This is a genomic window from Kitasatospora sp. NBC_00070 (genome assembly GCF_045041205.1).
GTDB lineage: Bacteria > Actinomycetota > Actinomycetes > Streptomycetales > Streptomycetaceae > Kitasatospora.
Window position 1 is genome coordinate 1,081,151 of the sequence record NZ_CP108247.1, and the last position, 57,037, is coordinate 1,138,187.

The 57,037-nt window shown below is 72.4% G+C and carries 51 protein-coding genes and 1 riboswitch (2 of these 52 cut by a window edge); of the genes, 20 read left to right on the forward strand and 31 right to left on the reverse strand.

The features are described from left to right. Window positions 1-1,695: the 5' portion of a hypothetical protein gene (locus OHV05_RS05065; protein WP_405016543.1), read on the reverse strand. The gene continues 381 nt to the left of window position 1, outside the view; only the first 1,695 of its 2,076 coding nucleotides appear in the window; the start codon lies at window positions 1,693-1,695; its stop codon lies off the left edge, out of view. A gap of 233 nt (window positions 1,696-1,928) precedes the next feature. Then, window positions 1,929-2,131, forward strand: a riboswitch (cyclic di-AMP (ydaO/yuaA leader). On the opposite strand from OHV05_RS05065, the gene OHV05_RS05070 reads away from it, so the two are divergent. Both OHV05_RS05070 and OHV05_RS05075 read left to right on the forward strand, forming a co-directional pair. Further along, window positions 2,118-3,293, forward strand: coding sequence for a transglycosylase family protein (locus tag OHV05_RS05070; RefSeq protein WP_405016544.1), 1,176 nt, complete (start codon window positions 2,118-2,120; stop codon window positions 3,291-3,293). Its footprint overlaps the riboswitch before it by 14 nt. 147 nt (window positions 3,294-3,440) lie before the next feature. Next, the gene (locus OHV05_RS05075) at window positions 3,441-3,788 is read left to right on the forward strand and encodes a hypothetical protein (RefSeq protein WP_405016545.1); all 348 of its coding nucleotides are present in this window, start codon (window positions 3,441-3,443) and stop codon (window positions 3,786-3,788) included. A gap of 89 nt (window positions 3,789-3,877) precedes the next feature. On the opposite strand, the gene OHV05_RS05080 is transcribed toward OHV05_RS05075, so the two are convergent. The 5 genes from OHV05_RS05080 to OHV05_RS05100 form a co-directional block, all read right to left on the reverse strand. Further along, window positions 3,878-4,900, reverse strand: coding sequence for a LacI family DNA-binding transcriptional regulator (locus tag OHV05_RS05080; RefSeq protein WP_403042162.1), 1,023 nt, complete (start codon window positions 4,898-4,900; stop codon window positions 3,878-3,880). Window positions 4,901-4,925: 25 nt separating this feature from the next. Beyond that, window positions 4,926-6,620 (reverse strand): glycoside hydrolase family 13 protein, encoded by a 1,695-nt coding sequence (locus OHV05_RS05085; RefSeq protein WP_405016546.1) that lies wholly within the window; start codon window positions 6,618-6,620, stop codon window positions 4,926-4,928. 109 nt (window positions 6,621-6,729) lie between these two features. Next, complete coding sequence (locus tag OHV05_RS05090) at window positions 6,730-7,629, reverse strand: sugar ABC transporter permease (protein WP_405016547.1); 900 nt, start codon at window positions 7,627-7,629, stop codon at window positions 6,730-6,732. Further along, entirely contained in the window at window positions 7,626-8,621 is a 996-nt protein-coding gene (locus tag OHV05_RS05095) for a carbohydrate ABC transporter permease (protein WP_405016548.1), read from the reverse strand. The genes OHV05_RS05090 and OHV05_RS05095 overlap by 4 nt, the downstream gene beginning before the upstream one ends. A 114-nt stretch (window positions 8,622-8,735) precedes the next feature. After that, window positions 8,736-10,019: an extracellular solute-binding protein gene (locus OHV05_RS05100; protein ID WP_405016549.1), complete on the reverse strand. Its 1,284-nt coding sequence runs from the start codon at window positions 10,017-10,019 to the stop codon at window positions 8,736-8,738. A 314-nt stretch (window positions 10,020-10,333) separates the two neighbouring features. Here OHV05_RS05100 and OHV05_RS05105 point away from each other — a divergent pair, with 314 nt between their 5' ends. Next, window positions 10,334-11,485, forward strand: a complete 1,152-nt coding sequence (locus tag OHV05_RS05105) for a globin domain-containing protein (protein WP_405016550.1) — start codon at window positions 10,334-10,336, stop codon at window positions 11,483-11,485. Here OHV05_RS05105 and OHV05_RS05110 read toward each other — a convergent pair. The 3 genes from OHV05_RS05110 to OHV05_RS05120 all read right to left on the reverse strand — a co-directional run bounded on the left by OHV05_RS05110 (window position 11,475) and on the right by OHV05_RS05120 (window position 16,208). Next, on the reverse strand, window positions 11,475-12,101 hold the full coding sequence (locus tag OHV05_RS05110) for a helix-turn-helix transcriptional regulator (protein ID WP_405016551.1): 627 nt from the start codon (window positions 12,099-12,101) through the stop codon (window positions 11,475-11,477). The genes OHV05_RS05105 and OHV05_RS05110 overlap by 11 nt on opposite strands. A gap of 5 nt (window positions 12,102-12,106) precedes the next feature. Continuing rightward, complete coding sequence (locus OHV05_RS05115) at window positions 12,107-13,168, reverse strand: aldose epimerase family protein (RefSeq protein WP_405016552.1); 1,062 nt, start codon at window positions 13,166-13,168, stop codon at window positions 12,107-12,109. Window positions 13,169-13,280: 112 nt separating this feature from the next. Continuing rightward, window positions 13,281-16,208, reverse strand: a complete 2,928-nt coding sequence (locus OHV05_RS05120) for an ATP-binding protein (protein ID WP_405016553.1) — start codon at window positions 16,206-16,208, stop codon at window positions 13,281-13,283. 408 nt (window positions 16,209-16,616) lie between these two features. Between OHV05_RS05120 and OHV05_RS05125 the strand changes: the two genes are divergently transcribed. Both OHV05_RS05125 and OHV05_RS05130 read left to right on the forward strand, forming a co-directional pair. After that, a complete protein-coding gene (locus tag OHV05_RS05125) occupies window positions 16,617-17,441 on the forward strand; it encodes a terpene cyclase (protein ID WP_405016554.1) in 825 nt (274 codons plus the stop codon). A gap of 168 nt (window positions 17,442-17,609) precedes the next feature. Further along, window positions 17,610-19,133: an aldehyde dehydrogenase family protein gene (locus OHV05_RS05130; RefSeq protein ID WP_405016555.1), complete on the forward strand. Its 1,524-nt coding sequence runs from the start codon at window positions 17,610-17,612 to the stop codon at window positions 19,131-19,133. Window positions 19,134-19,242: 109 nt separating this feature from the next. On the opposite strand, the gene OHV05_RS05135 is transcribed toward OHV05_RS05130, so the two are convergent. After that, window positions 19,243-19,584: an SHOCT domain-containing protein gene (locus tag OHV05_RS05135; RefSeq protein WP_405016556.1), complete on the reverse strand. Its 342-nt coding sequence runs from the start codon at window positions 19,582-19,584 to the stop codon at window positions 19,243-19,245. Window positions 19,585-19,595: 11 nt separating this feature from the next. Then, complete coding sequence (locus OHV05_RS05140; RefSeq protein WP_405016557.1) at window positions 19,596-20,024, reverse strand: DUF6325 family protein; 429 nt, start codon at window positions 20,022-20,024, stop codon at window positions 19,596-19,598. Window positions 20,025-20,192: 168 nt separating this feature from the next. On the opposite strand from OHV05_RS05140, the gene OHV05_RS05145 reads away from it, so the two are divergent. Then, window positions 20,193-20,516 carry a nuclear transport factor 2 family protein gene (locus OHV05_RS05145; protein ID WP_405016558.1) on the forward strand — a complete coding sequence of 108 codons (324 nt, stop codon included), beginning with the start codon at window positions 20,193-20,195 and terminating at the stop codon, window positions 20,514-20,516. A 285-nt stretch (window positions 20,517-20,801) separates the two neighbouring features. Here the strand turns inward: OHV05_RS05145 and OHV05_RS05150 are convergent, their stop codons facing one another. Beyond that, entirely contained in the window at window positions 20,802-22,019 is a 1,218-nt protein-coding gene (locus tag OHV05_RS05150; protein WP_405016559.1) for a serine hydrolase domain-containing protein, read from the reverse strand. Between the two features lie 86 nt (window positions 22,020-22,105). Here OHV05_RS05150 and OHV05_RS05155 point away from each other — a divergent pair, with 86 nt between their 5' ends. The 4 genes from OHV05_RS05155 (at window position 22,106) to OHV05_RS05170 (ending at window position 27,930) form a co-directional block, all read left to right on the forward strand. Next, window positions 22,106-22,627: an NUDIX domain-containing protein gene (locus OHV05_RS05155; RefSeq protein ID WP_405016560.1), complete on the forward strand. Its 522-nt coding sequence runs from the start codon at window positions 22,106-22,108 to the stop codon at window positions 22,625-22,627. Window positions 22,628-22,677: 50 nt separating this feature from the next. Continuing rightward, window positions 22,678-23,442 carry a TetR/AcrR family transcriptional regulator gene (locus tag OHV05_RS05160; RefSeq protein WP_403042200.1) on the forward strand — a complete coding sequence of 255 codons (765 nt, stop codon included), beginning with the start codon at window positions 22,678-22,680 and terminating at the stop codon, window positions 23,440-23,442. A 91-nt stretch (window positions 23,443-23,533) separates the two neighbouring features. After that, complete coding sequence (locus OHV05_RS05165) at window positions 23,534-25,390, forward strand: hypothetical protein (protein ID WP_405016561.1); 1,857 nt, start codon at window positions 23,534-23,536, stop codon at window positions 25,388-25,390. Between the two features lie 293 nt (window positions 25,391-25,683). Next, on the forward strand, window positions 25,684-27,930 hold the full coding sequence (locus OHV05_RS05170) for a glycosyl hydrolase family 18 protein (RefSeq protein WP_405016562.1): 2,247 nt from the start codon (window positions 25,684-25,686) through the stop codon (window positions 27,928-27,930). A gap of 2 nt (window positions 27,931-27,932) precedes the next feature. On the opposite strand, the gene OHV05_RS05175 is transcribed toward OHV05_RS05170, so the two are convergent. From OHV05_RS05175 to OHV05_RS05235, 13 genes are all read right to left on the reverse strand, one after another. Continuing rightward, window positions 27,933-28,619, reverse strand: coding sequence for a spermidine synthase (locus OHV05_RS05175; RefSeq protein WP_405016563.1), 687 nt, complete (start codon window positions 28,617-28,619; stop codon window positions 27,933-27,935). A 241-nt stretch (window positions 28,620-28,860) separates the two neighbouring features. Beyond that, complete coding sequence (locus OHV05_RS05180) at window positions 28,861-29,880, reverse strand: YeiH family protein (protein ID WP_405021390.1); 1,020 nt, start codon at window positions 29,878-29,880, stop codon at window positions 28,861-28,863. Between the two features lie 15 nt (window positions 29,881-29,895). Beyond that, complete coding sequence (locus tag OHV05_RS05185; protein ID WP_405016564.1) at window positions 29,896-30,456, reverse strand: cysteine dioxygenase; 561 nt, start codon at window positions 30,454-30,456, stop codon at window positions 29,896-29,898. Between the two features lie 90 nt (window positions 30,457-30,546). Beyond that, the gene (locus tag OHV05_RS05190) at window positions 30,547-31,452 is read right to left on the reverse strand and encodes a LysR family transcriptional regulator (RefSeq protein WP_405016565.1); all 906 of its coding nucleotides are present in this window, start codon (window positions 31,450-31,452) and stop codon (window positions 30,547-30,549) included. A 58-nt stretch (window positions 31,453-31,510) separates the two neighbouring features. Continuing rightward, window positions 31,511-32,371, reverse strand: a complete 861-nt coding sequence (locus OHV05_RS05195) for an amino acid ABC transporter permease (protein ID WP_405016566.1) — start codon at window positions 32,369-32,371, stop codon at window positions 31,511-31,513. After that, window positions 32,368-33,012, reverse strand: a complete 645-nt coding sequence (locus OHV05_RS05200; RefSeq protein ID WP_403042217.1) for an amino acid ABC transporter permease — start codon at window positions 33,010-33,012, stop codon at window positions 32,368-32,370. The genes OHV05_RS05195 and OHV05_RS05200 overlap by 4 nt, the downstream gene beginning before the upstream one ends. A gap of 13 nt (window positions 33,013-33,025) precedes the next feature. Next, window positions 33,026-33,928, reverse strand: a complete 903-nt coding sequence (locus tag OHV05_RS05205) for a glutamate ABC transporter substrate-binding protein (protein ID WP_405016567.1) — start codon at window positions 33,926-33,928, stop codon at window positions 33,026-33,028. A gap of 9 nt (window positions 33,929-33,937) precedes the next feature. After that, window positions 33,938-34,666, reverse strand: coding sequence for an amino acid ABC transporter ATP-binding protein (locus tag OHV05_RS05210; RefSeq protein ID WP_405021391.1), 729 nt, complete (start codon window positions 34,664-34,666; stop codon window positions 33,938-33,940). Window positions 34,667-34,689: 23 nt separating this feature from the next. Further along, on the reverse strand, window positions 34,690-34,947 hold the full coding sequence (locus OHV05_RS05215) for a lipopolysaccharide assembly protein LapA domain-containing protein (RefSeq protein ID WP_403042221.1): 258 nt from the start codon (window positions 34,945-34,947) through the stop codon (window positions 34,690-34,692). Window positions 34,948-35,033: 86 nt separating this feature from the next. After that, window positions 35,034-36,287, reverse strand: coding sequence for an MFS transporter (locus tag OHV05_RS05220; protein ID WP_405016568.1), 1,254 nt, complete (start codon window positions 36,285-36,287; stop codon window positions 35,034-35,036). Window position 36,288: 1 nt separating this feature from the next. After that, on the reverse strand, window positions 36,289-38,001 hold the full coding sequence (locus OHV05_RS05225; protein WP_405016569.1) for a condensation domain-containing protein: 1,713 nt from the start codon (window positions 37,999-38,001) through the stop codon (window positions 36,289-36,291). Window positions 38,002-38,060: 59 nt separating this feature from the next. After that, window positions 38,061-39,371 (reverse strand): DUF6271 family protein, encoded by a 1,311-nt coding sequence (locus tag OHV05_RS05230; RefSeq protein WP_405016570.1) that lies wholly within the window; start codon window positions 39,369-39,371, stop codon window positions 38,061-38,063. Next, window positions 39,353-40,444 (reverse strand): phytanoyl-CoA dioxygenase family protein, encoded by a 1,092-nt coding sequence (locus tag OHV05_RS05235; protein ID WP_405021392.1) that lies wholly within the window; start codon window positions 40,442-40,444, stop codon window positions 39,353-39,355. Before OHV05_RS05235 ends, OHV05_RS05230 begins: the two co-directional genes overlap by 19 nt. A gap of 429 nt (window positions 40,445-40,873) precedes the next feature. On the opposite strand from OHV05_RS05235, the gene OHV05_RS05240 reads away from it, so the two are divergent. Genes OHV05_RS05240 through OHV05_RS05250 form a run of 3 tightly spaced genes read left to right on the forward strand, consistent with a single transcriptional unit; the run spans window position 40,874 to window position 42,645 of the window. After that, entirely contained in the window at window positions 40,874-41,731 is an 858-nt protein-coding gene (locus tag OHV05_RS05240) for an aminoacyl--tRNA ligase-related protein (RefSeq protein ID WP_405016571.1), read from the forward strand. 37 nt (window positions 41,732-41,768) lie between these two features. Beyond that, window positions 41,769-42,029 carry an acyl carrier protein gene (locus tag OHV05_RS05245; RefSeq protein ID WP_405016572.1) on the forward strand — a complete coding sequence of 87 codons (261 nt, stop codon included), beginning with the start codon at window positions 41,769-41,771 and terminating at the stop codon, window positions 42,027-42,029. Next, window positions 42,022-42,645, forward strand: a complete 624-nt coding sequence (locus OHV05_RS05250; RefSeq protein WP_405016573.1) for a 4'-phosphopantetheinyl transferase family protein — start codon at window positions 42,022-42,024, stop codon at window positions 42,643-42,645. Before OHV05_RS05245 ends, OHV05_RS05250 begins: the two co-directional genes overlap by 8 nt. Window positions 42,646-42,652: 7 nt before the next feature. Here OHV05_RS05250 and OHV05_RS05255 read toward each other — a convergent pair whose 3' ends face one another. Beyond that, window positions 42,653-44,425, reverse strand: a complete 1,773-nt coding sequence (locus OHV05_RS05255; protein ID WP_405016574.1) for an ABC transporter ATP-binding protein — start codon at window positions 44,423-44,425, stop codon at window positions 42,653-42,655. Further along, on the reverse strand, window positions 44,422-46,206 hold the full coding sequence (locus tag OHV05_RS05260) for an ABC transporter transmembrane domain-containing protein (protein ID WP_405016575.1): 1,785 nt from the start codon (window positions 46,204-46,206) through the stop codon (window positions 44,422-44,424). Before OHV05_RS05260 ends, OHV05_RS05255 begins: the two co-directional genes overlap by 4 nt. A gap of 322 nt (window positions 46,207-46,528) precedes the next feature. Here OHV05_RS05260 and OHV05_RS05265 point away from each other — a divergent pair, with 322 nt between their 5' ends. Further along, window positions 46,529-47,383, forward strand: coding sequence for an aldo/keto reductase (locus OHV05_RS05265; protein WP_405016576.1), 855 nt, complete (start codon window positions 46,529-46,531; stop codon window positions 47,381-47,383). A gap of 125 nt (window positions 47,384-47,508) precedes the next feature. On the opposite strand, the gene OHV05_RS05270 is transcribed toward OHV05_RS05265, so the two are convergent. Further along, the gene (locus tag OHV05_RS05270; RefSeq protein ID WP_350674895.1) at window positions 47,509-48,333 is read right to left on the reverse strand and encodes a MarR family winged helix-turn-helix transcriptional regulator; all 825 of its coding nucleotides are present in this window, start codon (window positions 48,331-48,333) and stop codon (window positions 47,509-47,511) included. 467 nt (window positions 48,334-48,800) lie between these two features. Between OHV05_RS05270 and fabG the strand changes: the two genes are divergently transcribed. The 4 genes from fabG to OHV05_RS05290 all read left to right on the forward strand — a co-directional run bounded on the left by fabG (window position 48,801) and on the right by OHV05_RS05290 (window position 53,613). Further along, the gene (gene fabG, locus OHV05_RS05275; protein WP_403042246.1) at window positions 48,801-49,568 is read left to right on the forward strand and encodes a 3-oxoacyl-ACP reductase FabG; all 768 of its coding nucleotides are present in this window, start codon (window positions 48,801-48,803) and stop codon (window positions 49,566-49,568) included. Between the two features lie 92 nt (window positions 49,569-49,660). Next, entirely contained in the window at window positions 49,661-49,852 is a 192-nt protein-coding gene (locus tag OHV05_RS05280; protein WP_403042249.1) for a hypothetical protein, read from the forward strand. A 148-nt stretch (window positions 49,853-50,000) separates the two neighbouring features. Continuing rightward, window positions 50,001-52,727, forward strand: coding sequence for an NPCBM/NEW2 domain-containing protein (locus OHV05_RS05285; RefSeq protein WP_405016577.1), 2,727 nt, complete (start codon window positions 50,001-50,003; stop codon window positions 52,725-52,727). A gap of 136 nt (window positions 52,728-52,863) precedes the next feature. Beyond that, a complete protein-coding gene (locus OHV05_RS05290; protein WP_405016578.1) occupies window positions 52,864-53,613 on the forward strand; it encodes a phosphatase PAP2 family protein in 750 nt (249 codons plus the stop codon). Here the strand turns inward: OHV05_RS05290 and OHV05_RS05295 are convergent. Next, window positions 53,537-53,716 (reverse strand): I78 family peptidase inhibitor, encoded by a 180-nt coding sequence (locus OHV05_RS05295; RefSeq protein ID WP_403042256.1) that lies wholly within the window; start codon window positions 53,714-53,716, stop codon window positions 53,537-53,539. The genes OHV05_RS05290 and OHV05_RS05295 overlap by 77 nt on opposite strands. Before the next feature lie 63 nt (window positions 53,717-53,779). Between OHV05_RS05295 and OHV05_RS05300 the strand changes: the two genes are divergently transcribed. Next, window positions 53,780-54,055 carry a DUF6343 family protein gene (locus OHV05_RS05300; RefSeq protein WP_405016579.1) on the forward strand — a complete coding sequence of 92 codons (276 nt, stop codon included), beginning with the start codon at window positions 53,780-53,782 and terminating at the stop codon, window positions 54,053-54,055. Between the two features lies 1 nt (window position 54,056). On the opposite strand, the gene OHV05_RS05305 is transcribed toward OHV05_RS05300, so the two are convergent. Beyond that, window positions 54,057-55,553, reverse strand: a complete 1,497-nt coding sequence (locus tag OHV05_RS05305) for an aldehyde dehydrogenase (NADP(+)) (RefSeq protein WP_405021393.1) — start codon at window positions 55,551-55,553, stop codon at window positions 54,057-54,059. A gap of 162 nt (window positions 55,554-55,715) precedes the next feature. Between OHV05_RS05305 and OHV05_RS05310 the strand changes: the two genes are divergently transcribed. After that, window positions 55,716-56,498 (forward strand): IclR family transcriptional regulator, encoded by a 783-nt coding sequence (locus OHV05_RS05310; RefSeq protein ID WP_405016580.1) that lies wholly within the window; start codon window positions 55,716-55,718, stop codon window positions 56,496-56,498. Between the two features lie 46 nt (window positions 56,499-56,544). On the opposite strand, the gene OHV05_RS05315 is transcribed toward OHV05_RS05310, so the two are convergent. Then, window positions 56,545-57,037, reverse strand: partial view of an aspartate aminotransferase family protein gene (locus OHV05_RS05315; RefSeq protein WP_405016581.1) — the final stretch only. It continues 896 nt past the right edge of the window; the window shows 493 of its 1,389 coding nt (coding positions 897-1,389); the start codon falls outside the window, past its right edge; the stop codon is at window positions 56,545-56,547.

Below are 57,037 nucleotides of genomic sequence, written 5' to 3' on the forward strand. Positions count from 1 at the left end.
GCCGTCCAGGATCGTCCCCTTGTCCCGGCCGAGCGCGTGCAGCGCCACTCCCCCGGCGGCGTTGCCGTACAGGACGCTGCCGGTGTAGTCGAAGTCGTTCAGGTAGGCGCCGTGCTCGATGCCCCAGCCACCGTTGTGGTATGCCACGAACTGGCCGACCACGTGGTGGTGTTGGGCGTTCAGCCAGACGAAGATGCCGTTCTCGAGGTTGTTGTGGGCCAGGCAGCGTTCGAAGGTCCAGACGCCCTCGCTGGTCTCCGGCCAGTGGTAGCCGGAGGCGCCGGTCGCCCCCTGGACGCCGACCGCCACGCAGTCCCTGGCCACGCCGCCGGTGCCCGCGCCGAGACTGAAACCGGTCAGCCGGTAGCCGCGCGGGTTGGGGTCGAAGAGGGTCCGGGAGGCGACGCAGGAGTCGTAGGTGATGTCGTCCGACGGGCCCTGCGGGGTGCGGGTGTCCAGCGGCCCGTCCCACCAGTAGGCGTCCTCCCAGGTCTGGTGGCTGATGCAGCTGCGGAAGGTGATGCCGTGGCTGGCGTGTGGGACGAAGGCGTGGCTGCCGGTGTCGCGGACCACCACCCCCTCGACCACGGTGCCCCGGCTGGTGTCGCCGAGCATGTGGAAGTGCAGCCCGTACCGGCCGAGGACCGGCTCGGTGACCGCCTTGCCGTTCCACTGGTCCTTGCCGGGGCCGCGCGGTCCGAGCCAGCGCAGCGCGGCGTGCCGGACGTCGGACTTCCGGGAGCTGGTCAGGTGGACGTGGGCGCGGCCCTTCTCGGTGCCCTCGATTCGGACATTACGGGTTAAATTCAGCACTTCCGCCCCGACGGTGACGCCCCCTCCGGTCGCCACCCGGGGATGCGGGTACTTCAGCGGGCCGTCCAGGGTGACCGTACCGCCGCTGATCGAGGCGATGGTCCGCAGGTCGTACCGCTCCGAGAAACCGTCGCCGGCGGGCGCCCCGGTCGGGGTGACGGCGAGCTCGTCACCGGGGCGCCAGCCGGTCGGCTCGGTGGCCAGGGTGATCCGGGTGTCGCCGGCCTTCAGCGCGCCGGTGGCGCGCACCCAGGCCGTCCTGGCGGCGCCGTCCAGTCGGAGGTAGCCGGCCCCGGTGACCCAGAGACCGGTGTCGTCCGGCATCAGCGTCATACCACCGCCCTGGAAGCGCCGTTCGTCCACGTCGGGGAACCGCAGGGTGTGCAGGGCGGCGTCGGCCGGGGCCAGCGTCAGACTGCCCTTGACCTCGACGTTGCCCGCCGAGCTGAGCACCACCGAGCGGTCGGCCGCGAAGGTCAGCGAACCGGATGCTTCGACCACCAACGAGCCGACCGCCGCATCGCCGTCCAGCACCACGTGGTCGGCGATCCGGACGGCGGCGGCCGGGCCGGGCAGCTTGCCGCCCCAGCCGGCCGGGTCCGACCACGGACGAGCCGGCCGGCTCGGTTCCGGGGAGGGCGAAGGCGACGGCTCCGGGGAGGCGGACGGCAGCGGGTCACCGTGCGAGTGGGCGGCCCCGGGCGTGGGCGGCGGCGGAGCCGAGGCGACGTCAGGGGCGTCACCGGTGTGCCGGACCAGCTCCTCCACCCCGATCGCGGCGGCCGCCGTGCCGGCCGCGATCCAGCCGAGTAGCTTTCTGCGCCCGGTCTTTGCCGAGTCGTTATCTTCCGGTCCCGCTCCGGGCCTCTTCGCGTGCCGCATGGTGCCGCGCACCCCTCCCCCGGGCCGCGCCTGCGGCCGCCTCGCCTGAAGCATAGGCAAGTCCCTTGAACGGGAAGGGATTTGATCAGATTCGATCGAAACCCATCACCGGAACGGACACTTCAGCATCATGAAGGTTCCATAAAGAAAGCATGATCCACATCACAGAGGTTTGCGGTTTGAACTTAAGTCTGTCTAACGTGCTCCCCTGTTCGTGGCCACACGGACCCAGTTCATCCGGAACGCCGAGTCCTGCCATCGGATGAACAGGCAGCAGAGCAAAACACCATGGCAGGGGCGGGGGAACCACAGGTAAGTCGCCTGCAATTGGTCCGATTTGACCGATTTCAGGCTTGGGGTGAAGCCGTGCTCACGCACGGCCGGGCAACTCCAGCCCGAATCCGACAGCTCACCTCGCAGGCGTGGGAGAGGAACGCATCTTCATGCTGTCCAGCAGCGCGTCCAAGCGCACCCGCCGTCTGATCGCCGCGACCGGTGTGGTCGGCATCGGCCTCTCGGTCCCGTGCCTCACCGCCGGTTCCGCGTCCGCCGCCACCGTCTCCACCTGGGACAAGGTCGCCCAGTGCGAGTCCACCGGCGACTGGAGCATCAACACCGGCAACGGCTTCTACGGCGGCCTCCAGTTCACCTCCAGCACCTGGGCCGAGTTCGGTGGCAAGCAGTACGCCGCCCAGGCCAACCAGGCCAGCAAGGGCCAGCAGATCGCGATCGCCGAGAAGGTGCTCGCCTCCCAGGGCCCCGGCGCCTGGCCGGTCTGCTCCGTGCAGGCCGGACTGACCAAGGGCGGCGGCGCCGCCCAGGTCGACACCTCCTCGACCGGCACCACCGCCAAGACCACCACGCCGAAGGCCACCACCCCCAAGGCGGCCACCCCGGCGCCGAAGGCGGCCGAGCAGCAGACCACCACCACGACCACCGCGGCCAAGAGCTACACCGTGGTCGCCGGTGACTGGCTCTCCACCATCGCGCAGAGCCAGAACGTCGAGGGCGGCTGGGAGAAGCTCTACGAGCTGAACAAGGCGATCCTGTCCGAGGGTCCGGACATGATCTACCCGGGCCAGCAGCTGGCCCTCGGCGGCACCACCACCGTGGTGACCAGCGCGCCGAAGTCGACCGCCCCGGCGCCGAGTTCGTCGTCGGCCGGTACCGGCGCCAAGACCACCAAGAGCACCAAGGCCGCGTCCGGCTCCACCGCCACCACCGCGGTGGCGGCGACCGGCAGCAAGGCCGCCGCGATCAACTTCGCGATGTCCAAGCTCGGCCAGGCGTACGTCTACGGCGGCAGCAGCAACGGCGGCTGGGACTGCTCGGGTCTGACCCAGGCGGCCTTCCGCCAGGCCGGCATCTCGCTGCCCCGGGTCGCCAACGACCAGGCGGACGCCAGCACCCGGGTCTCGCTGGACAACCTCCAGGCCGGCGACCTGCTGTTCTGGTCGAACAACGGCAGCAACTCCGGCGTCTACCACGTCGCCCTCTACATCGGCGACGGCAAGTACGTCGAGGCCGCCAACCCGCGGGCGGGCGTGAAGACCGAGTCCATCGCCAACTGGGCGCCGGACTTCGCCGGTCGCGTCTGACGCACCCCAGGCCGCTGCCCCGGAGACCCTGGTCGGCTCCGGGGCAGCGGCCTGCCCGCAGCGATTATCCTGGCGGTGATGTGCGCCTTCGCTTCGTCGGTCATGTCGCGGAGTTGCCAGCCCACAGTTCGACCGCGAGGACCAGCCATGACCGTGCCGCCCACCGCGACCCAGCGGATCGCCGAGACCATCCGGCCCGCGATGCTCCAGGGTCTGCAGAACGCCGACCTCGGCGGCGCCGCCGGCACCCAGCACATCAACGCCTGGGCGGACTGGATCGCCGAGGCGGTCTTCCACACCGCCGTCCAGCCGCTGGCCGTCGAGCGCGACGCGTTCGCCGACCGGGTCGACACCCTCAGCGAGGTCGCGAAGCGGCACAAGGCGAACTACCTGGACGCGGTCCAGGACGTCCAGCGCCTGAACAGCCGGGTCGCCGAGCTGGAGGCCGAGCTGGCCGAGCTGCGCGCGGCCCCCGACGAGCCGCCGACCGACTGACCGGGTCGGCCCGCCCGTCCAGGAGGGCTGACCGGACGCACCGAGGCGGGGCACGAGAGAGTTCTCGTGCCCCGCCTCGGTGCGTCCGGTCAGCCCTTGGCGTGGGCGCCCGTCGAGCCGCGCATCACCAGCTCGGGCTGGAACATGAACTCGGCGCGCTGCCCGGGGCTCCCGCCGACCTCCTCCAGCAGGGCGTCGACGGCGGCGGTGGCCATCGCCTCGACCGGCTGACGGATGGTGGTGAGCGGCGGCTCGGTGAAGGCGATCAGCGGCGAGTCGTCGAAGCCGACCACCGAGACGTCCTGCGGCACCGCGAGCCCACGCTGCCGGACCGCCCGGATCGCGCCGAGCGCCATCATGTCGCTGCCGCAGACGATCGCGGTGCAACCCTTGTCGAGCAGCGCGTTGGCCGCGGCGTGGCCGCCCTCGACGCTGAACAGGGTGTGGTGGACCAGCCCTTCGGCCTCCGCCTCGGTCAGGCCGAGCAGCTCGCGCACCGCCGCCGTGAAGCCCTCGATCTTGCGCAGCACCGGGACGTACCGGCGCTGGCCGACCGCGAGGCCGATCCGCTCGTGGCCGAGCTCGACCAGGTGCTGGACCGCCATCCACATCGCGGCCCGGTCGTCCGGCGAGATGAACGGGGCGGCGATCTTCTCGCTGTACCCGTTGATCAGCACGAACGGCACCTGACGGCCGGTCAGCTTGGCGTACCGGTCGTGGTCGGCGGTCGAGTCGGCGTGCAGACCGGAGACGAAGACGATGCCGGCCACCCCTCGCTCGACCAGCATCTCCACCAGTTCGTCCTCGGTGGAACCGCCCGGGGTCTGGGTGCAGAGCACGGGGGTGTACCCGTGCCGACTCAGCACCTGTTCGATCACCTGGGCCAGCGCCGGGAAGATCGGGTTGCTGAGCTCGGGGGTGATCAGGCCGATCAGGCCGGCGCTGCGCTGCCGCAGGCGGGTCGGGCGCTCGTAGCCGAGCACGTCCAGGGCGGCCAGCACCGTCTGCCTGGTCGTGGCCGAAACCCCTGCTTTGCCGTTGAGGACGCGGCTGACGGTCGCTTCACTGACCCCCGCCTGCGCCGCGATGTCCGAAAGTCGCGCCGTAGTCACGATCCCAGAGCCTATTGCAACCACGTCAGACCGCCCACCAGATGGTGCTGTCCGCCGGCAGCAGGGTGGCACCGTCCACCGCGACGGCTTCGGTGGAGGAGAGCAGGATACGGCCGGGGGCCTCGATCCGGACCGGCTCGGCGCCGACGTTCACGGTGCAGACGAAGGAGCCGCGACGGAAGGCCAGCACCCCGGCCGGGGTGTCCAGCCACTCCACCGAGGCACCGGCCCCGAGGTCCGGGTGCTCCCGCCGGACGGTCAGCGCGCTGCGGTAGAGCTCCAGGGTCGAGGTCGGGTCCCCGGCCTGCGCCTCCACGCTCAGCCCGGCCCAGTCGGCGGGCTGCGGCAGCCAGCTGGGGCCGCCGACGGTGGGGCCGAAGCCGTACGGCGCCTCGGTGCCCGACCACGGGATCGGCACCCGGCAGCCGTCCCGGAAGCCGTCCTGACCGGCCTGCCGGAAGAACGACGGGTCCTGCCGGACCTCGTCCGGGAGGTCGGTGACGTCCGGCAGACCGAGCTCCTCGCCCTGGTAGACGTAGGCGGAACCGGGCAGCGCGAACATCAGCAGGGTGGCGGCCCGGGCCCGGCGCAGGCCGAGTTCGCGGTCGCCGGGGGTACGGATCTGGGTGCCGAGACCGGGCGGGTTGGCGAACCGGGTCGCGTGCCGGGTGACGTCGTGGTTGGACAGCACCCAGGTCGCCGGGGCGTCCACCGGACGCATCGCGTCCAGCGAGGTGTCGATCACCTCGCGCAGCTCGGCGGCGTCCCAGGAGGTGCCCAGGTACTGGAAGTTGAACGCCTGGTGCAGCTCGTCCGGGCGGACGTAGTTGGCGGTCCGCTGGACGGTCGGGGTCCACGCCTCCGCGACGCCGATCCGGTCGCCGGGGTACTCGTCCAGGATCCGGCGCCAGGCGCGGTAGATGGCGTGCACGCCGTCCTGGTCGAAGAACGGCATCACGTCGTTGCCGAGCAGCTTGAGCTGGTCGGCGCCGCCCAGGTCGGGCAGGCCCGGGGCCTTCACCAGGCCGTGCGCGACGTCGATCCGGAAGCCGTCCACGCCCATGTCGAGCCAGAACCGCAGGATCGAGCGGAACTCGTCGGCGACCGCCGGGTTCTCCCAGTTGAAGTCGGGCTGCTCGGGGGCGAACAGGTGCAGGTACCAGTCGCCGTCGGTGCCGTCCGGGTTCACGGTGCGGGTCCAGGCCGGGCCGCCGAAGATGGACTCCCAGTCGTTGGGCGGCAGTTCACCACTGACGCCCTTGCCGGGACGGAAGTGGTAGCGCTCGCGCAGCGGCGAGGCCGGTCCCTCGCGCAGCGCACGCTGGAACCACTCGTGCTGGTCGGAGGAGTGGTTCGGCACCAGGTCCACGATGATCCGCAGGCCCAGCTCGTGCGCGTCCCGGATCAACCCGTCCGCGTCCAGCAGGGTGCCGAACATCGGGTCCACCGCGCGGTAGTCCGCCACGTCGTACCCCGCGTCCGCCTGCGGCGAGGCGTAGAACGGCGACAGCCACACCGCGTCCACGCCCAGCGCCTTCAGGTACGGCAGCCGGCTGCGGACACCTGGCAGGTCACCCATGCCGTCCCCGTTCGAGTCGGCGAAACTGCGCGGGTACACCTGGTAGATGACCGCATCCCGCCACCAGCCTCTGGAGGCAGCACCGTTCGCAGCGATGGACTCGGCGGCGGGCCGGGAGGTGTCGGCCAGGTTCTGGGTCATGGACAGTCATCCCTTGGGGACTAGGTGTCGTCCCGCCGGTCCGGGGTACGGACCGGCGGCACGCGGCAACAGACGGAGGCGGGTGCTGAGTTGACGGTACGTCGAAGCGTCAGGACTTGGCCGCGCCGGCGGTCAGTCCGGCCACGAGGTGACGCTGTACCAGGTAGAAGACCAGGGCTGCGGGAAGTGCGATCAGCACCGAGGTGGCGGCCATCAGGTTCCACTGGCTCTCGTACTGGCTGACGAAGGTCTGCAGACCGACCGCCAGGGTGTACTTGCCGGAGCTCAGCAGGAAGGTGGAGGCGAAGGCCACCTCGGCCCAGGCGGTGAGGAAGGAGTAGAAGGCCGCCACCGCCAGGCCCGGGCGGGCCAGCGGGATGATCAGGCGCCAGAAGGTGCCGAACGGGCTGAGCCCGTCCACCCGGCCGGCCTCGTCGATCTCCACCGGGATGGTGTCGAAGTAGCCCTTCAGCAGCCAGGCGCAGTACGGCACGGTGGTGGCCGAGTAGACCATGATCAGGCCGGTGTAGCCGTCCAGCAGCTTGAGCGCCGAGAGGATCGTGTACATCGGCACGATCAGCACCGCGATCGGGAACATCTGGGTGACCAGCAGGATCCACATCAGCTGGCGGTGCCCGGCGAAGCGCATCCGGGAGACCGCGTAGCCGGTGGTGGCGGCGACCAGCACGCCGAACACGGTGGTGCCGCCGGCCACGATCACCGAGTTGAGGAACCAGGTGGCGAAGTCGGTCTCGAACAGCACTTTGGAGTAGTTCGAGAAGGTGATCTTGTCGAAGATCTGCCCGGGGTGCAGGTAGTCCATCTTGTCCGGACCGAGCGAGATGAAGCCGATGTACACCACCGGGAAGAGGGCGACCAGGCTGGCGACCACCAGGGCGCCGTGCGAGAGGGCGCGGACCAGCGGGGTGCTCTCGCCGCGTCGGCGGACCTTGGCCGGACGGGACGCCGGGGCGGGGGTCTTGACGGTCTCTTCGATGGTGGCGGTCATCGGGAAGCCTCTTCGTTCCGGGCCAGCCAGCGACGGTAGAAGCTGGTGAAGACGATCAGGATGGAGAGCAGCAGCACGCCGTAGGTGGCCGACTGGGCGTAGTCGCGCGGCTGTTGGCCGAAGCCCAGGCGGTAGGCCCAGGTGACCAGGATCTGCGCGTCCGGGGCGCCGTTGCCGAACAGCAGGAAGATGACGGCGAACTGGTTGAAGGTCCAGATCACGCCGAGCAGCACCACCGTGGAGGAGACCGTGCGCAGGCCGGGCAGGGTGATGTGGCGGAACCGCTGCCAGGCGGTGGCGCCGTCCATCTCGGCGGCCTCGTACAGCTCGTCGGGGATCGACTGCAGACCGCCGAGCAGGGAGACCATCATGAACGGCACCCCGACCCAGGTGTTCACCAGGATGGCCGCCGCCTTCTGCGCGAACGGGTCGGAGAGCCAGGCGGGTTCGGGCAGGCCGAGCGAGCCGAGCAGTCCGTTGACCACACCGCCGTCGGCCAGCATCAGCCGCCAGGAGAAGATCGTGACGAAGGTCGGCACCGCCCACGGCAGGATCAGCATCAGCCGGTAGAGGCTGCGGCCGCGCAGCCGCTGGTTCATCAGCAGGGCGAGCGCCAGACCGGTCGAGTAGGTGAGGGTCACACAGATGACCGTCCAGGCGATGGTCCAGACGAAGTGCGACCAGAAGCGGTCGTAGGAGCCGGGACCCCAGAGAATGTCGGCGTAGTTGTGCAGGCCGATGAACTCGTAGGTGGCCGGGATCTCCTTGACCCCGATGGTGCGGGCCGAGTTGAGGCTGTTGGCGTCCGTCAGGGTCAGGTAGAAACCGTTGATCAGCGGGTAGCCGACCAGCACGCCGAGCACGATGACGACCGGCGCGACCATCGCGTAGGCGTACCAGTGCTTGCTGTACGAGAGCTTGACACGTGCCACCAGGCCGGGGCGCGGGTCTTGGCTGCCCTTGCTGGGCGCGCCTTGCACGGCGACTGCCATGAGTTGACACCTTTTCGGGAGGTCCGCCGCGGCTCGGGGCGGTGACTGCTGTCGGTACGGGAACGGCCGCCCGGGCCACCTCGGTCAGGTGGGCGGCCCGGACGGCTGGCTGGGTTACTTCGAGAAGCCGGGGAGCAGCTTCAGGTAGTCGACGGCGGTGGCGTCCAGGCCGGCCTGGGTGCTGCTCTGGCCCTGCACGATCTTGCCGAGGTTGGTCCCGATCGAGCCGAACAGCGAGCTGTACTCGGGCAGTTCGGGGCGCGGCTGGGCGGCGGTCAGGATCGTCTGGAAGCCGGCGATGCCCGGGTTGGCCTTGACCTCGGCGGTGTACGCGTCGGTGCGGGTCGGCAGGGTGGAGTTCTTCAGCGCCAGGAAGGTCTGGCTCTCGGCGGAGGTGAGGAACCCGGCCAGCTTCTCGGCGGCGGCCTTGTGGGCCTTGTCCGCACCGGCGTAGACCGAGACGTTGTGGCCGCCGGTGGGGGCACCGGCCTTGCCGGCCGAGCCGGCCGGGACGGCCGCGATGCCGAGGTTGTTCTTGTCGGCGAAGGCGGCGCCCTTGTAGATGTTGGTGATCTCCCACGGGCCCTGGATGATCGCCGCGACCTTGCCGGTGTTGAAGGCGTCCATCATGTGCGCGTAGCTGTCGGTGGTCACGTCGGCCTTGGCGGTGCCGGGCGCGGTGAACATCGACTTGTAGGTCTCGACGGCCTTGACGGCCTCGGGCGAGCCGATGGTGATCTTCTTGCCCTTGGCGTCCACCATGTTGGTGCCCTCGCCGTACAGGAACGGCATGGCGTAGTAGCCGTCACCGGCGCGCAGGAAGAAGCCGTCCACCCCGGCCTTCTCCTTGACCTGGGCGGCGACGGTCTTCAGCTCGTCCCAGGTCGCGGGGGCCTTGGTGACGCCCGCCTTGGTGAACAGCTCCTTGTTGTAGAGCAGGCCCAGGGTGTCGGTGACGATCGGGGCGCCGTAGACCTTGCCCTCGTACGTCGCCTGCTCGATCAGGCTGGTCTGGAAGGCGGCCTTGTCGGTCATCCCCGGGGTGCCGTCCAGCGGCTCCAGGAAGCCGGCCTTGGCGAACGCGGAGGTCCACCCCACCTCGGAGCGGAAGGCGTCCGGAGCGCCGGTGGCACCCATCGCGGTCTGCAGCTTGTTCTGCGCCTGGTCGAACGGCACGTTCTCGAACTTGACCTTGATGTTCGGGTTGGCGGCCTCGAACTTCTTGACCAGGGCCTCGTAGTTCGGCGCCTCGTTGGTGGCGTTGGAGGTGTCCCAGTAGGTGATGGTGACCGGGCCGTCAGCAGCCTTGTCATCGGATCCGGAGCCGCTGCTGCCACAGGCTGCCATGGTGACCGCGAGGGCCGCAACGAGGGCAGAGGCCGCGATGCCACGCCGCATGAGAACTCCTAGGGAAAAGGTGGGGGTGCCCGGGATGGAGGTGGACGGCGCATAATGGCTGTCCCACGCCGACTGCGCCGTTGCAGGCCGTCGGGCTTGGGGAGGAACGTAACAGCGATGCAACCGCCGTCGAAAGGTCTTGCAGCAAGTTTCTGCAAGAACCGAGGATCGTTACGTCCACGTGTCCTGGACGTTGCCGCAAGGTAGTCGGCCGACGGAGTTCCGAGGGCGGGACCTTCGGCCTCCTTTTTAAATGATGTATGTCATTTATATTGAGAGCGCAGCCGTCCGCGTCAGCGTTTCTGGAGGAACCTGTGCTCTCCCCGCAGTCGACCGAGACCGTCCGCGCCACCCTGCCCGCCGTCGGCGGGGCCATCGGGGAGATCACCCCGCTGTTCTACGCCAGGCTGTTCGCCGCCCACCCCGAGCTGGAGCGCGACCTGTTCAACCGGGGCAACCAGGCGGTCGGCGACCAGCCCCGCGCCCTGGCCGGCTCGATCGCCGCCTACGCCACCATGCTGGTCGAGCACCCGGAGGTCCGTCCCGGCGCGATGCTGGCCCGGATCGCCCACAAGCACGCCTCGCTCGGCGTCACCGCGGCCCAGTACGAGGTGGTGCACACCCATCTGTTCGCCGCGATCGTGGAGGTGCTCGGCGCCGCCGTCACCCCCGAGGTGGCCGCCGCCTGGGACGAGGTCTACTGGCTGATGGCCAATGAACTCATGGCCCTGGAAGCCAAGTTGTACCTGGAGGCCGGTCTGGAGCCGGGCGACGTCCGGCAGTCGATGACGGTCACCGGCCGCACCCGGGAGACCGCCGACGCGGTCTCCTTCACCCTGCGCCGCACCGACGGCGAACCGGTCGCCGCGTTCCGCCCCGGCCAGTACGTCAGCGTCGCCGTCCAGCTCCCCGACGGGGCCCGGCAGATCCGCCAGTACAGCCTCTCCGCCGCCCCCGGCCGGGACGAGTGGCGGATCACCGTGAAGCGCGACGGTGAGGTCTCCGGCCACCTGCACACCACGGTCCGCGAGGGCGACCCGATCGAGGTCTCGCACCCCTTCGGCGACCTGGTCCTGGACGAGGGCGACGCCCCGCTGCTGCTCGCCTCCGCCGGGATCGGCTGCACCCCGATGATCGGCATCCTGGACCACCTGGTACGCACCGGCTCCGACCGCCGGGTGGTCGCGGTGCACGGCGACCGCTCAGCGGCCGACCACGCCCACGCCGCCGAACTCACCACCCTGACCGCCGAGTTGCCCGGCTCCACCCTGCACCGCTGGTACCAGGACCAGGACGGCCTGGTCGACCTCGGCACCGTCGACCTCCCCCACGACGTCCGCGCCTACCTCTGCGGCCCGCTCCCCTTCATGCGCACCGCCCGGGCCCAACTCCTCGACCGGGGCATCCCCGCCGAGGCGATCCACTACGAGGTCTTCGGCCCGGACCTCTGGCTCGCTAGCCGCTGACCGGACCGATCGTGACGGTGCAGACCCCCGGCGCGCTGAACGGGTGCAGCCGGACGATGTCCCGACCGTCCGCCAGGGCGTCCAACAGGCCCTGGTGGACGGCGCAGATCACCTCCGGGTGCCGCTCCGCGGTCCGGAGGAACGGGCAGTCGCGGAGCAGCAGTTCGCCGTCCGGGCCCGGCTCGGGGCGGAAGCCCCAGCGTTCCGCGGCGGCTCGGATCCGATCGGCGAGCGGGGCGTCGTCCGGCGGCTGCCCGGCGCCCCAGTCGCGGCCGGCCTGGGTGGCGCCGAGCCGGCCGTAGCCGTGCGCCAGGATCTCGACCAACTCCCGGTAGGCGTCCAGCTGTTGGCGGGCGGGGGCGGCCGTGTAGCGCAGCTTGGGGCGGCCCCGGCCGGTGCCGGGCTGCCGGGACACGGTGACCAGGCCGGCCTGGACCAGGGCGGTCAGGTGGTGCCGGATGGTGGTCGGGTGCAGGCCCAGCGTCTCGGCCAGCTGCTGGGCCTCCAGTGGCCCGGTGGCCGAGGTCAGCTCGGCCAGCAGCGCCCGGCGGGCCGGGACGGCCAGCGCGCGGTGCACACCGGCGTCCCCCGCTGCTGCTGCCCCGACACCGTCCATCCGGATCAGCCGACGCCGAGCCGCAGCACGGTGGTGGACCGGAACTCCTCGCCCGGCCGCAGCACGGTGCTCGGGTACTCGGGGTGGTGCGGCGAGTCCGGGTGGTGCTGGGTCTCCAGCGCGATCCCGGCGTACTTCCCGTACGGGACCCCGCTCGGGCCGTGCACCGCGCCGTGGAAACCGTTGGCCGTGTAGACCTGCAGCCCCGGCTCGGTGGTCAGCAGCTCCAGGGTGCGGCCGCTGTCCGGGTCCTCCAGGAAGGCGGCCCGGGTCGGCGTGCCGTCCGCGCTGCGCTCCCGGAGCACCCAGTTGTGGTCGTAGCCGCCGGCCGCCGTCAGCTGCGGGTGGTCGTCGTCGATCGCCTTGCCGACCGGGCGGGCGGTGCAGAAGTCGAACGGGGTGCCGGCCACCGGCTCGTACGGGCCGAGCGGGATCTGCCGGGCGTCCACCGGGGTGTACGTGTCGGCGTCCAGCGTGAGCAGGTGGCCGAGCACGTCTCCACTGCCTTCACCCGCGAGGTTGAAGTAGGCGTGGTTGGTCAGGTTGACCACGGTGGGGTGGCTGGTGACGGCCCGGTAGGCGATGGTCAGGGTGGCGCCGTCCAGGGTGTACTCGACCGTGACGTCGAGCGCGCCGGGGAAGCCCTGGTCGCCGTGCGGGCTGTGCAGCTGGAGCCGGACGCCGCCCGGGATCTCGGTGGCGCTCCAGATCCGGTGCGCGAAGCCGTCCGGACCGCCGTGCAGGGTGACGCCGTTCCCGGTCGGGGCGAGTGGGAACTCCTCGCCGTCGATGGTGATCCGGCTGTCGGCGATCCGGTTGGCGTACCGGCCGACGGTGGCGCCGTAGTGCCGGGCCGGGCCCAGGATGCCGGTCAACTCCTCAGTGCCGAGCAGGATCTGTGCCGGGCGGCCGGCCCGGTCCGGCGCGGTCAGGCCGTGCAGCGTGGCGCCCAGGGTCAGCACGGTGGCCTCGACCCGGTCGCTGCGCAGCGTCCAGCGTTCGATCGCCGCACCCGCGCCGGACGCGTCGAAGGGCTCCCGCCGTACCTCGGTCTGCTGGGCCACCATGAACCGTTCCTCCTGGTGCGAGCTCTGTCCGACCCGGTGCGATCCGGTCGTCTGCCCACAGCCTAGGGGTTGTCCGACCCATCGCGCCGGATCGGACCGGGCACCTGGCCGGTCAGTCGGTGTCCTCCGGCTCCGGGCGGGGCAGGCCGAGGGCCTCGGCCAGGCCCTCGGGGCCGGTGCCGATCTTGCGGTGGACGGCGGCCAGCCGCCGGTGCACCAGGCTCAGCTGGACGTTGAGCTGATCGGCGATCCGCTGCGGCGGGACGCCTTTGGCGGCCAACTCGGCCACCTTGCGCTCGTGCTGACTGAGCGACTCCTTGCTCAGGGTGCGCAGCCGGTTCGGCCGCAGCCCCGTCCTGGCCAGCTCCCGCCTGGCCTGGGCGACCAGGACGTCGGCGCCGCAGTTCTGGGCCAGTTCGATGCCCTGGTAGAAGTACTCGGCCGCGTCGGTCAGCCGACCGGTACGGGCCAGCGCGGTGCCCAGATCGACCAGCGAACAGGCGAGTTCGTAGCTGACCGGGGACTGGGTGAGCAGGTTGACCGACTCCTCCAGCAGCGGCACCGCGAGCTGGCCGTCCGACACCGCCGCCTGGATCCGGAACGCGGTACCGCGGGCCGAGGCGGTGCCGAACTTGTCCGCCCACTCCATCGCCTGGGCCGCCATCGCGCGGGCCTCCTCCGGCCGGTCGTGCGCCAGGGCGAGGGCCAACTGACCGGCCCACGGCGCCCAGACCGGGTTGAACCAGCCGCGCTTGGTCAGCTGGGCGCCGACCGAGCGGAACACCTCGATCGCGCCGGACCGGTCGCCCTTGGCCAGCAGCAGCTTGCCGTACAGCGTGGGAGCGTCCGGCAGCACCATCGCGGTCGGGTGGTACGGCGGCTCGAAGTGGTACTTCTGCGCCAGGTCCCACGCCTCGGTGACCCGGCCCCGGGCCAGCAGGGTGTCGCACAGCACGCCGACCACGTCCCACTGCAGCGGCAGGTCGGGCGCGATCCGCTCGGACAGCCGCAGGCCCCGGCGGAGGAAGTCCTCGGCCTCGGCGAGCAGCCCGCGCCGGAACCGGACCAGGCCCATCAGGAAGTACGAGAAGCCCCGGTGCGCACCGCTCCAGCCGGCCACCTCGAACTCGGTGATCGCCTCGGCGAACAGCTTCTCCGCGCTGTTCAGCTGGTCGGTGTAGGTGTACGTCAGGCCGATGATGGCGGGCAGTTCGAAACCCCAGGTGGTGTTCCGCCAGCCCAGGCCCTCCGGCAGCCGGCCCGCGTCGGTGGCCTGCTCGACGAAGCCGAGCGCCCGGCCCGCGGGCTCGCCGCGGAGCGTCAAGTCCCAGGCCCGCAGGGTGTAGACGGCCCGCTCGGGGCTCCGCTGGCCGCTGATCCGGCCGTCCAGCGCGGCCAGCCGACGGGACCGCTCCGGGCCGTCCGCCTCGTCGCGCTGCCAGGCGATCCACATGAAGTGCAGCGCCTCCAGCCGCAGCCGGTCGGGGCCCGCCGCCGTCCGCTCGGCCTCGATCCGGCAGACCTCGGCCGCCTCGATCAGCTCGCCGGAGTGCGCCAGCACCTCGGACAGCCGGAAGGTGGCGTCCACCCGCTTGTCCGGGCTGAGGCCCGGCTCCAGCGCGAGCGCCTGCTTGAGCTGGTGCACGGTGGCCAGCGGGTCGGTGAGCAGCGCGGCGCTGCCCGCCTCGAACAGCACCTCGGCCCGGACGTCCTCGTCCGGCGGCTCGTACAGGGCGCGCTGCAGACAGCGCAGCGCCGCCTCCGGGGCGCCGATCGCCAGGTGCTCGGTGGCGGCCTGCCGGAGCTTGGCCACCATCAGGTCGTCGCCCTCGGGGTGGGTCTCCAGCAGGTGCCGGGAGGCGTCCAGCAGCGAGCCGCCGGAGTTCTCGATCGCGGTGGCCGCGATGCCGTGCATGCCCGTCCGGGTGCTGGGCGGCATGGTCTGGTAGATCGAGGTGCCGATCACCGGGTGGACGAAGTCGAGCCGCCCGTTCGGCCCGGTGGTGAGCACGTGGTGGCGGCGCAGCTGACGGACCGACTCCTCCGCCTCGGCCGGGCTCTGCGCGCAGATCGCGGCGGCCAGGTTCTGCTTGATGTCGGTACCGAGCAGGGCGCAGGCCCAGGCGAACCGGATCACCCGGGCGCCGAGCTTCTCCAGCCAGTAGTCCATCGTCATGCCCTTGGCGGCGGCCGCCAGGTCGTGCAGCTGCTGGACGTTCTCCTCGAACGGCTCCAGCTGCTGCTCCTTGACCTCGCGCAGCAGCACCGCCACGTCGTACGGGTTGCCCCGGGTGACCGCCCAGACCTGACGGCAGAACAGGTCCTCCGCCTCCACGCCCAGCTCGTCCCGGACCAGCTCGCTGACCGAGGCCGGGTTCAGCGGCCGGAGCACGTGCCGGCGGGTGGCCTGGCTCTCGATCTGCTGCTGGAGGCTGCGGCCCTCCTCCTCGAACTCGTTGCGGTGCGCGAAGACCAGCAGCACCGGCAGGTGCCTGGCCCGGACCGCGAACGAGGCCAGCCAGGTCAGCGACTCCTGGTCGGCCCAGTGCAGGTCGTCCACCATCATCACCAACGGGGCACGGCGCGGCGCCAGTTGGGTGAGCACGTAGTCCAGGCCGTCCCGAACGCCCTGCGGGTCGAGCTGCTCCACCTCGCCCGACGGCGGGACCAGGCCGATCGCCGGGCCGACGATGCCGTACCAGCCGCCGAAGACCTCGCTGCGCTCCGCCTCGGTGAGACCGCCGAGCACCGGCAGCAACAGCTGCTTGAGGACGTGGAACGGCTCCTTGATCTGCCGCTCGCCACCACGGCCGGAGAGCACCGTGCAGGTCTTCCGGAGTTTGGCCAGGCGCCGGACGTGGTCCATCACCGCCGTCTTGCCCAGACCGGCCGGCGACGCGTACACGAGGAGCTCGCCGATCTCGGTGCCACCGGCCTCGAAGTCCTGGCAGAGCCGGTCCAGCGCCTGCTCCGCGGTCCGCAACTCCTCGTCCCGCTCGCGCAGGCGACCGCTCCTGGCCCCGCCCTGATGATCGACCACTGCCCCAGCCTCCGCTTCGCACCCGTCCCATGGACCTGTTGCGAGACTAGTACCGTGGCCGCCCCCGTGGCGCGCGTTCGCGCAGGCTGGAGTGCCCGTTCAGGGTTCGGTGCCGACGCCGGGGGCAAATCCCTTGGTACCCCTGACGTCTGATGATCAGATCAGATACTCTTCGCCCCGAACGGGGCGCCGCTGATCTTCAGCACGTATACGGCGCAAAGGCTTCCTACAGAGCCGTGGAGAGCGCCAAGAGCACGCACAGAACCGAGCGCCGGGAGTCCCATGTCCGACGAATGCTCACTCGAGCTTCCGTTCCCCCACCGTCGAAACCCCCATCAGTCCCACGCGACCCAGCACCACCAGGAATGGCTGCACCGCCACCGCGAACTCGCTGCCTCCACCGGTGAGTTGGCATATGCCCGCTGGGAAGTCCCGGAACTCGCCGCGCTCACCTACCCGGAGAGCAGCCCCGAGGACCTCGACCTGGCGGCCGACCTGATGGGCTTCTACTTCCTCTTCGACGACCAGTTCGACGAGGCCCTCGGCCGGGAACCGGAACGCGTGGCGGTGATCTGCGAACGCCTCACCGCCATCATCCACAGTACCCGCCCACTCGGCAGCACCCCCACCGAACGCGCCTTCGCCGACCTCTGGCGGCGCAGCCTGCAGGGCATGTCCGCCCGCTGGCGGGCCAGAGCGGCGTACAACTGGGAATGGTACTTCGCCTGCCATCCCGCCGAGGCGGCCGGCCGGATATCCAGCCGTCTCCCGGACCGTGAGGGCTATCTGATGCTCCGTCGGGGGACGGCGGCCATGGAGACCATCTTCGACATGGTCGAACGCCTCGGTCGATTCGAGGTGCCGCAGGCGGTGCTGCACCACCCCGTACTGCGTCAACTGCGGCAGCTGGCCGCCGACATACCTTCGCTCTCCAACGATGTCCGCTCCTACGCCCAGGAACTGGCCCGGGGCGACGTCGCCAACCTGGTGATGATCGTCCAGCGGGAACGCGGCTGCCCGGCCGACGAAGCCGCCTCGGTGGTGATGGCCGAAGCCCAGCTCATGGTGCACCGGTTCGCCGAGCTGATGGGCCAACTCCCCGAGATCTACAGTCTACTGGGTCTCACGACCACAGAGCGCCACTCCGCGCACCGGTACGCCGACGGCTTGGCCGCCTGGACCGCCGGCTACCTCCGCTGGGAGGCCAGGACCGGTCGCTACCTGGCCGGTTGAGACCGACCGGAAGGCACCGTGGCGGCCGGGCCGTCACGGGGTTAGGGTTCCGCACGGGTCGCTACTCCGAGTGTTCGAGTCGTGACCCTCGCACGTGTCGGTTCCCGCCCAGGGCCGCCACCCGCCGGCCCCGGGTACGCCTTCCAACAGCGAGGAGTACCACCGTTCATGACGGTCTACCAGCCTCCCGGTCAACCCGGCAGCATCGTCGACCTGCACTCCCGCTACCAGCACTGGATCGGCGGGCAGTGGACGCCCCCGGTCCGGGGCGAGTACTTCGACAACCCCACCCCCGTGACCGGCCGGACCTTCTGCGAGGTCGCCCGGGGCACCGCCGAGGACGTCGAGGCGGCCCTGGACGCCGCCCACGCCGCCGCCCCCGCCTGGGGCCGCACCTCGCCCGCCGACCGGGCCCTGATCCTGCTCCGGGTCGCCGACCGGATCGAGGCCAACCTCGAATCCCTCGCGGTGGCCGAGAGTTGGGACAACGGCAAGCCGGTGCGGGAGACGCTGGCCGCCGACCTGCCGCTCGCCGTCGACCACCTCCGCTACTTCGCCGGGGCGCTGCGCGCCCAGGAGGGCGGACTCTCCCAGCTCGACGAGGACACCGTCGCCTACCACTTCCACGAGCCGCTCGGCGTGGTCGGGCAGATCATCCCGTGGAACTTCCCCCTGCTGATGGCGGTCTGGAAGCTGGCACCCGCGCTGGCCGCCGGCAACGCCGTGGTGCTCAAGCCCGCCGAGCAGACCCCCGTCTCGGTGCTGCAGCTGATGGAGCTGACCGCCGACCTGCTGCCCCCGGGGGTGGTCAACGTGGTCACCGGCTTCGGCGAGGAGGCCGGCAAGCCGCTGGCCTCCTCCTCCCGGGTCCGCAAGATCGCCTTCACCGGCGAGACCTCGACCGGGCGCCTGATCATGCAGTACGCCTCCGCCAACCTGATCCCGGTCTCGCTGGAGCTCGGCGGCAAGAGCCCGAACCTGTTCTTCGCCGATGTGGCGGCCGATCAGGACGCCTTCTACGACAAGGCGTTGGAGGGCTTCGCGCTGTTCGCGCTGAACCAGGGCGAGGTCTGCACCTGTCCGAGCCGGGCGCTGATCCAGTCCGGCATCTACGACCGCTTCCTCGGCGACGGCCTGGCCCGGGTGGCCGCCATGCGGCAGGGCAACCCGCTGGACACCGAGACCCAGATCGGCGCCCAGGCCAGCGCCGACCAGCTCGCCAAGATCCTCTCCTACCTCGACATCGGCCAGGCCGAGGGCGCCAAGCTGCTCACCGGCGGCGAACGGGCCGACCTGGGCGGCGACCTGACGGACGGGTACTACGTGACGCCGACCGTCTTCGAGGGCGACAACCGGATGCGGATCTTCCAGGAGGAGATCTTCGGCCCGGTCCTCTCGGTCACCCGCTTCGACGACTTCGCGGACGGGGTCGCGATCGCCAACGACACCCCCTACGGGCTCGGCGCGGGCGTCTGGACCCGGGACGGCTCCACCGCCTACCGGGCCGGCCGGGAGATCCAGGCCGGGCGGGTCTGGACCAACTGCTTCCACCTCTACCCGGCCCACGCCGCCTTCGGCGGCTACAAGAACTCCGGCATCGGGCGGGAGACCCACAAATCCCTGCTGGAGCACTACCAGCAGACCAAGAACCTGTTGGTCAGCTACTCCCCGCAGGCACTCGGCTTCTTCTAGCCCGCCGGCCCGGTGGGGGCGCTCGGCCACTGGTCGAGCGCCCCCACCGCGCTTCACACCGCCCTGCCACCTCCTGGAGCACTCCCCCGGCGCGCGCTCCGGTCCTCGATCAACCCGAGGCCAGCAGCCGGGCCTTGGCGGTGGCGAACTCCTCCGGGGTCAGCAGGCCCTGCTGCACCATCTGCCCCAACTCGGTGAGCTTGGACGCCAGGTCGGGCTGCGCGGCCGCCGGCGGCGGCTGGTAGGCCGGGGCCTGGTAGGCGGGCGGCGGGGCCTGCTGGGCCTGGAGGTCGGCGATGGCGGCGTTCTGGTCCTGCTCGTTGCGGGACGAGCGGGCGGCGCTCCTGCCCGCCGCGTACGCGGCACCGCCGACCACCAGACCCCGCACCAGCGGGGCTCCCACCGGGCGGACGGCACGGATCGGGCGGATCGGGCGCATGGGTCGGAACACGACGTCCTCCTCTACTGTCCGGCCGCGACGCGGGCCTCGGCGGCCCGCACGGCCTCTTCGATGTGCTCCGGCGGGATCCGCACGCCGGTGGCGATCCGGCCGCCGACCGCACGCAGCGCCTCGGCGGCGGCCTGCGCCCACAGGTGCTCGATCAGCACCAGCAGCGCGACGTTGCCCGGCTCCAGCAGTTCGGCGGCCTCCTGGGCGTCCTCCGGGCCGATCAGCGCCAGCTCGTCGAGGTCCGCCGGCACCACGCCCTGGAGGTGCTCGAAGTCGGCGAGCTCACCGTAGGTGGCCTCGCCGTCGGCGTGCCGGGTGACGACCAGTGAGTCGATCACCCGGATGTTGCCCGTGGTACGCAGCTGTCCCAGCGCCTTCACCGCCTCGACGGTGATGGTCTCCTGCGGGAACGTCAGGACGAGCAGTTCGGCCGGCCCCATCCAGGGCTCCCTTCGGTGAGCGAATCCCCCATATCGGGATCAAAGCACATCAAACGATGAAAATGCCGCAGGTCGCGGCACGCCACGGACGGCCCAAGGTCACCGGGACCGCCCGGGGCGGAGTGTTTCGCTGGGTCCGACAGCCATCCCTCCCCTGGAGAAGGACCCATGACCATCCAGATCGACAAGCTCTCCGACCCGGCCGTACGGACCTTCCTGTCCGCCCTCAACGCCAACGACCGGGCCGCCTTCCAGGCCGCCCTCACCCCGGACGCCACCATGGCCGACGACGGCACGGACCGCGACCTCGCCGACTGGACCGAGCGGGAGATCTTCTCCTCGCGCGGGCACATCGAGGTGCAGTCCGAGAAGGACGACGGCCGCACGGTGGTCGCCAACTACCGCAACGACACCTGGGGCGAGATGCGCACCGCCTGGCGCTTCGCCGTCCGGGACGGCCTGATCAGCCGCTTCGAAACGGGCCAGGCCTGACGCTCCCGGCTGCGCCGTGGGCTGGGCGTTCAGTTGCACTGCCTGGGGCTTGGGGAACTGCATTTGGCAGGCGCTCGGGCATCTACGGTCAGGGGCTCGGGGCTGCGCTGTTGGCAGGCGCCCGAGCATCTACGGTCAGGGGCTCGGGGAACTGCGAGGAGATCTGGCGTTCGGGTCACTGCGAAAGTGCCTGACCACCCCTGAACGGATCACCTTGCAAGGGCCGGCGTCGCAGTTCCCCGAGCCCCTGGACCGTAGAGCTGAAGCACCTGCCAAAAGGTTGGGTCAGGTGAGGCAGGTGCGGACGGCTGCGATGAGGGTGCGGGAGCGGATGTCGCCGGTGACGCCGGGCTGCATGCCGTTGGTGACGTAGCCGAAGCCGATGCCCAGGTCGGGGTCGGCGAAGCCGAGGGAGCCGCCTCGGCCCGGGTGGCCGAAGGAGGCCGGGGAGGCCATCGGGGAGCTCGGGCCGTGGCGGAAGAAGCCGAGGCCGAAGGCGGTGTTGATGATGAGCACCCGGTCCGGGCCGCTGACCGCAGGGCCCATCGCCTCGGCCAGCAGACCCGGGCCGAACACCGCCGGGAGCCGTTCGCCGGGGGCCCCGCCGTGCCGGTCGGCGGCACCGATCAGCGCCGCGTAGAACCGGGCCACCGAACGGGCGGTGCCGATCCCGCCCGCGCCGGGGATCTCGGCGGCCTGCGCCGCCGGATCGTTCAGGTCGACCTTGGGCCGGACCGCGCCGAACGAACGGGCCGTCAGCGAGGAGGGGTCCTGGTAGGCGTCCACCACCGACCTGCGGGGGCGCAGCCGGAGGCCGTTCGGACCGTTCAGGGCCGCCTCGGGGGCGGGCAGGTCGACCAGCCGGCCGACCCTGGGGGCGGCGCCGGCGGGCAGGCCGATCCACAGGTCGAGCCCGAGCGGCTGGGCGATCTCCTCGGCGAAGTACTGCCCGACGCTGCGCCCGGCGGCCCGCCGGACCACCTCGCCGACCAGCCAGCCGAAGGTGTACGGGTGGTAGCCGTGCGCCCGGCCCGGCTCCCAGAACGGGGCCTGGGCGGCGACCGCCGCGACGGCGGGCTCCCAGGCGATCACGTCCTCGACCCGCAGCGGCACGTCCAGCGCGGGCAGCCCGGCCTGGTGCGAGAGCAGCCAGCGGACCGGGATCCGCTCCTTGCCCGCGGCCTTGAACTCGGGCCAGTACGAGGCCACCGGGGCGTCCAGGTCGAGCTGTCCCCGCCCGGCCAGGTGCAGCGCGGTGGCGGCGGTCAGGCCCTTGGTGACCGAGCGGAGCACCTGCGCCGTGTCGGCCGTCCAGAGGACCGCCGGGTCGGGGCGGCCGCCCACCTCGGGACGGGCGTCGCCGCCCCAGAGGTCGACCACCTTGCGGCCGTCCAGGTAGAGCGTGAACGCCGCGCCGAGCTCGCCGTGGTCGCGGAAGTTGCGCGCGAAGGCCTCCCGTACGGGCTCGAAACCGTCCGCCGCCTCGCCCCAGATCTCCACCACCGCGTGCCGCCCTCTGCTCGTCCGCTCCCCTACTTCCGAAAGATAGTCCGATCATCGGGCGCCTGCCGAATCGGTAGCGTGGGTCCATGACGAACCCTGCTGACGAAGTGTTGGACGTGGTGGACGGGCAGGACCGGGTGATCGGCACCGCCCCGCGCGGCGAGGTCTACCGGCTGGGGCTGACCCACCGGTGCGTCTTCATCCTGGTCAGGGACACCGAGGGGCGGATCTTCACGCACCGCCGGGCGACCGGGAAGCTCTACGCACCCGGCACCTACGACTGCTTCGTCGGCGGCGTGGTCGGCGCCGGGGAGGGCTACGCCGAGGCGGCGGTCCGGGAGGCCGAGGAGGAGATGGGGGTCAGCGGGATCGTGCCGGTCCGGCTGTTCAAGTTCCTCTTCGAGGAGAACGGCATGTCCTGGTGGTGCGACACCTACGAGGCCCGCTGGGACGGACCGGTCAGCCCCCAGGTCGAGGAGGTCGACTGGCACGGCTGGCTGACCGAGGACGAGCTGACCCGGCGGCTGACGGAGTGGCCGTTCGTCCCGGACGGCCTCCAGGCGTACCGCCACTACCTGGTGCACCGGGCGGGCGGTACGGTCGGCTGACCACCGGCCCGGACCCCCACGGGCCCGCTCGAACAATTAGGGTGGCGCCCATGGTTTCCCGTACGCCGCCGGTGGCGGACCGGCCCGAGCGAGCGCCCCGGCGCAGGCTGAGCGTGGACGAGCGCCGGGAGCAGCTGATCGCGGTGGCCCTCGACCTGTTCAGCCGGGCCGCGCCGGAGGACGTGTCGATCGACGACATCGCGGCGGCCGCCGGTGCCTCCCGGCCGCTGGTCTACCACTACTTCCCGGGCAAGCAGGCGATCTACGAAGAGGCGCTGCGGCGGGCCGGCCAGGAGTTGGCCGGGCGGTTCGAGGAGCCGCACGAGGGGCCGCTCTCGGCGCGGCTGCTGCGGGTGATGGGGCGTTACCTGGACTTCGTCCGCAGCCACGGTCCCGGCTTCGCGGCGCTGCTGCGGGGCGGTTCGGTGACGGCCGGACCGGCCGGCAACGCGGTGATCGACGAGGTGCGGCGGGCGGCCGCGGTGCAGATCCTCCGGCACCTGGCGGTGGCCGAGCCCAGCCCGGGGCTGCGCCGGACGGTCCGGGCCTGGATCGCCAACGCCGAGATCACCTCGCTGGACTGGCTGGCCACCCCCGAGGTCCCGTTGGAGGAGCTCCAGCTCCAGCTGGTGCAGGAGTTCGTCGCGGCGCTGGCCGTCTGCGCGGCCCGGGAGCCCGCCCTGGCGGTGGAGCTGGCCGGCTTCCTGGCGGCCGAGAGCGCCGACGGCCCGACCGGCCGGCTGATCCGCCAACTCGCGGGTCTGCTGGGCGTTCCGGGTCTGGCCGACGCGGTGGCGACGCTCGCCGAAGGGTGAGCCGGTCTGCCCCGGCACCTGCTCCTGACGCCGGGTTCTGATAGAAAGTGGACGGAATTATCAGGTCTGAGAACGAGGGGGGCTCAGCGGCATGACTCAGGACGGCTTCGCGGGCGCGGAACGAATCGGCGCCACGATCGACGTACTGGCTGACACCCTGTTGGGGGCCGACGCCACCTACTACCCGGCCGGCTCGCTGACGGCCTTCGACCGCACCGCCCATCCCTCCGCCGGTGCCCTGTTCGGGCTCCGGCTCGGTCCCGGCGGCCCCGGCCTGCTGACGGTCCGCGGGCTCGGCACCGTGGTCGAGGCCGGTACCACGCGGACCTCGGCCGCTGCCGAGGCGCCGACGGCGGAGCTGTTCGCCCGCTACGGGGGCAAGGACGTCTACGGGCTGCCGGTCGAGGCCGTCTCCGGTGAGCAGGTCGCCGTGCCGGTCCGGCCGGAGCCGGCCGAGAGCTGGATGCGGCCGGAGTTCCCGGCGGCCGTGGCCCGGTTCGCCGCCGAGCGGCCGGTCGCCGTGCCCGAGGAGCTGGCCACCGGGGCGGGCGTGGAGGTCCGCCTGGTGGTGCCGTCGGTCTTCCACCCGCTGACCGTCCGGGGCGACCGGCAGGCCCGCGCGGGCCATCTCGCCGAGGTGGCCGAGGAGTTGTACGCGGGCGCCCGCGCACCGCGGCGGCAGGACTGGTCGGTGCTGACCGGCCTGCTGGCCCAGCCGGCCGCCGCCGCCGGGGTGGTCTACGCCGGGGTCGCCGCCCTCCAGACGGACGGCCGGCGCAGCCGGGCATCGCTGGTGGTCTCGCTGACCCAGTCCCCGCGTCAGATCTCCGAGCTGTCGGCCGAGTTGGCCGACCAGCGCCCGCAGGCCGAGGTCTGGACGGTGCTGATCCCGGCCGGTCCGACCGCCGTGCTGGTGGAGAGCCGGATCGCCCCGGTGCCGCCGCTGCTGCTCCCGGTCGGCCAGCCCGCCGGCGAGCCCGACGTCGCGGACAACACCGTCAGCTCGGTGCTGCAGGCGTTCCTGCCGCTGCCGGACGGCCTCTCGGTGCTGACCGTCCAGCTCGGCACCGTCCAGGCCGACGACTGGGAGCTGTACGCGGCGGCCTTCGCCGAGATCCTGGCCAGCATCCAGCTCGGCTGGGACGGCACCCGGGCCGCGCTGCCGCAGATCCCGGCCCAGCAGCCGGTGGCCCAGCAGCCCGCCCAACCTCCGGTCGCGCAGGCCCCGGTCGCCCAACCCCCGGTCGCGCAGGCCCCGTCGGCCCCGCAGCCGCCCGTGGCGGCCCCGCCGGTGCCGGCCATGCCGACCGTGCCCCCGACCGTTCCCGCCCCGGCCCCGGAGCGTCCCAAGGGCACGCTGGTCAACATCCCGCCGGCCGACTTCAACCCCTTCGCTCCGCCGGCCCCGGCCCCGGCGGCCGAGGCCCCGGCGGGGGACGCCCCGGCGCCCGGCAAGGGCGTCAAGGTGAACATCCCGCCGCCGGACTTCAACCCCTTCGCCGCACCCGCCCCGGCGCCCGTCACCGCCCCGGCCGCCGCAGCAGCCCCCCAGCCGGTGGCCCAGCCCGTTGTCGCCGACCCGTTCGGCACGGTGACCACCCAGCAGAAGGCCGACCCGTTCGGCACCGTGACGTCCGGCCGGCCGACCGCCCCGGCCCGGATCCCCGCACCGACGCCGCCCCCGGCCGCCCCGCCGGCGGCAGCCGCCCCGGCGCCCGGCAAGGGCGTCAAGGTGAACATCCCGCCGCCGGACTTCAACCCCTTCGCTCCCCCGGCCCCGGCGGCCCAGGCCCCTGCGGAGGACGCCCCGACCCCTGGCAAGGGCGTCAAGGTCAACATCCCGCCGCCGGACTTCAACCCCTTCGCCGCACCCGCCCCGCCGCCGGTCGCCGCCGCGCCCGCACCGGCGGCCGAACCCGAGCCACCTGCGTACAACCCGTTCGGCTGACCCCGGACCGGTCACCGAGCGCGTACACCGACCACGGGCCGTGGATCTGACGGATTGCTGTCAGGTCCACGGCCCTGCTGGTCCAGACCTATTGCCAGTACCCATCGACGTCCCTACGCTCCTGTCACAGGATCTCCGCGGCAACCCGACGGCCCGGCGGCCCCGCTCCGCGCTGCCCCCAGCACGTCAACAGCCGGAGCGCGCAGCACCTTTGCACCTGGCACCGCCACCTCCCCACAGGTAGGGAGCGCTCCGGCCGGACGGCCGCCCGCTCCCTGGACAGGAGCTCATCCATGCGCAGACGTCGGTTCAGCCTGCCCCTGCTCGCCGCAGGGGCGTTGATCGCCCCGCTCATCGCGGTCGCCCTGCCGGGCGGGATCGCCCAGGCCGCCGCCTCCACCGCCACCTTCGCCAAGGGCAGTGACTGGGGCTCCGGTTACGAGGGCAGCTACACCATCAAGAACAACGAGACCACCGCCATGAACGGCTGGACCCTCGAGTTCGACCTGCCCGCCAACAACACGGTGGCCTCGCTCTGGAACGCCACCTACACCACCGCCGCCTCGCACGTGACGGTCAAGAACCCGAGCTGGGCGGGCTCACTGGCCCCCGGCGCCTCGTACAACCTGGGCTTCAACATCGCCTACTCCGGCGCCTACGCCCCGTTGCTCAACTGCAAGTTGAACGGCAACCCGTGTGCCGGCGGCGGCGACCAGACCGCCCCGAGCACGCCGGGCAACCTGCAGGCCGTACCGGGCGCCGGCTCGATCACCCTCTCCTGGACCGCCAGCACCGACAACGTCGGGGTGACCGGCTACGACGTGTTCAACGGCAGCACCAAGCTGGCCACCGTGTCCGGCACCGGCAGCACCATCTCCGGACTGCCGGCCGGCACCTACAACCTCACCGTGGTCGCGTTCGACGCCGCGGGCAACCGCTCGGTGGCGGCCGGTCCGGTCCAGGTCGTGGTGACCCCGCCGCAGCCGGACACCCAGCCGCCGACCAAGCCGGGCACCCCGACCGCCAACCCCGACTCCCGGTCGGTGGCGCTAGGTTGGGCCGCCAGCACCGACAACGTCGGGGTGACCGCGTACGACGTCTACAACGGCGCCACCCTGGCCACCACGGTGACCGGCACCAGCGCGGTGGTCTCGGGTCTGACCCCGGAGACCGACTACACCTTCACCGTCAAGGCGCGCGACGCGGCGGGCAACGCCTCGGTCTCCTCCAGCCCGGTGAGCACCCGGACCACCAAGGAGGTGGTCAACCCCAACGCGCTGAAGATCGCCTACTTCACCCAGTGGAGCATCTACGCCCGCGGCTACAGCGTGAAGCAGCTGGACACCTCGGGCACGGCGGCGAAGCTGACCCACCTGAACTACGCCTTCGCCAACATCAACCCGAGCAGCAAGCAGTGCTTCATCACCAACAAGGCGGCCGGGAACGACTCCGACCCGAACGCCGGCGACGGTGCCGGTGACGCCTGGGCGGACTTCGGCAAGGGCTGGGACGCGGGCAGCTCGGTGGCCGGCACCACCGACACCTGGGACCAGAAGCTGGCCGGCAACTTCAACCAGCTGAAGCAGCTCAAGACCAAGTACCCGAACCTCAAGATGCAGATCTCGCTGGGCGGTTGGTCCTACAGCAAGTGGTTCTCGGACGCCTCGCTCACCGACGCCTCGCGCAAGGCGTTGGTCAGCTCCTGCATCGACATGTACATCAAGGGCAACCTGCCGGTGATCGACGGCCGCGGCGGCGCGGGCTCGGCGGCGGGCATCTTCGAGGGCATCGACCTGGACTGGGAGTGGCCCAGCTCGGACGGCCACCTCGGTAACGTCATCCGGCCGCAGGACAAGGCCAACTACACCCTGCTGGCCCAGGAGTTCCGCCGCCAGCTGGACGCGCTGACCGCCACCACCGGCAAGAAGTACACCCTCAGCGCCTTCCTCCCGGCCGACCCGGCCAAGGTCAACGTCGGCATCGACGTGCCCGGCCTGTTCGGTGCCTTCGACTTCGCCACCATCCAGGGCTACGACTACCACGGCGCCTGGGAGAACCAGACCAACCAGCAGTCCTCGATCAAGCTGGCCGCCGGCGACCCGAGCACCCCGGACCGCCAGTTCAGCTCCGAGATCGCCATCAACGCCTACCTGGCGGCCGGGGCGCCGAAGAGCAAGCTGACCCTGGGCATCCCGTTCTACGGCCGGGGCTGGACCGGGGTGCCGCGCGGCACCACCAACGGTCTGTTCCAGTCCGCGACCGGGCCGGCCCCGGGCACCTACGAGAACGGGTACGAGGACTACCACAAGCTCAAGACCATGGCCTCCGGCGGTGGTTACACCATCTACCGCGACCCGGTGGCGGGCCATGCCTACATCTACAACGGCACGGTCCTCTACACCTACGACGACCCGATCGAGATCGCCCGCAAGACCGCCTGGATCAAGTCCCAGGGCCTGGCGGGGGCGATGCTCTGGTCGCTCGACGGTGACACCACCAACGGCGAACTGATGACCGCCGTGGACACCGGCCTGAGATGACGTCAGGCGCGGCGGGCCAGATGCACCACGTCGGGCACGCCGCGCGACACCGGGATCTGCTCGGTGCGCACCTCCACGAACCCGGCCGTCCGCAGTGCTTCCTCGAAGCCTGCGGACGGCTGTGCGCTCCACACCGCCAGCACCCCGCCGGGGTTGAGCCGCCGCTGCGCCGCCGCCAGCCCCGCCGGGCCGTACAGGCCGGAGTTCGCCTCGGTGACCGTCCAGTCCGGGCCGTTGTCGATGTCGAGGCAGAGCGCGTCGAACCGCTCGCCCTCGGCGGCCAGGTACGCCACCAGGTCCCCGTGCAGCACCGTCACCCGGGGATCGTCCAGGGCGTTCGCCGAGAACGCGGCCAGCGGTCCGGTCCGGTGCCAGTCGATGATCGCGTCCTCCCGCTCGGCCACCGCGATCCGCACCCACCGCGGCTCCGCCGCCGCGTACGCCAGCGAGAAGCCGACCCCGAGGCCACCGATCAGCACGGCCGGCCGCTCGACCGTCAGCTCGTCCAACGCCGCCTGGACCAACAGCCGTTCGGACCGGCCGTCGGCGGTGTCCATCAGGAAGCAGCCGTTCGCGATGATCTCGTAGTGCCCGCCCCGCCGCCGCAACGCCACCTCCCCGTACGGCCCCTCACGCCGGTCGATTGTGACGGGAGCGTCGAATCCGTCCCGCTCCGGGAGCACGGTCATCACTGGGGTCCTCCGAGTCGCCGGGCGCGGTCGTACCCGACCGACTCTAGTACGCCGATCGCTCAGGCAAGCGCTCCGGCATCTACGGTCAGGGGCTCGGGGAACTGCGACGCCGGGCTCGGAACAGGCGATCGTCGCGTAGGTGGTCAGGGACTTTCGCAGTGATACCCGCCGGCCACGAACCGTCGCAGTTCCCCGAGCCCCTGGTCAGTGCAACCGAGCGCCCTGCGAAAGGCATTCGTCAGGCGGTCAGCAGGACTCCCCCGTACGCCGCCCCGGCGATCAGCACCCAGGCGGCCAGCCCCAGCAGCGCCACCCGCCCACCCGTCCGCGCCAGCGCGCCGAGCCGCACCGCACTCCCCAGCGCGAACAACGCCGCCGCCAGCAGCAGCTCCTGCGCGTGCCCCGCCACCACGAGCCCCGCCGCCGGCAGCGCCCCGGCGCTGTTCAGCAGCACCATCCCCAGGAACCCGACCACGAACAGCGGCACCACCGCCGGCCGCGCCGTCCCGGCGGACCGCCCGAGCCGGCGCCGGCTCATCGCGACCCCGGCCACCAGGGGGGCCAGCATCGCCACCCGGATCAGCTTGACCAGCACCGCCTCCCGCAGCGCCACCGGACCACCGGTCTGGGCGGTGGCCACCACCTGTCCGACGTCGTGCACCCCGGCGCCCACCCAGCGGCCGAACTCGCCCGCGTCCAGGCCCAACGGGCCCTGCAGCAGCGGCAGTACGGCGATCGCCAGGGTGCCGCAGAGGGTCACCAGGGCGCACGAGGTGGCGATGTCCTCCTCGTCGCTGCCGGTCGCCTGGCCGACCGCGCCGATCGCCGAGGCGCCGCAGATCGAGTACCCGGTGGCGATCAGCAGCGGCTGGTCCCCGGGCAGGCCGAGCCGACGGCCCAGCCACCAGGTGCCGGCGAAGGTCGCGGCCACCACCGCCAGCACCATCAGGACCGTCGCCCAGCCGAGCCCCAGCACGTCCCGCAGGCCGAGCCTGAGCCCGAGCAGCACGATCCCGGCCCGCATCAACCGCCTGGCGGCCAGCGCCAGTCCGGCCTTCGCCGGGCCGGTCACCAGCGGTCGCAGGGCGGGCAGTTGACCGGCCGTCACCCCGAGCAGTACGGCGGCGGTCAGCAGCGGCACGGCCGGCAGCACCCGGTGCAGTCCCCAGGCGGCGGCCACCCCGGTCGCCGCCAGCGCCAGTCCGGGACCGTTCCGGCGCAGTCCGGCCGGGACCACCGGGTGCGCCACGGCCCGCAGCGGGAGCGCCACCGGTCAGCCCTCGGTGGGCAGTTGGTAGACCCGGCGGATGCTGCTGCCGAGCCGGGCCAGGTCCGCGCCGTAGACGTGCAGCGACACGGCGGTGCCGGTGCCGCTGTTGCGGACCCGGTGGATGTCGCCGGGCGGGGCGAAGCCGCAGACCGTACCACTCGGGTTGACCACGTCGCCGGTGGCCACCAGGCGGGCCGTCCGGCCGTCCGGGACCAGCCGGTAGCGGCGTTCGGTCTCCTCGCCCAGGTGCACACCGGTGGCGCACCAGGCGAGGTGGTCGTGCACGGTGGTGTGCTGGCCGGGCAGCCAGACCAGTGCGACCAGCGAGAAGCTGCCGTCCGGCTCGGCGTGCAGCAGGTGCTGGCGGTAGCACGCGGGGTCGCCGGTCTGCTGCGGGCCGGTGAGCAGGTCGCGGGCCCCGAGGTGCGGCAGCAGGCACTCGGCGGCCAGGTGCGCGGTCAGGTCCGGCGGCAGGCCCCGGCCGACGGCCAGGCGCAGCTCGGCGACCAGCTCGTCCGCCCGCTCGGTGCGGACGACCCTGGGTAACGCGGCGGAGGTTGTCATGCCAGGATCGTGCGGGCGCGCCCGAGCGGGCGTCCAACGACAGTTCCTTGGCGTTCCGTCAGCTCCCGCTTATGGATCCGGCCGGGTGGCTCAGCACCCCACCCGGGCGGCGGCCGCCGCCTTGAGCTCGTTCAGCACCAGCGTGGTGGCGGGGATCCGCAGGTGCTCGCGCAGCACGTACGCGGAGACCTTGCGCCGCACGTGCGGCTCGGCCAGCCGCCCGGTGACCTTGCGGTGGCACATGAAGGAGAGCACCAGCGCGGGCATCAGGGCGATCCCGACCCCGGCGGCCACCAGGCTCTGCACGGCCAGGTTGTCGTCGGTGGTGAACACCACGTCGGGGGCGAAGCCCTGGGCCGCGCAGACCTGGAGCAGGTTGGCCCGGCACCGGGGGCAGCCGGCGATCCAGCGCTCCTCGGTGAGGTCGGTCAGCCGGACGGCGTGCCGCCGGGCCAGGGGGTGGCCGACCGGCAGCAGCACGGTCAGCTGATCCTCCATCAGCGGTGTCTCGACCAGCTCGGGCGGCACCTCGACCGGGGCCCCCGGGTAGTGGAAGGCCAGCGCGATGTCGCACTCGCCGCGCAGCAACCGCTGGACCGACTCCGGGGGTTCGGCCTCCAGCAGCTCCACCCGGACGCCGGGGTGCTCGGCCAGCAGCCGGGCCATCGCGGCCGGGATCAGCGTCGCGTTGGCGCTCGGGAACGCGCAGACCCGGACCCGCCCGGCCCGCAGCCGGGCCAGCGCGCCGAGTTGCTGCTGCGCGGCCCGCAGGTCGCCGAGGATCACCTCGGCGTGCCGGGCCAGTGCCTCGCCCGCCTCGGTCAGCCGCAGTCCGCGCCCGGCCCGGGTGAACAGCGGTACGCCGACGACGCGTTCGAGCGCCTTCATCTGCTGGGTGATGGCCGGCTGGGTGTAGCCCAGGGCCCGGGCGGCCGCCGAGTAGGAGCCGGCCGTGACCACCTCGTGGAAGGTCCTGATGTGCCGGGAGTCGAACACCCCCGAATGATAAGCACAACTTGGGGTCCGGGAGCGGTGGTTCGCCGGATCGAATGGATCACCGCGCCTCGGGTGGCAGCCCCATCGCCACCCCGGCCTTCGCGATCGGTGCCCCGCCCTTGATCTTCGGGCTGCGGCGGCCGCGCTGCTCGACCCAGCGGGCCAGCCAGGAGAGCAGCAGACACATCCCGATGTAGACCGGTGCGATCACCATGACCACCGGGATGAACGGCAGGTCGTAGTCCAGGTTGGTGGCGATCAGCTTGCCCGCGTGCAGGAACTCCTCGTAGGTGATCAGGAAGCCGAGCGAGGTGTCCTTGAGCGCCACCACCAGCTGGCTGATGATGCTCGGCAGCATCGCCCGGTTGGCCTGCGGCACCAGCACGTACGCCATCACCTGGGTCTTCCGCAGCCCCAGCGCGAAGGCCGCCTCGCGCTGCCCCTTGGGCACCGCCAGCACCCCGGCCCGGAACACCTCGGCCAGCACCGAGCCGTTGTACAGGGTCAGCCCGGCGACCAGCGCCCAGAGCGGCTGCACCTGCATCGCGACGAAGATGAAGAAGATCATCACCAGCAGCGGCATGGCCCGGAAGAACTCCACCACCAGGGTGGCGAACCAGCGCACCACCCGGTGGTCGGAGAGCCGCCCGGCCGCGAACAGCGCCCCGAACGGCAGCGCCAGCACGGCCGTCAGCGCGAACGCCTTGAGCGTGTTGCCCAGGCCGCGCAGCAGCAGCTCCTGGATGCCCCGGTACTCGAACGGCATCCACTTCTGGTAGGTGAACTGGTCGGTGTCGAACAGCTTCCAGACCACCCAGCCGACCACCGCCGCCAGCGCCACGGTGGTCAGGACGCCGTACAGCAGGTGCCGCGCGGCCGCCTTCGGGCCGGGGACGTCGTACAGCGCGGAGGCACTCACCGGGACACCGCCAGTCGTCGTTCCATCAGGTTGAAGACCGCGCTGATCGCCAGCGTGATCACCAGGTAGCCGGCCGCGATCCAGAGGAAGGTCCAGATGATGCTGTAGCCCAGCTCGCTCAGCGTCCGGTAGGTGCCGAGCAGCTCCACCACGCTGAACGAGCCCGCGATCGCGGTGTTCTTCGCCAGCGCGATCATCACGCTCCCCATCGGTGCCACCACCGAGCGGAACGCCTGCGGCAGCACCACCAGGTTGAGGGTCTGACCGAACGTCATGCCCAGGCTGCGGGCCGCCTCGCCCTGCCCGACCGGCACCGTGTTGATGCCGGAGCGGAGCACCTCGCAGACGAAGGCCGAGGTGTAGCAGCCGAGGGCGATCACCGCGAAGGTGAAGAACGGCAGCGAGACGCCGAACCGCGGCAGTCCGAGCAGCACCGCGAAGAACAGCAGGGTCAGCGGGGTGTTCCGGAGCACCGTCACCCAGGCGGTGCCCACCGTGCGCAGCGGCTTCACCGGGGAGACCCGGAAGCTCGCCGTCAGCACCCCGAGCAGCAGCGCGAGCACGGCGCTCACGCCGGTCAGCTCCAGGGTGCCGAGGAATCCCTCCCAGAAGGTGGAGAGGTTGTCGGTCAGGACCTTCACGCGGCCTCCGCTCTCAGTACCGGTCGATCGGCGGCGGGGTGGGCGCGGGCACCCCGGACAGGCCGAGGGTGGCGTCGTAGGCGGCCTTCCAGTCGCCGTTCTGCTCGTGCCGCAGCAGCGCGTCGTCGATCGCGTTGCGCAGCACCGGGTCGCTGCGCGGCGTCCCGATCCCGTACGGCTCCTGGGAGAACGGCTGCCCGGTCAGCTTCAGCTCGTCCGGGGCCTTCGCCGCGTAGCCCATCAGGATCGTGTCGTCGGTGGTCACCGCGTCCACCTGACCCGTGATCAGGTTGTCCACGCAGGCCGAGTAGGTGTCGTAGCCGACCAGGTCGGCCTTCGGGTAGTCGCGCTGGATCCGCTGGTACGGCGTGGAACCGGCGGCCGAGCAGACCTTCTTGCCGGCCAGGTCCGCCGGCCCGTCGATGCCCTTCTCCTGGGCCCGGATCAGCAGGCTCTGCCCGGCGATGTAGTACGGGCCCGCGAAGCCGACCAGCTTCTTCCGGTTGTCGTTGATCGTGTAGGTGCCGACGTAGTAGTCCACCTGGCCGTTCTGCAGCGCGGTCTCGCGGTTGGCCGAGGCGATGGTGCGGAACTGGATCTGCCCGGGCGCGAAGCCGAGGTCGGCGCCGACCATCTTGGCGATCTCGATGTCGAAGCCGGAGTACGTGCCGTCCGCCGGGTTCTTCTGCCCCAGGTACGGCTGGTCCTCCTTGGCCCCGACCACCAGGTGCCCCCGGCTGCGGGCGGCCGCCAGGGTCGGCGAGCCCTGCCCGGCGTCGCTGCTGCCGACCTGGTAGCTGGGCAGGGCACTGGCCTGCGGCCCCTTGGGCGGCGGGGTGCCGGGCTTGCCGCAGGCGGCCAGCGCCAGCAGCAGGACGGCGGTGAGGACCGGACGCTTGAGGATCGGACGCTGCACGACGCCCCCTCAGTGCTTCAGGATCTTGGAGAGGAAGTCCTTGGCCCGGTCGGTCTCCGGAGCGCCGAAGAAGTCCTCCGGGACGCGGTCCTCGAGGATCTGACCGTCCGCCATGAACACCACCCGGTTGGCCGCCGAGCGGGCGAAGCCCATCTCGTGGGTGACCACCACCATGGTCATCCCCTCGTGCGCGAGGCCGCGCATCACATCCAGCACCTCGTTGATCATCTCCGGATCGAGCGCCGAGGTCGGCTCGTCGAAGAGCAGCGCCTTCGGGTCCATCGCCAGTGCCCGGGCGATCGCCACCCGCTGCTGCTGCCCGCCGGAGAGCTGGGCCGGGTACTTGGCGGCCTGCTCGGCCAGCCCGACCCGGTCCAGCAGCGCGTGCGCCTTGGCCTCCGCCTCGGCCTTGCCGCGCTTGCGGACCTTGATCTGGGCCAGCATCACGTTCTGCAGCACCGTCTTGTGCGCGAACAGGTTGAAGGACTGGAACACCATGCCGACCTCGGCCCGCAGCTGTGCGAGGCCCTTGCCCTCCTCGGGCAGCGGCACGCCGTCGATGGTGATCCGGCCGGTCTCGATCTGCTCCAGCCGGTTGATCGCCCGGCAGAGGGTGGACTTGCCGGAGCCGGACGGACCGATCACCACCACCACCTCGCCCCGGCCGACCGTGAGGTCGATGTCCCTGAGCACGTGGAGCTCGCCGAAGTGCTTGTTCACCCCGCTGAGTTCGATCAGCGGGGTGAAGCCTGCGGGGGCGGTCACCTGCTCCGTCGGCCCTTCAGCAGCCAGCCGAGCGCGGCACCGGCCAGCAGGGTGGCCAGCAGGGCGATCCAGAGCGGCGCGCTGACCGTGAACACCCAGAACTGGATCTTCACCTTGTTCAGGTTGGCCAGCAGGAACCAGACCGCGAGCACCACGATCGCGCCGATCGCGATCGCGCGGGTGGGGATGCCCGCGATCTCGCTCCGCTTGCCGCCCCCGGAGGGAGTTGAGGAACCGCCAGAAGTCTTGGTCACCCCCGGAGTCTGCGCCGCCTCCTCACCGGCGCCCCGGACCCCCGCCGCCCGGCCGGCGAAACCCACCCGAATGGTCCCCCGCCCGGTCAGGCGTCGGCGGCGGCCTCCGGTGCCCGGCCCAGGGCGCGGACGGCGGGCACGCCGAGCATCACCCCGATGCACACGATGCCGACCGCCGCCGAGAACAGCAGCACGTGGTCGGCACCGAACCGGTCGGCCGCCGGCCCCGCCAGCGCCCGGCCGAGCGGGATCACCATGATGGAGCCGGCCACGTCGTACGCGGAGACCCGGCTCAGCACCGCCAGCGGGATGTGCGACTGCACGCTGGTGGCCCACATGACGCCCCAGAAGGCGAAGCCGCAGCCGGCCAGCACACCGGTGAAGGCGGTCAGCGCGAAGTTCCAGCCGAGCGCCGGGGCCAGCGGGTTGAGGGAGAAGAAGAACATCGCGCAGGCACCCGCGACCAGCGGCCGGCGGGGCCGGACCCGCATCCCGAGCAGGCCGCCGACGATGGTGCCCGCGCCGTCGGCGGAGGCGATCCAGCCGTACCCGCTGGCCCCGTGCTGCTCGGTCAGCAGCGCCGCGCCGAGCGGCAGGGCCGGGCCGAAGACGAACAGACCGTAGACCGCCCAGACCGCGATGACCCCCCACAGCCAGGACCGGGAGCGGAACTCCTGCCAGCCGGTGACCAGCCGGCGCGACATCGACTCCTCGCTCCGCTCCGGGGCGGTGCCGAGCTTGCGCAGCGGCGCCAGGCCGAAGGCACTGCACGCGTAGGCCAGCGCGATGACCACGAACGAGCCCGCCACGTCCCAGTAGGCCACCAGCAGGCCGGCCAGGCCGGGGCCGAGCAGGGTGCAGATCGCCTCGGAGATCCGCAGCAGCGCGTTGGCCCGCTGGATGTCCTCGGCGACCTGCGGGATCATGCTCGCCAGCCCGGGCTGGAACATCGCGGTCGCGGCACCGCTGAGCGCCAGCAGGGCCATCACGTGCCACAGCCGCACGTCGGTGCCGGCCAGCAGCCCCGCGAGCGCCAGCATCGCCACCATCCGCACCACGTCGGCGCCGACCATCATCACCTGCGGGGTGAACCGGTCCGCCAGCACGCCGCCGAACAGGACCAGCAGGACGATCGGGGCCATCCAGGCGGCCAGCGCGTAGCCCACGCCGCCCGCCCCGTACCCGGCGCCCAGCACGGCGGTGGTGAGCGAGACCATCAGCATGCCGTCGGCCAGCAGCGAGGTGCTGCGGGCGGTGAAGAACAGCCGGAAGCGGCCGGACCGCCACGGGCTGGGGAGCGCGACGGGCTCCCGCTCGACTCTCAGGTCGTCCATCGTCATGTCACATCGACCGTTCCCGGCCGTTCCCTTCGCTCAGAATCTGCTGCCGGAGCCAGTCGCTGGTCCGGTCCGCCGGGCTCGGCGGGTCCTGGACGATCACGTACCGGCGCGGAGCCAGTACCCCGGGGCGGCCGGGCAGGAGGTCCATCAGTGCGGCGTGCGCCTGCGCCGGGGTCAGCGCGGAGCCGCCGGCGGCGACGTAGGCGGTCAGGCCGCCGGTCTCGTCCGCCGCCGGGGCGACGTGCACCGGCAGGCCGCCGACCGCCTGCCGCAGGGCGTCCGCCACGGCGGGCGGCGAGACCCAACAGCCGTCCACCTGCTGCCAGTCGGGGCCGCGCTCGACCGGGCGCACCCCGGTGACCTCGGTGAGCGAGGTGAACGGGACGTCCTCGGCGGCGGCCGCCTCCAGCAGTCGGACCAGCCCTTCGAGGAAGCCCTCCGCCTGCTCCCGGGGGAACAGCGCGGGGTCGGCCCACATGCCGAGGTGGAGCACCGGGTCGGTCCGGAAGACGAAAGCCAGGATGCGGGTCGGCAGGTCCTGGCCCTGGCTCCAACTGAGCTCCGGGTCCGGCCCGTCGGCCGTCCCGACGGCTGTCCCGGCCTGGGTCGACGGCAGCGTGCTGACGTCGTTGAAGACCACGTCGCGGGTGAACCGGCTGCCGCGCTCGTGGGTGGTCCGCCCGATCATCTCCCACAGCGCGAGCGAGTCGAACTGGCTGTGCCGGTAGGCGTTGAGCGCCGCGCCCCAGGCCCGGCGGAGCAGCGCGTCGAACGACGGCTCCCGGAGGTCGAGCGAGAGCAGCGCGTCCTGGGACACCGTGTTCACCGAGCGGGCCAGCCGGGGTGTGAACCTGTTCGAGGTCGGCACGGCGACCACGCAGGTGCGCTGGCCGGCCCGGTGGGCGACCAGCGCGCACCAGGCGGTCAGCAGCACGGTGGCCGGCAGGCTGCCGGTACGCTCCACCACCCGGGCCAGCGCCCGGGCGCCCCGCCGCGACCTGAGGGTGAGCTGCGGAGCCCGCACCTCGGCGCCGGTGGCGGCGGGTTCGGCGAACATCGCCTGCGGGCCGGTGCGGATGATCTGCTCCCAGTGAGCGAGCGAGGCCCGGGACTTCCGCAGCCCGGCCGGGGACGCCTCCTCGACCGCGAGGTCGATCGGCGTGAGCGCCGTCACCGGCGGCAGGCTCTCCCCGGCCAGCAGGGCCTGCCACTCCTCCCGCAGGACGGCCAGCGCGCTGCCGTCCGCCACCGCGTGGCTGGACACCACGACCGCGAAGGCCGGCGCGCCGGCCAGCGTGACCAGGGTGATCCGCAGCGGGAACTCCCGCTCCAGCACGAAGCGTTCGGCCCGGGCCAGGTCGGCCAGCGTGTCGGCGTACGGCGTCGTGGCGGCCGGGAGCTCGTCGTGGTCGAGCACGGTGACGGTGAACTCGCCCTCGGCCGCCACCATTTGCTCGGCCGGCACCGCCGCCGGGCCCGGCGGGAAGGTGGTGCGCAGCGCCTCGTGCCGGACCACCAGGGCCCGCAGGGCGTCGATCGCCGCGTCCAGACCGGCCCCGGCGGGCGCCGGCCAGACGTCGTGGATGTTGATCTGCGCCGGGTCGTCGCGCAGGATGCAGCGGATCATGTTGGCCTGACCCATCGTCACGGGGCCGCGGCGCTCCGCACCGCCCCGGTACGGGACGGTGACGGTGTGGGTGTTCGTCGGTCGCACGGAAGCTCGCTCACTCGGGTCGGGGTGGCCGGGCGGACCCCGGTCCGGGGCAGGAGGGTTCACCGCACGCCCGCGAGCCCCTCGCTCCGGCCGGCCAGGACCAGCGGCTCCCAGGCGTCGATCAGGACGGCGAACTCCGCCATGTCCTGCCGGGCCCGGTCGAGCAGCCGCTCGCGGCGGTCGGCGAAGCGGTCCGCCGCCGCGGCCCAGCGGCCGGCCAGCTTGCGGTAGCAGCGGTCGAGCACGTCGAGCTGTTCGGCGCCCGCCGCCCGGTCCAGCCCGGTGCTGTCCCGGACGAACCCGGCGACCACCGGGGCCAGTACCAGGCCCTCGGCGTCGAGCAGCGCCTCGCCGGCCTCGGCCAGCCGGGCGTACACCGCCTCGAAGTACCTGGTGGAGAGCAGGAACTTGGCGAACCGCTCCTGGTAGGCGAGGAAGCCGGCGTCGGAACGGCGTTCGCCGGTGTGGTAGTTGACGATGTGCCGGTTGTGCAGGACGCCGGGCAGGTGCGCGTCCTGCACCAGGTGCAGCAGGAAGTAGTCGCTGCCGATCGTGTCGGTGGCCGGTGGAAGCGGCACCCGGCCGTAGACCTCCCGGGCCAGGCCGAGGTTGCACATGTCCACCCGCGTCGGGCTGACGCTGGTGAGGATGGTCCGGTCGGCGGTGAACGGGGCGGTCCCGGCACCCCGGAAGGACTCCTCGATCAGGTTCCGGCGCCAGATCTCCGGGTAGCCGGCGGGCACCGAGAGGCCGATCACCTCCTGGTAGACGTCCGGATCGAGGGCGCGGATCTCCGCCACGTCCACCGACATCGCGCCGATGAAGGAGGCACCGACCAGGGCCACCCGCCGGTGCGCGTACCCGGGGTCGAGCCTGCTCCGGGAGACCAGGCCGGCCACCTCGGTGGCCGGCCTGCCCAGGGCGGTGAGTTCGGGGTGGATCGGGAACACCGGTGCCCCGTCCAGCTGCTGGTAGCGGCTGTCGGAGTCGCGGCGGTGGACCGACTCGCAGCCCAGCGCCTCCGCGATCAGGAAGGCCCGGTTGGTGCAGGCGCCGTACGAGACCCCGGCGGGCAGCATCAGGTCGAGCACCCGGTCCGGCCCGGCGACCCCGGAGCGGTCGATCGCCCACCGGAGGAAGTCGCGCTGCGCCTGCTCGTCCAGGTGGTGGACCACCACGCCGGGGGCCGGCGGCAGCGCGGCCACCGCCGCCCGGTGCTCGGCGAGCACCGGGGCGGCCGCGGAGTCCAGGATCAGCAGGTGCACCTCGACGCCGAACTCCCGCGCGCCGTAGGCGGCTTCCGCCGCGACCGCCGCGATGGTCCCGGCACAGGCCCGGTCGGTGGGCAGGGTCAGACAGACACGGCGCACGCCGGGGCTCCGCTCTGCCCGTCGGCCGGGGCGTCCCGGTCGGCCCACGAGGTGAGTCCGAGCAGGCGGCTGCCGAGCGGGTTCAGCTCGGCGGTGGGGTAGCGCTCCGACTCGGGCCGCACCGGGTCCCCGACCAGGGTGCGGTTCCAGCGCGGGGTGCGCAGGTTGCGCCAGGACTCGACCCGGGAGCGCCGCAGCTTCTCGTGCTCCTCCAGCGCGGGCATCATCGACAGGTACTGCACCGCGCGCACCTGGTCCGCCGAGGTGTTGCGCGCCACCCCGTGCGCCAGCAGGCCGTTCCAGATCAGCAGGTCGCCGGGGTGCAACTCGGGCCGGACCACCGGGAACTCGGCCCGGTCCACGTCGGGGCGGAGCGGGTCCCGGTCGGCCGGGCTGCCGACCCGCCACTCCTCGAACCGGCGGAACAGCTCGGGGTTGCACTGGAACCCGCCCGACTCCGGCCGGGTCTCGTTGAGCGCGATGATGCCCTGCACCCGCTGCGGCGGCACGCCGAGCGTGGTGTCGATGTCCCAGTGCAGCTCGATGTCGAAGCCCCGGTCGGTGGGCTCGATCAGCGCCCGGTCCCGGTTCCCGCGGTTCGGCGGGTTGAGGTTGAGCCGGTCCAGGGTGACCCACAGCTCCTCGCAGTCCCAGACGTCCACGAAGGCGTCGTAGACCCGCTGGGCCTGCCGGCTGTCCCAGAGCAGCTGGTGGTGGTACGCCTCCACGAAGCCGTAGACGTGCAGCTGCCGGTCCAGCTCGGAGCGGAACGGCCGGTCCTGGTGCCAGCTGTCCGGCCGCTCCGGGTCGAGGCCCTGGAAGTCCCAGGTGAAGTCCAGCAGTTCGCGCGCCGCAGCGGCCGGGATCGCCTCCCGCACGACGACGTATCCGTAGGTCTGCCAGTGCGCGAAGTCCGCCTCGGACAGCACCCGCAGCGGCCGGGACTTCTTCAGCTCGCGCAGGGTGGTCTGGGCCAGGTACGCCTCACCGTCCGCGCTGAAGTACGGCAGCTCGGACGCCGCCCGGTGCAGCCGGGGGCGGCGTGCGCGGTGGTTCGCGGCGGGTGTCGTCATCATCGGTCGCTCCAGAAGGGGAGTCGGGGAGGCGGTGCAGCGGTGGGCGGCCGACGGGAGCGGCGCGCGACGGCGCGGTTCGGTGCGGGGTGGCGCACTGCCCGGCAACATTGGTGTAGACCATAGGCGCACGTCAAGCCCGGTCCGAACCGGCCGGACGGGCAGCCCCGACTGCCCGAAAGACCTTACCGACAATGGCCGTTCGGTCGACAGATCTGGTCTAGACAATTCGCGATCAACTGGATTACGGTCGCCACACGCAGCCCTCGTCCTTGACGGAGCACCAGTCGGATCCGACGCTGCGCCGCGCGGTCGACGGCGGCCGTCTCCACGGACGTCCGGCCCCGCCGCGGTCGCACCGCCACGACTTCGCTCCGCTCGCCCGGCCGACGCCGTCACACCTGCCCACCCCAACAGGGAGCGGTTCCCATGAGCACATCCAGCATCGCGGCCCTGCCGGACGGCGGCCTGAAGGACGCCGGCCCCGGCCTGCTCACCCTCGACCCGGTCCGCACCGCCCTGCTGCACGGGCTGGAGGGCCTGATCACCGGCCTGGCCGCCCGACTCGCCGCCCCCGAGGTGATGGGACCACCGCTGCTCACCGCGGCGGGGCTCACCCGGCTCGACTACTTCCGCAACTTCCCCCATCTCGGTGTCTCGACCGGGCGGTTCGGCCCGGAGGCGCTGGACGGCCTGGCGGCCGGCCAGGCGCCCGGCGAGCTGGCGCTGCTGCCGACCGGCCACCTGCTGCCCTCCGCCACCTGCTACGGGTTGCTGCTCTCGCTGGAGGGCCGGGACGTCGGCGAGCACGGTCTGCGGCTCTCCGCGAGCGGCCGCTGCTTCCGCAACGAGACCCACTACGACGGCCTGCGCCGGCTGTGGGGCTTCCACATGCGCGAGGTGCTGTACCTCGGCACCAAGCAGGGCGCGGTGGAACACCTCGACCAGGGCGCCGAGTTCGTCCAGGAGTTGGCCGGCCGGCTGGGCCTGGAGCTGAACCGGGTGGTGGCCGACGACCCGTTCTACGACAAGGGCAGCTCCCGGGCCCGGCTGATGGCGCTCGACCCGGTCAAGCACGAGTTCGTCGCCACCGACGGCACCGCCATCGCCTCGGTCAACCGGCACCGGAACTTCTTCGGCGAGCGACTGGACATCCGCGCGGGCTCGCACGGCCCGGCCTACAGCGCCTGCGTCGCCTTCGGCCTGGAGCGCTGGGTGCACGCGATGATCCTCACCCACGGCAGCCCCGAGCAGGCGCTCGACCGGCTCCGGGACACCCGGAACTGAACCACCCGCCCAACCCCGCACCGACCGAGGAGTACCTGTGGAACGCATCGCCGCCTGGCTGCACGAGAAGAACCCCGGCCTGGACGGCCCGATCGAGACCGACGAGGACCTGATCGAGGCCCGCCTGATCGACTCGATGGACTTCCTGGAGTTCGTCGACCTGCTGGAGGACATCTCCGGCACCGGCATCGACCTCCAGGAGGTCACCATCGACGACTTCCGCACCCTCGACCGGGTGCGGCAGCGCTTCCTGAGCACCTCCGGCGCGGCCGCCGGTGGAGCCCCCGCGCGTGACTGACCGTCCGGCGCCGGCCCGGACGGCCCTCGCCGTGCTGGCCACCACCCGGGAGGTGCTGGACCGGCCGGACCTGACCGAGGGTCTGCTGGCGGACTGGGAGCTGCGGCGGCTGGCCCGGATCCGGCTGCCGGGCCGCCGCGACGACGTGCTGGCGGCCCGGCTGCTGCTGCGGCTGTGCGTCGCCCGGTACACCGGCCGGACGCCGGCCGAGTCGGCCCCGGCGCAGTTCTGCGCCGAGTGCGAGCGGCCCGGGCACGGCCGCCCCTATCTGCCGGGCCGCCCCGGGGTGGGCGTCAGCCTGAGCCACGCCGACGGGCTGGCCGCGGCCGCCGTCGGCCCCGGTGCGGTCGGCGTCGACGTGGAGCCGGCCGGCCGCCGCCCCGGCCCGCTCCGGGTGCTGCGCCGGATGCTGCCCGAGGCCGAACTGCGGGAGGCCGCCGCCCAGCCCGACCCCGGGGCCGCGCAGCTCCGGCTCTGGGTCCGCCGGGAGGCCCTGCTGAAGGCCGGTCAGGACGACGTCCGGCTACGGGAGTGGACGGACCGTCAGCGGGTCGCCGTGGCGGCGGTCGCCACCACCGCCCCGGTCACGGTCCTCACCCTCGGCGCGCCCTGCTGACGGTGGCTCAGTGCTCGTCCCGCCAGCTCCGCCAGAGCGCCGCGTACGGCCCGTCGGCGGTGACCAGCTCGTGGTGCGAGCCGTACTCGCTGATCCGGCCGCGCTCGACCACCGCGATGACGTCCGCGTCGTGCGCGGTGTGCAGGCGGTGCGCGATCGCGATCACCGTACGGCCGGCCAGCACCCGGGACAGCGAGCGCTCCAGGTGCCGCGCCGCGCGCGGGTCCAGCAGCGAGGTGGCCTCGTCCAGCACCAGGGTGTGCGGATCGGCCAGCACCAGCCGGGCCAGCGCGAGCTGCTGCGCCTGGGGCGGCGTCAGCGCCACCCCGCCCGAGCCGACCTCGGTGTCCAGACCGTCGGCCAGCAGGTCGGCCCACTCCCCCGCGTCCACCGCCAGCAGGGCGGCCCGCAGCTCGGTGTCGTCCGCCTCCGGCCTGGCCAGCCGCAGGTTGTCCCGCAGCGTGCCGACGAAGACGTGGTGCTCCTGGTTGACCAGCGCCACCTCGGCCCGGACCCGCTCGGCGGGCATCCGGGCCAGCGCGGTGCCGCCCAGCGTGACGGTGCCCCGGCCGGGAGCGTAGATGCCGGCCAGCAGCCGCCCGAGGGTGGACTTGCCCGCCCCCGAGGGACCGACCAGCGCGACCCGGCTGCCGGGCGCCACGTCCAGGCTGATGCCGTGCAGCACGTCGGCGCCCGCCCGGTAGCCGAACCGGACGTCGGTGGCCTCCACCCGGCGGCCGTCCGGGGTGGCGGACTCGTCCGTCTCCGGGTCCTCGACCTCCCGGACGCCGACCAGCCGGGCCAGCGAGGCCTGGCCGACCTGGAGCTCGTCGTACCAGCGCAGGATCAGGTCGACGGGGTGGGTGAGCGCCTGGGCGTACAGCACCCCGGCGGTCAGCTCACCGACCGTCAGCCGGCCCTGCACCGTGAACAGCCCGCCGAGCACCAGGGTGCCGATGATGACGATCGCGTACGTCGCCTCCACCGTCGGGAACCAGACCGAGCGCAGCCAGAGCGTGTACCGCTCCCAGGCCTGCCACTCGCCGATCTTGCGGTCCGTCAGCTCCACCCGGTCGGTGCCGAGCCGGAGCGTCTCGACCGTCCGGCCCGCGTCCACCGTCTCGGCCAGCACGGTGTTGACCGCCGCGTACCCGGCCGACTCGGCCCGGTAGGACTGCGGGGCCCGGCGGAAGTACCAGCGCGAGGTGGTCAGGATCAGCGGCAGCGCGACCACCACGGTGATCGCCAGCAGCGGCGAGGTCACCACCAGCGCGCCGAGCACCAGGACCAGCGAGACCAGGGCGACCGCGAGTTCGGGCACCGCCTCGCGGATCGACTTGGACAGCCGGTCGATGTCGGTGGTGCCGCGCGAGACCAGGTCGCCGGTGCCGGCCCGCTCCAGCACGCCCGGCGGCAGCGCCACCGAGCGGACCAGGAAGTCCTCCCGCAGGTCGGCCAGCACCTCCTCGCCGAGCACGCCGCCGCGCAGCCGGGACCAGCCGGTGAACGCGGACTGCACCAGCAGCGCGCCCAGGTACCAGCCGACCGTCGACAGCACCCTGCCCCGCGCGGTGCCCGCGCTCAGGTCCTCGACCAGCGAGCCGAGCACCCAGGGGCCGACCAGCCCGGCCAGCGTGGCCACGGTGTGCAGCCCCACCACGGTGCCGAAGCCCCCGAGGTGCCGACGGGCCAGCAGCCGGACGTACGCCCGCACGGTGGCGGGTGAGCCGACCGGCAGCATGGTCGCCGGGCCGCGTTCCTGAATGGTGGGCGGCTTCATACCTTCTCCTCGACGGCGACGGCGGCCTGGTCGTCCTCGCGGGTGACCACGGCCCGGTAGTGCGGGGCGGTGTGCAGGAGTTCGCGGTGGGTGCCGATGGCGGTGACCCGGCCGCCGTCGATCAGCACCACGGTGTCGGCCTGGTCGAGCAGCAGCGGGCTGGTGGCCAGCACCACCGTGGTCCGCTCGGCCCGGATGCCGCGCAGCGCGGCGGCGATCCGGGACTCGGTGTGCGCGTCCACCGCGCTGGTCGGCTCGTCCAGCACCAGCACCGGCGGGTCGGCCACCAGCACCCGGGCCAGCGCCAGCCGTTGCCGCTGGCCGCCGGAGAGCGACCGGCCGCGCTCGGTGATCAGCGCCCGCATCGGGTCGCCGTCGGCCTCCGGGGAGCCGTCGACCAGGGCGTCCAGCACGTCCTCGGCCTGCGCGGCGGCGATCGCCTCGGCCGGGGTGACCAGGCCGGAGGACGGGATCTCGAACAGCTCGGCCAGCGTGCCGGAGAGCAGCACCGGCTCCTTGTCGTGCACCAGCACCGCCGCCCTGGCCTCGGCCAGCGGTACGGCGTCCAGCTCGATCCCGCCCAACCGGACGGCGGGGGTCGGGAGTTCGCCTTCGGCCAGCGGGACGTGGCCGCCCAGCCGGGTGGCCAGCTCGTCGGCCGTGCCGGCGTCGGCGCAGACCACGGCGGTCAGCCGGCCGGCCCGGACGGTCAGCCCGGTGAGCGGGTCGTGCAGGTCGGAGCGGCCCGGGGCGGCCAGCGTGGCGGTCAGCCCGGACTCGTCGGCGGTGCGCCGCAGCGCGAGCACCCGGGTGGCCCGCCCGGCGGAGACCCGGGCGACGCTCCAGGCGTGCGCGGCCTCGCCGAGGATCCGCAGCGGGGCGGCCAGGAAGGCGGTCGCACCGTACACCGCGACCAGCTCGCCGACGCCGATCCGGCCGTCGGCGGCCAGCTCGACGCCGTACCAGGTGACCCCGACCACGAACAGGCCGGGCAGCAGCACCTGCTGAGCCTGCATCAGCGCCCAGACCCTGGCCGTCCGGACGGCGGCGCCGCGGACCAGCTGGGAGGCCCGCCGGTAGCGCTCCAGGAACAGCTCCTCGCCGCCGATGCCGCGCAGCACGCGCAGCCCGGCGACGGTGTCGGCGGCCAGCTCGGTGGCCTTGCCGCCGAGCGCGCGCTGCTCGCTGTAGCGGCGCTCGAACGGGCCGAGCAGCGGCAGGACGGAGACCGCCAGCACCGGGACGCCGAGCAGCACGGCGGCGCCCAGCAGCGGCTGCTGGACCAGCACCACCAGGCTGACGGCCAGCCAGACCAGCACGGCGGCGCGGACCCGGGCGACCAGCTCGACGTACCAGCCGATCTTCTCCACGTCGCCGCTGCTGACCGCGACGATCTCGCCGGTGGCGATCCGGCGGGACAGGCCGGCGCCGAGCGCGCTGGCCTGCCGGGCCACCAGTTGGCGGGTCTGGGCGGCGGAGGTGATCCAGTTCCACACCGCCTGACGGTGCAGCAGCACGCTGCCGGTGGCCTGGACGGCGGTGAGCAGCACGGCCAGCGCGCCGGCCTGCCACACGCCGCCGGTGCGGTGGTCGACGGCGGCCTGGATGCCGAGGCCGAGGGCCACCGGGAGGGCGGCCATCGCGCCCATCTCCACCACCCCCCAGAGGGTGGCCAGCCACTGGCCGCGGCGCTGGCTGCGCTGGAGCCAGCGCAGGAAGGCGAGCGGGGAGTCGAGATCGGGACGGCCGGGGTCGGCCATCGGCAGGGTGGTGAGCGGCATGACGCTCCGATGCGGGATGGTTCGGGCAGGGGCGCACGGCCCGGGCCCGGCCCGGCCCGGCCCGGATCACTGGCGGGCGGGGCGGGCGGGGCGGCGGAGGGGATACCGGGGGAATGTCCGTCACGACGTCATGGACATCGAGTGTGTTGGGGGTCACACCGCGACCGCAACAGGTTTTCCGGGCCGGCCGCACGTCAGGGTGGGCGTTGCCGCCCGGAGACGTCATTTCCGGTGAATTCCCGGCATCCGGGAACAACTGGTCAAGTCCACCAGTTGGTCCTGTGTCGGCAGCATTGGACGATCCGGAGGGCACCCCTTCCCCGTGAGCACCATCCCGAGCATCACCCTGAACAACGGCCGGACCATCCCGCAGCTCGGCTTCGGCGTCTGGCAGGTCGCCGACGACGAGGCGGCGACGGCGGTGGAGACGGCGATCAAGGCCGGCTACCGCAGCATCGACACCGCCGCGATCTACGAGAACGAGGCCGGCACCGGCAAGGCGATCGCGGCGGCCGGGGTCCCCCGCGAGGACCTGTACGTCACCACCAAGCTGTGGAACTCGGGCACCGTCGACTGGTCCGGGCAACAGGGCCAGGACGCGGTGCTGCGCGCGTTCGACGACTCGCTGGCCAAGCTCGGGCTCGAGTACGTCGACCTCTACCTGATCCACTGGCCGCGCCCGATGCACGGCAGCTTCGGCAACATCTGGACGGCCTTCGAGAAGCTGGCCGCCGACGGCCGCGCGAAGTCGGTCGGCGTCTCCAACTTCGGCCCGGTCCAGCTGGACGCGCTGGCCCAGCGGAGCGGGCTGGTGCCGGTGCTGAACCAGGTCGAGCTGCACCCGCACTTCCCGCAGCACGAGCTGCGCGCCCACCACGCGGAGCACGGCATCGCGACGGAGGCCTGGAGCCCGCTCGGCCAGGGCAAGGACCTGCTCACCGAGCCCGCGCTGGTGAAGATCGCCGAGAAGCACGGCCGGACGGTGGCCCAGGTGGTGCTGCGCTGGCACCTGCAGAGCGGGATCATCGCGATCCCGAAGTCGGTCACCCCGTCCCGGATCGTGGAGAACCTGGACGTCACCGGTTTCGAGCTGGACGCCGACGACCTGACCGCGATCGCGGCCCTGGAGACCGGCAAGCGCCTCGGCCCGGACCCGCAGTCCTTCGACTGGAGCTGACACCCGACATGCCGACGGCCGCCACCCCCTGCGGATGGGGTGGCGGCCGTCGGCCGTGCGGGTCCTGCCGGTGCGGCCGGAGCTGGCAAATCGTTCCTGCCAGGTCCATGGCACCTGGTGAATCGTTACAGCCGGGCCGCCTTCGCGAGCAGCGCCATCGCGGCGGCGTGCTCGTGCGGCTCCAGCGGAGCCAGCAGCAGTTCCTGCACCGCGCGCACTCCGGCGGAGGACCGGTGCAGCAGCTCCTGCCCGGCGGGCGAGAGCGAGAGCAGGTTGCGCCGCCCGTCCAGCGGGTCGCGGCGGCGGAGCACCAGACCGCGTCGGACCAGGCGGCTGACCATCTCCGCCATGGTGGCCTTGTCCAACGAGGCCAGCTCGCCGACCGTGCGCTGGTCGGCGCCCGGCTCGGCCTCCAGCGCGTCCAGCACCGCGTACTGAGGCGCCGTCAGATCGGAGCCGACCTGGTCGGACCAGAGCTTGGTGTGCACCTGCTGGCTGACCCGGATCAGATAGCCGACCGCGCGCTGGGCGTCCAGCAGCGGGCGGGCATCGGTCAGCGCGGCGACCGCCGCGGGCTCCAGCCGGGCGATCTTGGCCATCACCCGGACCAGTTCGAGCTGTTCGTCCGGGCTGAGCGGCTCGAAGAGCGTCCGCTGCACCCGGACGACTCCGCCGGTCGCCTCCCGGACCGCCTGGGCTCCGTTCTGCGAGAGGGCGAGCAGTTTGCGGCGACCGTCAGCAGGGTCGCGGCGACGTAGCACCAGGCCGCGCCGGACCAGCCGGGCAACCATTTCGGCCATCGTGGCCTTGTCGAGCGAGGCCCGTTCGCCGACGGTGCGCTGATCCGCTCCTGGTTCGAGCGCCAGCGCGAGCAGGACGGCGAACTGAGGCGCCGTCAACTCGTTGCCGACATGCTCGGACCAGAGGCGGGTGTGCACCTGCTGGGCCACGCGGATGAGGTGTCCGGGCGACTGCTGCAGCCGACCGGTCACGCGGGTCGTCGGGATCTCCCCCAGCACCATGAAATCCGTCCCGATGTCACACCCGGTGTGTGTGGGACACCCGGGCGGGGCAGTAACGGCGAGTGAGCGTCCCGCTGTGAGGGTAGGCGCGCCAGCCGTGCAGCCGGTGGCTGCTGGCGCACACTATACAAACGGTCGGCCCGTACCGGCAGGCGGGGGCCAATAGTAGATGTTTGTTCGGCGAAGTTGGCATATTTCCGCCGTATGTCGCGCTCACGTCCACTTGATCGGCACAACTGCCGCGCCTGGCCACCCTCACCCTCCGTCACCTGCGGCTCTGTCCTCTGGTCAGCATTCCTACCGGTCGGTAATCTGACCGCCGGAGCGGCCTCCCGAGCCCCTCGGGGTCAAGGTCACGGTTTCCTGTCACCCTCCTGAGAGAGACGAGTACGAACATGACCGAGCACAGCAGTTCACCTCGTGTCGCGGTGGTCACCGGCGCGGCTCGTGGTATCGGCGCGGCCACCGCGCTCCGGCTGGCCGCCGACGGTTACGCGGTGGCGGTGGTGGACCTGACCGAGAAGTCCGGTCAGGAGACCGTCGAGCTGATCACCGCGGCCGGCGGCCGGGCCCTGGCGGTCGGCGCGGACGTCTCGGACGCCGGGCAGGTGCAGGCCGCGGTGGACCGGATCGCCGCCGAGCTGGGCGCCCCGGTGGTGCTGGTCAACAACGCCGGGGTGTTGCGCGACAACCTGCTGTTCAAGATGTCCGAGTCGGACTGGGACACCGTGATGGACGTGCACCTCAAGGGCGCCTTCCTGATGACCAAGGCGTGCCAGAAGCACATGGTGGACGCCGGGTTCGGCCGGATCGTCAACCTGTCCTCCTCCTCCGCCCAGGGCAACCGCGGCCAGGCCAACTACTCCGCCGCCAAGGCCGGCCTGCAGGGCTTCACCAAGACCCTGGCGATCGAGCTCGGCAAGTTCGGCATCACCGCCAACGCGGTCGCCCCCGGCTTCATCGCCACCGAGATGACCGCCGCCACCGCGGCCCGGATCGGGATGGAGTTCGAGGCGTTCAAGGCCGCCGCCGCCACCCAGATCCCGGTCAACCGGGTGGGCACCCCGGAGGACATCGCCAACACCATCTCGTTCTTCGCGGGCGAGGCCGCCGGCTTCGTCTCCGGCCAGGTCGTCTACGTGGCCGGCGGGCCGCTCGACTGACCGGCCGCGGTCCGCTCGCGTCCACCGGCGGGCAGGCGCAGACTCGGGGTGCGGGTGCCCGCTGCGCACCCCGAGGACACGGGAGGCACGAGATGACCCAAGCGGACGACACGGATTCGCGGCCGACACCGGACCGGCTGTTGCACACCGGCGCCGAGCACCCGGTGGACCCGGAGGACCTGGTGATGGCCTCGGGTCGGACCCCCACCCCGAAGTTGCTCGACAAGGCGCGCAAACAGCTCGAAGTGGAAGGTGCGGCGGCGGTGGAGCGGCTGCTCCCCTGAGGCCCGCAGCGAACGACCGAGGAGTCAGGCCCCGTACGGCGTACGGGGCCTGACTGCTGTCCAGGTCACGACAGGGGGTGTGGTCAAGCGGGGCTCGGTGCGCTATACCTGCTCAGCAGTGCTCGTTCTTGCATGCGGAGGGGTTCTTATGCGCAGAACTTTGCAACACTGGCGAAGCCGGTCGGCTTCGCTCGGACTGGCCGCGGTGCTCTCGCTGGGCGGGGTGACGATCGCCCCCGGGCTGGCCCAGCCGGCCGCGGCGGTCAACGCCTCGGCCGGGGCGATCACCGCCTTCACCCCCGGCCCGGCCGGCGGCTACGCCATCTCGGCGGGTGCCGCCAGGGCCAGGGTCAGCTTCGTCGGCGACCAGGTGTTCCGGATCGAACTGGCGCCCACCGGCACCTTCGCCGACCCGACCGGCAGCGACATCGTGCTGCCGCAGGGCGCCCCGCCCACCACCAGCTGGCGGGACGCGGGCGACCGGTACGAGATGTCCACGGCCGCGGTCACCCTGCGGGCGTACAAGTCGGCGCTGCGGTTCGGCCTCTACCGGGCCGACGGCAGCAAAATCTGGGAGGAGACCAAGCCGCTCTCCTGGACCGACAAGGCCACCACCCAGACGCTCGGCCGGGGCGCCACCGAGCAGTACTTCGGCGCGGGCGAGCAGAACGGCTCCTTCTCACACCGTGGGAAGACCGTCGAGGTCGGCGTCGACTACAACTGGAACGAGGGCGGCCACCCGAACTCGGTCCCGTTCTACCTGTCCTCGGCCGGGTACGGCGTGTACCGCAACACCTACGCCCCCGGCAGCTACGCCTTCAACGACCCGGTGACCACCACCGAGCAGGAGGTCAGGTTCGACGCCTACTACTTCGCCGGACCGACCAGCAAGGACGTGATCGGGCAGTACACCACGCTGACCGGCAAGCCCTTCCTGCCGCCGATCTACGGCCTGGAGATGGGTGACTCGGACTGCTACCTGCACAACGCCAACCGGGGCGAGCGGCACACCCTGGACGCGTTGAAGATCGCCGACGACTACGTCGCCGACGACCTGCCGAACGGCTGGATGCTGGTCAACGACGGCTACGGCTGCGGCTACGAGAACCTGGCGCAGACCGCCCAGGGCCTCCAGCAGCGCAAGATGCAGCTCGGCCTGTGGACCGAGGACGGCCTGACCAAGCTCGCCGACCAGGTGAAGGCCGGCCAGCGGGTGGCCAAGCTGGACGTGGCCTGGGTCGGCTCCGGCTACAAGTTCGCCCTCGACGGCTGCAAGGCCGCCTACCAGGGCATCGAGGACAACAGCACCGCCCGCGGCTTCACCTGGGCGCCCGAGAGCTGGTCCGGTGCGCAGCGCTGCGGCGTGCAGTGGAGCGGCGACCAGTCCGGCAGCTGGGACTACATCAGGTGGCAGATCCCGACCTACGCGGGCGCCACCATGTCCGGCCTGGCGTACACCTCGGGTGACGTGGACGGGATCTACGGCGGCAGCGCCAAGACCTACGTCCGGGACCTGCAGTGGAAGTCCTTCCTGCCCGCCATCATGTCGATGGACGGCTGGGCGCCGAGCGACAAGCAGCCCTACCGCTACGGGGAGCCGTACACCTCGATCAACCGCAAGTACCTCAAGCTCAAGGAGTCGCTGCTCCCCTACATGTACAGCTACGCCGCCGAGGCGGCCCGGACCGGGGTCGGCGCGGTCCGGCCGCTGGCGCTGGAGTACCCGCAGGACCAGGTGGCGGCGACCGACGCGGCCAAGTACGAGTTCCTCAGCGGCCGGGACTTCCTGGTCGCGCCGGTCTACTCGGACACCACGGTGCGGGACGGCATCTACCTGCCGCAGGGGACCTGGGTGGACTACTGGTCCGGGCGGACCTACCAGGGCCCGACCACGGTGAACGGCTACAGCGCGCCGCTGGACACCCTGCCGCTGTTCGTCAGGGCCGGCGCCGTGGTGCCGATGTGGCCCGGCGTCAGCTCCTACCAGGACCGGACCGCCTCCTCGCCGCTGGCCTGGGACGTCTACCCGCAGGGGGTCAACTCCTTCTCGCTGTACGAGGACGACGGGGTGACCAAGGAGCACCGGCAGGGCCGGTCGGCGACCCAGACCGCCACGGTCACCGCGCCCGCCACCGGGGTCGGCCGGGCCACCGTGGACGTGTCGGCCAGCGTCGGCGCCTTCACCGGCAAGCAGACCACCCGGCCGTACCGGTTCAGCGTGCACAGCGTGAGCGCCCCGACCGCGGTCGCGCTCGGCGGGCGGGCCCTGCCCCGGTTCACCGACAAGGCCGCGTTCGACGCGGCGGCCGAGGGCTGGTTCTTCGACGCCGCCGACCGGGGTGGGGTGGCCCAGCTGAAGACCGCCACGCTGAGCACCGCGACCGCCTTCCAGCTCACCCTGGACGGCATCACCGCGCTCGGTGCCACCGCCGGCGGGCCGAGCTGGTCCTGGGCCGGCGACCTGCCGTTCGCCTCGCAGACCAACGGCTGGGGCCCCGCCGAGCGGGACCGCAGCAACGGCGAGCAGGGCGCGGCGGACGGCCGGACGCTGACCCTGAACGGGACCACTTTCGCCAAGGGCCTCGGCACCCACGCGGACTCCGACCTGGAGTTCGTGACCGGAGGCAATTGCACCTCGTTCAGCGCCACGGTCGGGATCGACGACGAGATCAACGGCTACGGCGACGTGACCTTCTCGGTGGTCGCCGACGGCGTCACGCTGTGGACCTCACCCACCCTGACCGGCAACTCGGCCCCGTTGCCGGTCACGGTCCCGCTCGGCAGCGCCGCCCGGGTGCACCTGAAGGTGAACACGGTCGGCACGAAAACGGGTGACCACGGGGACTGGGGGGCTGCTAAGTTCCTCTGCAGCTGATGTCTGTACAGGTTCTCTGACACCTCGTCAGACGCAGTCCGACGGCCGTTTCCGCAGGACCCCCACCCTGCGGAAGCGGCCGTCCTGCCGTTCCCGGCGCCCGGGCGGCGCCCGCCGGGCCGGTAGAGTCCGGTCGGTGCGCGCACCGACCCGACCCCGTCCGATGAGCCGTGGGCACGCGCTGTCGGTCGGCGCGGTCGGGCTGGTGTACCTGCTGGTGGTCCTGGCGGTCCTGTTCGACAGCCCGCTGGTGCAGCTGGACTGGACGCTCCGCCGGCTCCGCCCGGACCAGCGCTGGCCCGGGCTGCGGCCGCTGCTGGACGTCTGGATCGTGGTGGGGCAGCGCGGCCCGTCGGCGATCGCGGCCTGCGCCTGGCTCGGCTGGCGCTGCCACCGGCTGCGGACGGTGCGGCCGCTGCTGCTGCTGGGGACCGCCCTGCTGCTGCTCAACACCACGGTGGGCGCGGTGAAGATCCTCACCGGCCGACTCGGCCCGCACCACGCCCGGTACCCGGGCTCCCCCGAACTCTTCCTCGGCGGCACCGCCTTCCCGTCGGGGCACACCGCCAACGCCGTGGTCACCTGGGGTGCGCTGGCCTACCTGGCGGTCCGCTGGCGGCGGACCGGGGTGCTGCTCGGCGCGGCCACCGCGGTCACCGTCGGGCTGACCACGGTCTACCTGGGCACCCACTGGGTGTCGGACGTGCTCGCGGGCTGGGCGGCCGGTGCGCTGGTGTTGCTCGCGCTGCCGCTGGCCGAGCCGCTGGTCACCGCGGCCGACCGGCGGATCACCGCGCTCCGGCGGCCGGTCAGCCCTGCCAGCAGCGCTCGACCCGCCCGTCCCGGACGGCCAGGTTCAGCCGGTCCTCGCGGTACTCCATGGTGATCATCGCCTCCGGCGCCAGCACCCGGACCACCCGCCACCCGCGCTCGGCGGCCAGCCGCTCGGCCTCGGCCCCGGTCAGGCCGACGTACTCCTGCTCGTCCACTCCTGTTACCCCCTCGGTTCTCCGGGCATACCGTGGATGGTAGGGCCTGGAGGTGACCCGGCGATGCGTCCGACCAAGACACCTCGTACCTGGCAGAGCGGCACCGAGCCGATGACGGCGCGCAGCGACCTGAAGCTCCGCTTCCTGCTCTCGGTGCTCTTCACCCCGCTGTTCGCGCTCGGCACGGCCGGCTTCGGGTACTGGGCCGCGGTGGCCGACCCCGGCAGCTCGCCGAGCCCGGCCACCCTGACCGCCTTCGCCGTCGGCTGCGGTCTGCTGACCCTGTTCGCCCTGGTGGACCTGCTGGTGGTGGTGCGCCGACGGCGGACCGAGCTGTGAGTCAGCCGTTCACCCGTTGCGGCACGCCCAGCGGGTTGGCGTCGTGCAGCTCCGGCGGCAGCAGCTCCTCCGGGGTGTTCTGGTAGCTGACCGGCCGCAGCCAGCGCTCCACGGCGGTGGCGCCGACCGAGGTCGAGGTGCTGGTGCTGGCGGGGTAGGGGCCGCCGTGGTGCATGGCGGGGGTGACCGCGACACCGGTCGGCCAGCCGTCCACCACCAGGCGGCCGGCCAGCGGACGCAGCCGGTCCAGCAGGGCGGCCGCCTCGGGGCCGCGCTCGTCCGCCGCCAGCTGCACGGTGGCGGTCAGATTGCCGCTCAACTTGGCGAGGACGCCTTCGAGTTCGGCCGGGTCGGCATAGCGGACCAGCACCGTGACCGGGCCGAAGCACTCCTCCAGCAGCTCCTCGGTGAGGTCCGCCGCCGCGACCGCGAGCACACCGGGGGCGACCGCGAGCGGAGCGGAGTCGGCCGGCCCGGCGGCCAGCAGGGTCTGTACGCCCGGCTGGGCGGCCCGGTGTCGGACGCCCGTCAGGAACGCCTCCCGCATCCGGGGGTCGAGCAGCGGCCCGCCACCGGTCTTGGCGGCGGCCGCCACCACCTCCTGCTCCAGCTCGGCCGACCCGGCCGGGATCAGCACCAGCCCGGGCTTGACGCAGAACTGCCCGGAGCCCAGCGTGAACGAGGCCGCCAGGCCGCCGCCGATCTCGGCGGCCCGGGTGGCGGCGGCCCGCTCGGTCACCACCACCGGGTTGAGCGAGCCGAGTTCGCCGTGGAACGGGATCGGCCGGGGCCGGGCGGCCGCCACGTCGTGCAGCGCCCGCCCACCGCGCACCGAGCCGGTGAAGCCGACCGCCGCCACCAGCGGGTGCCGGACCAGCTCAGGGCCCGCCTCGAAGCCGTGCAACAGACCGAGCAGTCCGGCCGGCAGGCCGAGCCCGACCGCCGCCTCCCGGATCAGCCGGGCGGACAGCTCGCTGGTGGCCGGGTGGTCGGGGTGCGCCTTGACCACCACCGGGCAGCCTGCCGCCAGCGCGCTCGCGGTGTCGCCGCCGGGGACGCTGAAGGCGAGCGGGAAGTTGCTCGCGGCGAACACCGCGACCACCCCCAGCGGGACCTTCATCCGGCGCAGGTCGGGCCGGCCGAGCCCCGGATCGGCGTGGTCGATCGCCACGTCCAGGAAGCCGCCCTGCTGGACCTGGTCCGCGAAGGTGCGCAACTGGTAGGTGGTGCGGACGAGTTCACCGCTCAGCCGGTGCACCCCGAGCGCGGTCTCGGCATCGGCCGCCGCGATCACCTCGACGGCCGCGTCGGTCAGCCGGTCGGCCACCGCGCGCAACAGCGCGGCCCGGACCGCCCGGTCGGCCAGCGCGGGGGCGGCGGCCGCGGCGGCGCGCACCGCCAGGTCGACCTGCTCGGGGCCGGACTCGACCGCCACCTGCGGGCCGGGCTCGCCGGTCCTGGGGTCGGCGGTGTGGACGGGGCGACGGGGATCTGACAGCACTGCGCGGGCCTCCTCGGCCGGGCCACCGGTCGGGCGGCGCCCGCCGGAGCTGCGGCGCCCGGCCTCCCACGGCCCGGATCTGTTCAGTAGGCTGAACACCGTTCGGACGGTTGAACCTCGCGGAACGCTACGCCGCACGGCAGAAGGGGTCAAGCGCCCATGGACCCGACGCCCAACTCCGGCCCCGGCAACGGCTCCCAGGTCAAGTCGGCGGTCCGCACCGTCGCCCTGCTGGAGCACTTCGCCAGCCACCCGGGCCTGCACACCCTGGCCGAGCTGCAGGAGCGGACGGGCTACCCGAAGAGCAGCCTGTACATGCTGCTGCGGACCCTGGTCGAGCTCGGCTGGGTGGAGACCGACGGCACCGGCACCCGGTACGGGATCGGGGTGCGGGCGCTGCTGGTGGGCAGCTCGTACGTCGACGGCGACGAGGTGGTGGCGCTGGCCCGCCCCGCCCTGGACCGGCTGGCCGAGGACACCGGGGAGACCGTCCACCTGGCCCGGCTGGACGGCACCAGCGTGGTCTACCTGGCGACCCGTCAGTCCCGGCACAGCCTGCGGCCGTTCATCCGGATCGGCCGGCGGCTGCCCGCGTACTGCACCTCGCACGGCAAGGCGCTGCTGGCCACCCACCCGGACGAGCGGATCAGGCAGCTGCTGCCCGCCGAGCTGGCCCCGGTCACCGAGCACACCCACACCGACCGGGAGCTCCTGATCGCCGAGCTGCACGAGGTCCGCGAACGCGGATACGCGGTGGACCGCGAGGAGAACACCGTCGGGCTGCGCTGCTTCGGCCTCGCACTGCCCTACCGGACCCCGGCCCGGGACGCGGTGAGCGTCTCGGTGCCGGTGGCCCGGCTGACGCCGGGTCGGGAGGAGCAGATCCGGGAGGCCCTGCTCGACGCCGGGCACCGGCTGACGCTGGCCACCCGGCACCTCTGACGGACCGTGGGCGGGCGCGTCGCCGGGCACCCGCCCACGGCTCACGTCACGCCTTGACCACCGCCTGCTTCACCAGGGTGCGGCCGAAGTCCCACATCAGCCCGCTGCCCCGGTGCGCGTCGTCCATCACCTCGGTGAAGGCGTCGACGAACCGGTCCACGTCCTGCTCGGTGAGGACCAGCGGCGGGATCAGCTTGATCACCTCCAGGTGGTCGCCGGAGACCTGGGTCAGGATGCGGTGCCGCTGGAGCAGCGGCACCACCACCATCTGGGCGAACAGGCCCTTGCGGGCCGCCTGGAGGGCGGTCCAGCCGGTGCGCAGCTTGAGCGACTTCGGTCGGCCGAACTCGATGCCGATCATCAGGCCGCGCCCGCGCACCTCGGCCAGCAGCTCGTACTTCTCCACCAGGGCGGCCAGCCGGGACCGGAACAACTCCCCCACCCGGTGCGCGTTCTCGACCACCTTCTCCTCGCGCAGCACGTGCAGCGTGGCCAGCCCGGCCGCCATCGCCTGGGCGTTGGAGCCGAAGCTGGCGGAG

Bases quoted from the DNA above. Each gene is read 5' to 3' on its own strand.
- OHV05_RS05075 (WP_405016545.1), top strand. From the start codon at position 3,441: ATGACCGTGCCGCCCACCGCGACCCAGCGGATCGCCGAGACCATCCGG.
- OHV05_RS05085 (WP_405016546.1), bottom strand. From the start codon at position 6,620: ATGACCCAGAACCTGGCCGACACCTCCCGGCCCGCCGCCGAGTCCATC.
- OHV05_RS05090 (WP_405016547.1), bottom strand. From the start codon at position 7,629: ATGACCGCCACCATCGAAGAGACCGTCAAGACCCCCGCCCCGGCGTCC.
- OHV05_RS05095 (WP_405016548.1), bottom strand. From the start codon at position 8,621: ATGGCAGTCGCCGTGCAAGGCGCGCCCAGCAAGGGCAGCCAAGACCCG.
- OHV05_RS05100 (WP_405016549.1), bottom strand. From the start codon at position 10,019: ATGCGGCGTGGCATCGCGGCCTCTGCCCTCGTTGCGGCCCTCGCGGTC.
- OHV05_RS05110 (WP_405016551.1), bottom strand. From the start codon at position 12,101: ATGGACGGTGTCGGGGCAGCAGCAGCGGGGGACGCCGGTGTGCACCGC.
- OHV05_RS05115 (WP_405016552.1), bottom strand. From the start codon at position 13,168: ATGGTGGCCCAGCAGACCGAGGTACGGCGGGAGCCCTTCGACGCGTCC.
- OHV05_RS05130 (WP_405016555.1), top strand. From the start codon at position 17,610: ATGACGGTCTACCAGCCTCCCGGTCAACCCGGCAGCATCGTCGACCTG.
- OHV05_RS05140 (WP_405016557.1), bottom strand. From the start codon at position 20,024: ATGGGGCCGGCCGAACTGCTCGTCCTGACGTTCCCGCAGGAGACCATC.
- OHV05_RS05145 (WP_405016558.1), top strand. From the start codon at position 20,193: ATGACCATCCAGATCGACAAGCTCTCCGACCCGGCCGTACGGACCTTC.
- OHV05_RS05155 (WP_405016560.1), top strand. From the start codon at position 22,106: ATGACGAACCCTGCTGACGAAGTGTTGGACGTGGTGGACGGGCAGGAC.
- OHV05_RS05160 (WP_403042200.1), top strand. From the start codon at position 22,678: ATGGTTTCCCGTACGCCGCCGGTGGCGGACCGGCCCGAGCGAGCGCCC.
- OHV05_RS05165 (WP_405016561.1), top strand. From the start codon at position 23,534: ATGACTCAGGACGGCTTCGCGGGCGCGGAACGAATCGGCGCCACGATC.
- OHV05_RS05170 (WP_405016562.1), top strand. From the start codon at position 25,684: ATGCGCAGACGTCGGTTCAGCCTGCCCCTGCTCGCCGCAGGGGCGTTG.
- OHV05_RS05175 (WP_405016563.1), bottom strand. From the start codon at position 28,619: ATGACCGTGCTCCCGGAGCGGGACGGATTCGACGCTCCCGTCACAATC.
- OHV05_RS05185 (WP_405016564.1), bottom strand. From the start codon at position 30,456: ATGACAACCTCCGCCGCGTTACCCAGGGTCGTCCGCACCGAGCGGGCG.
- OHV05_RS05220 (WP_405016568.1), bottom strand. From the start codon at position 36,287: ATGACGATGGACGACCTGAGAGTCGAGCGGGAGCCCGTCGCGCTCCCC.
- OHV05_RS05235 (WP_405021392.1), bottom strand. From the start codon at position 40,444: ATGACGACACCCGCCGCGAACCACCGCGCACGCCGCCCCCGGCTGCAC.
- OHV05_RS05240 (WP_405016571.1), top strand. From the start codon at position 40,874: ATGAGCACATCCAGCATCGCGGCCCTGCCGGACGGCGGCCTGAAGGAC.
- OHV05_RS05255 (WP_405016574.1), bottom strand. From the start codon at position 44,425: ATGAAGCCGCCCACCATTCAGGAACGCGGCCCGGCGACCATGCTGCCG.
- OHV05_RS05260 (WP_405016575.1), bottom strand. From the start codon at position 46,206: ATGCCGCTCACCACCCTGCCGATGGCCGACCCCGGCCGTCCCGATCTC.
- fabG (WP_403042246.1), top strand. From the start codon at position 48,801: ATGACCGAGCACAGCAGTTCACCTCGTGTCGCGGTGGTCACCGGCGCG.
- OHV05_RS05280 (WP_403042249.1), top strand. From the start codon at position 49,661: ATGACCCAAGCGGACGACACGGATTCGCGGCCGACACCGGACCGGCTG.
- OHV05_RS05285 (WP_405016577.1), top strand. From the start codon at position 50,001: ATGCGCAGAACTTTGCAACACTGGCGAAGCCGGTCGGCTTCGCTCGGA.
- OHV05_RS05300 (WP_405016579.1), top strand. From the start codon at position 53,780: ATGCGTCCGACCAAGACACCTCGTACCTGGCAGAGCGGCACCGAGCCG.
- OHV05_RS05310 (WP_405016580.1), top strand. From the start codon at position 55,716: ATGGACCCGACGCCCAACTCCGGCCCCGGCAACGGCTCCCAGGTCAAG.